Here is a 54301-nt window from a genome sequence, read left to right as displayed (position 1 = left end):
CGCAATGAATGATCTGGTCGACACCACGGAGATGTACCTGCGGACGATCTACGACCTCGAGGAAGAGGGCGTGGTGCCCCTGCGCGCACGCATCGCAGAACGTCTCGATCAGAGCGGTCCCACCGTCAGCCAGACGGTGTCGCGGATGGAGCGCGACGGCCTGCTGCACGTCGCAGGCGATCGCCACCTCGAGCTGACCGACAAGGGCCGCGCCCTCGCCGTCGCCGTCATGCGCAAGCACCGCCTCGCCGAGAGGCTGCTCGTCGATGTCATCGGCCTGCCCTGGGAGGAAGTACACGCCGAGGCCTGCCGCTGGGAACATGTGATGAGCGAGGACGTCGAGCGGCGGCTCGTCCAGGTTCTCGACAACCCGACCACCTCGCCGTTCGGGAACCCCATCCCCGGGCTTTCGGAGCTGGGCTTGATCAGCACGTCGTCGGAACGCGACCGGTTGAACCTCGTTCGGCTGACCGAGTTGCCCGCCGGTATGCCCGTCGCGGTCGTGGTGCGGCAGCTGACCGAACACGTACAGGGTGACGCCAACCTGATCAGCAGGCTCAAGGATGCCGGGGTGGTGCCCAACGCCCGCGTGACCGTGCAGAGCAACGACCACGGCGGGGTATTGATCGTGATCCCCGGCCACGAACAGGTCGAGCTGCCCCACCACATGGCGCACGCCGTCAAGGTCGAGAAGGTCTGACCTCCCGAGCAACACCAGCGGCCGGCGGTCAACCGGCCCGTCTTCCGAACGCCTGCCTGGGCGGTAACCGAACTCCCAACTGGTCGGCCAAGCGGTAGCCGGTCGCGGCGAGTTCGCGGATCTGCTCCGGCCGCAGACCGGACTGCAGCGCGGTGTCGAGCATTCGGGCCATCCGGTGGGTGCCGTCACAGCGCAGCGCCGCCTCCAACGACACCCCCGCCAGCGGACCGTCGCCGCGGGCGTAGGCCGAGAACGCCAGCAACACCAGCGCCTCGGCCCGCCACGGCTCCGGGAGCCGCCGCGACAACTCCGCCCACAGCGACTCGGCGTGGGCCGCGCGCTCACCGACTGCGAGCGCGTACAACGTGTCGCGCACCTGCAGATCGGTCAGGGCAGCCGCGATCCGGGTCACCGCCTCGTCGGGCAGTGCGTCACCCTCGGACACCCGCGCGGCCGCCGCGATCACTTCCTCGATCTCGCTGCACGCGTCGGCGTCCGATCGACTTGCCCGCGCGTCCTGGATCGGACCGGCCAACGCTCGGGCGCGAGCGGGATCGGTGACCGCGATGACGTCCTGGAGCTCGGTGCGCCGGGCATAGAGGCGGCGCCCGTCCAGCACGGCGGCCATCGCGAGCGGCGACGCAGCCGGGTCGTCCACTGTGCCCGACGCGCCGCAACCGTCGGCGCAGTGCCACCGCCCGCCGGCCGCGATCCGGTCGACGACATGCGCGGCGAGCAGTTCGATCCCCTGGTCTGCCAGGGCGGATGCCAGTGTCGCGGCCAGCTCGCGGTATTCGTCGTTGCACAGCCGACAGCCCGCACCGTCCTCGTCGACCACGACGGCGATCGCCGAGTCGGGTCGCGCCGCCGCGGCGACTTCGGCGATCTGCTCGACCGAATCGGTCAGCTCGTCGGAGAGGTCCACCCGCATGACGCATCCCATCGCGCCGCGGTCCACGGTCACGAGCACGAGGGATTTCTCGGGGACGAAGCCGAGAACGGCAGGCAGGGCGGCGATCAGCACCGCGGGGCGGTCGAGATGGAAATCGGGTGAAGGTGAGGTCGTCATGGGGTGACCTTCCCCGCCGCCTCGGACGCCAGCCGCCCGTCGACGTTCGTGACCCGCACCGCTGTGGATCAATCCGAGGTTGGGGATGAATTCAGCTTCGGTTGAGGCAGTCGGCGTGCAGAACTCGCCCAACCGGCGTACACCTTGTTGCCATGGCTTCCATGCTCGAGTACGACCTCGTGGTCATCGGTTCCGGACCAGGCGGGCAGAAGGCGGCGATCGCCGCGGCGAAGCTCGGGAAGACGGTCGCGGTCGTCGAGCGGGGACGCATGCTCGGCGGGGTGTGCGTGAACACCGGGACCATCCCGTCCAAGACGCTGCGCGAGGCGGTCGTCTACCTCACCGGTATGAGCCAGCGCGAACTGTACGGCGCCAGCTACCGGGTGAAGGAGAAGATCACGCCCGCCGACCTGCTGGCACGCACGAGCCACGTGATCGGCAAGGAACAAGACGTCGTGCGTTCCCAGCTGATGCGCAACCGCATCGACCTCATCCAGGGCCACGGCAGATTCATCGACGCGCACACCGTCCTGGTCGAGGAACCCACCCGCGGCGAGCGCACCACCGTCAGCGGCGAGTACGTCGTGATCGCCACCGGCACCAAACCGGCCCGCCCTGCCGGTATCGAGTTCGACGAGAACCGTGTGCTGGACTCCGACGGGATCCTCGACCTCAAGTCGCTGCCCTCGACGATGGTCGTGGTCGGCGCCGGGGTGATCGGCATCGAGTACGCGTCGATGTTCGCCGCGCTGGGCACCAAGGTCACCGTCGTCGAGAAGCGCGACAGCATGCTCGACTTCTGCGACCCCGAGATCGTCGAGGCGCTGAAGTTCCACCTGCGCGACCTCGCGGTGACGTTCCGGTTCGGCGAGGAGGTCACGGCCGTGGACGTTGGATCGGCGGGCACCGTGACCACGCTGGCCAGCGGTAAGCAGATCCCCGCCGAGACCGTGATGTACTCCGCGGGTCGGCAGGGCCAGACCGAGCATCTCGACCTCGACAACGCCGGACTACAGACCGACGCGCGCGGCCGCATCGACGTCGACAGCAACTTCCAGACCAAGGTCGACCACATCTACGCGGTCGGCGATGTGATCGGCTTCCCGGCGCTGGCCGCGACGTCGATGGACCAGGGCAGGCTGGCGGCCTACCACGCGTTCGGAGAGCCGGCGAAGGGAATGACCGACCTGCAGCCGATCGGTATCTACTCGATCCCGGAGGTGTCCTACGTCGGCGCGACCGAGGTCGAGCTGACGCGCAGCGCGATCCCGTACGAAGTGGGGGTTTCGCGCTACCGCGAGCTGGCCAGGGGTCAGATCGCCGGGGATTCCTACGGCATGCTCAAACTTCTGGTCGCGACGGACGATCTGCGCCTGCTCGGTGTGCACATCTTCGGCACCAGCGCTACCGAGATGGTGCACATCGGCCAGGCCGTGATGGGCTGCGGAGGAACCATCGACTACCTTGTCGACGCCGTGTTCAACTACCCCACCTTTTCGGAGGCCTACAAGGTCGCGGCCCTGGATGTGATGAACAAGCTACGGGCGCTCAACCAGTTCCGCGCCTAGCCCGACCGGGTCGCACCCGCAAACGTTTTCACGGCTTCGCGCATGGGATGCCCGCCAGCGGGAACGCAACGTGCGCGAGACTAGTTGTCACTGTACGAAGACGTTAACGGTCCGGCACCACCGCTAGGAGGCGAGGCACATGGCTGACGACGCTGGTCACCCTGAACAGCATTACCAGCCGGAACACTCAGGCATGTACGAGTTGGAGTTCCCCGCGCCCCAGCTGTCGTCCAAGGACGGCAGGGGGCCGGTGCTCATCCACGCCCTCGAAGGCTTCTCCGACGCCGGGCACGCGATCCGGTTGGCCGCCCAGCACCTGAAGGACACGCTGGACACCGAGTTGGTGGCGTCGTTCGCCATCGACGAGCTGCTGGACTACCGGTCCCGCCGCCCGTTGATGACGTTCAAGACCGACCATTTCACTCACTACGAGGATCCGGAGCTCAACCTGTACGCGATGCGCGACAGCGTCGGCACCCCGTTTCTTCTTCTGGCCGGCCTGGAGCCGGATCTGCGCTGGGAGCGGTTCATCACCGCGGTCCGGCTTCTGGCCGAACGGCTCGACGTCCGCCGCGTGGTGGGGCTGGGCACCATCCCCATGGCGGTGCCGCACACCCGGCCCATCACGATGACTGCGCATTCGAGCGACAAGGAACTCATCGCCGACCACCAGCCGTGGATCGGCGAGGTTCAGGTTCCGGCGAGTGCGTCGAACCTGCTCGAGTTCCGGATGTCGCAGCACGGGCACGAGGTGGTCGGCTACACCGTCCATGTCCCGCACTATCTGGCGCAGACGGACTATCCCGCGGCGGCCGAGGCGTTGTTGGCCGAGGTCTCCAGAAACGCGTCTCTTCAGATCCCGCTCGAGGCGCTGGTCACGGCCGGCGCGGAAGTGCTGACCAAGGTCAACGAGCAGGTCGAGCAGAGCCCCGAGGTGGCACAGGTGGTCGCCGCTCTGGAACGCCAGTACGACGCCTACATGGCGGCCCAGGAGAACCGCTCCCTGCTCGCCAGCGACGAGGACCTGCCCAGCGGTGAAGAACTCGGCGCCGAGTTCGAGCGGTTCCTGGCCCAGCAGGCCGAGAAGAAGTCGAAGGACCGATTCGAAGACGGCGACGACGCTGGATGACGGTGAGTCGCCCGGTCAATGGGCGGCTCGAGGGGCGCGGTGCCCGGCGGCCCGCTAAGTTGACGCAATGCCCCCGCGAAAGCCGAATCTTCGCCCCGTACGGGACCTCACCCCCGTGCTGCAGTTCCGCACCATCCACGGTTACCGGCGCGCATACCGGGTGGCCGGTTCGGGGCCCGCGATCCTGCTGATCCACGGAATCGGCGACAACTCCACCACGTGGGAGACGGTTCAGTCGAAGCTCGCGCAGCGATTCACCGTCATCGCACCGGACCTGTTGGGCCACGGCAAGTCCGACAAACCCCGCGCCGACTATTCGGTCGCCGCGTATGCCAATGGGATGCGCGACCTGCTCAGTATCCTCGACATCGACCACGTCACGGTGATCGGTCATTCGCTGGGCGGCGGCGTGGCCATGCAGTTCGCGTACCAGTTTCCGCAGTTGGTCGACCGACTCATCCTGGTCGGCGCCGGCGGGGTCACCAAGGATGTCAACATCGCGTTGCGCTTCGCCTCGCTGCCCATGGGCAGCGAGGCGCTGGCGCTGCTGCGACTGCCGTTCGTGCTGCCTGCCCTGCAGGCGGCGGGCCGCATCGCAGGCGGGGTCTTCGGCTCGACCGGCCTGGGTCGCGACCTGCCACAGGTGTTGCGCATCCTCAACGACCTGCCCGAACCGACCGCGTCATCGGCGTTCGCCCGTACGCTGCGGGCTGTCGTCGACTGGCGCGGTCAGGTGGTGACCATGCTGGACCGCTGTTACTTGACGCAGTCGGTTCCCGTTCAGCTGATCTGGGGTAGCTGCGACGCCGTGATCCCGGTCAGCCACGCCCGGATGGCGCACGCCGCGATGCCGGGATCGCAGTTGGAAATCTTCGACGGCTCCGGCCATTTCCCGTTCCACGACGACCCAGACCGTTTCGTCGAGGTGGTGGAGAAGTTCATCGACAGCTCCGATCCGGCGGTCTACGACCAGGAATACCTGCGCGGACTGCTGCGGGCGGGGATCACCGAAGGTGCGATCTCCGGATCGGCCCACACCCGGGTCGCGGTGCTCGACGCGATGGAAACCGACGAGCGCAGCGCGACCTGAGAGTCCTGCGCGCAGCGACCCGGCCAACGGCACTGGAATACGAAGTAGCATCGGGCCCATGGCCATCGACGTGACGGTGTTGCGAGTCTTCGCCGACCCTGACGGCAATCACGGAAACCCACTCGGTGTCGTCGACGCCAGCACCGTGGACCCCGACGATCGCCAGCGCATAGCCACCCAATTGGGTTACAGCGAAACTATTTTCGTCGACCTGCCCGCCCCGGGTACGAGCACGGCATACGCGCGTATCCATACTCCGGTCGTCGAGCTGCCGTTCGCCGGACATCCCACCGTCGGCGCGGCGTGGTGGCTTCGCGAGCAGGGCACTCCCGTCCACACGTTGCGGGTCCCGGCCGGCATCGTCCAAGTTGCCCACGACGACGACCTGACCTCCGTTCAGGCCCGTGCGGAGTGGGCACCCGAGTTCGCTGTCCACGACATCGGCTCCGTCGACGAGCTCCTGGCGCTCGACCCGTCGGAATATCCCGACGACATCAATCACTACCTGTGGACGTGGATCGACCGGGACAAGGGTGAGTTGCGGTCACGGATGTTCGCGACCGATCTTGGTGTGCCCGAAGACGAGGCCACCGGCGCCGCCGCCGTTCGGATCACCGACTACCTCAGTCGGGACCTGACGATCGTGCAGGGTAAGGGCTCGCACATCTATACCAAGTGGAGCGCCGAGGGTTGGGTGCGTGTCGCCGGCCGCGTCGTCAACGACGGCATCAAGCAGATCGACTGAATGGACCTTCGACAGCCGGTCAGCTGGCCGTCGGCTGCGGCGAATTCCGATGCGCTCGCAGCGCCTCGATTTCGCGCTCGAAATCCTCGGCCGAGGTGAATCCGCGATACACCGAGGCGAAGCGCAGGTAGGCCACCTCGTCGAGATCGCGAAGCGGCCCCAGGATGGCGAGTCCCACTTCGTGGCTGGGGATCTCGGGCGATCCCGCGGCGCGCACGGTGTCCTCGACCTGCTGTGCCAGCAGATTCAATGCGTCCTCGTCGACCTGACTGCCTTGGCACGCCCTGCGCACTCCCTTGATGACCTTTTCGCGGCTGAACGGCTCAGTGACACCGCTGCGCTTGACGACGGCCAGGATGGCGGTCTCGACCGTAGTGAACCGACGTCCGCACTCCGGGCATGATCGCCGCCGCCGGATGGCCTGGCCCTCGTCGGTTTCCCGCGAGTCGACCACACGCGAATCCGGGTGACGGCAGAACGGACAGTGCATCACCGCTCCTTCGCCGCGCCAACAGAGGACCAACTCGAACCTCTCCGAGCGTACCCGCGGCGGGTTGCGAAAGCCCAGCACCGGGCTGAACGGCACATAGTCGGCCGATCTGTCGGTGAACATGTCTGCGCAGCAAGCTGTTTGGCCGGCCGGTGACCGTCAGCCGACCGGCGCGATCAGTGTCTGGCCGGCGTCCAGTGCGGGCGAGTCGAGCTGGTTGAGCTCGCTGATCCGCTCCATCACCTGGCTCACGGGCGCGTCGGGGGCCACACGCATGGCGACGTGCTGCAGGCTTTCGCCGGTCTGGACCTGCACCACCGCGAGGCGCTCCGGCACCGCGGTCGACGTGGTGCCCACAACGCCGCCGAACTGCGCGACCAGGCCGAGCCACATCGTGATTCCCGCCGCGACCAAGGACAGGAGCACCGTGGTGGCGGGAGTGATCGGTCGCCGTCGGTGCGATGCTCGCGACATCAGCACGCCGGTTCCGCGATAGCGGACCGCCGCTCCGCCCGGCCGGGTGGCCGCGGGGTGCCGACGACGGGCGCCTGGAGGCCGGATACCGGTCCTGACCACGCGCGGGGCCTGGAATTCGTGGGTGTCGAGAACGGTCATCTGCCTGCCTTCCGATCCGCTGCTTTCGCTCTTGTGTTCGAAGATAGTCGATCACATGTTCGAAAGATAGAACGTGTGATCGAACTGTTGTGAAACGATAGGACAGGCCACCGACAGAAAATCGATGCGCGATTTCCGCGACTTCCTGAGGCACCCCGACTCCGACACGCCTCGAACACATGTTTGATTAATCGAGTGCCGCGGGTTACATTCGGCGGCATGGACTCCAGCAGCGATAATCGGGACGGCACAGGCGGGGCCAGATCTGTGGACTCTGGGCTCACCGAGCGTCAGCGCACCATCCTCGACGTGATCCGCGCATCGGTCACCAACCGTGGCTATCCACCGAGCATCAGGGAGATCGGCGATGCGGTTGGCTTGACCTCCACATCCTCAGTCGCGCATCAACTGCGCACGCTCGAACGCAAGGGCTACCTGCGGCGCGACCCCAACCGGCCGCGCGCCGTCGACGTGCGCGGCGCCGACGACCACGTGACTCCGATCGTCGCCACCGACGTCGCCGGCTCCGATGCCCTGCCGGAGCCGACGTTCGTACCGGTGCTCGGGCGCATCGCCGCGGGCGGGCCGATCCTGGCCGAGGAGGCCGTCGAAGACGTCTTCCCCCTGCCGCGCGAACTGGTCGGCGAGGGCTCGCTCTTCCTGCTCAAGGTCGTCGGCGACTCGATGGTCGACGCCGCGATCTGCGACGGCGACTGGGTGGTCGTGCGTCAACAGAACGTCGCCGACAACGGGGACATCGTGGCCGCGATGATCGACGGCGAAGCCACGGTGAAAACGTTCAAACGCACACGCGGGCAGGTGTGGTTGATGCCGCACAACCCGGCCTTCGATCCGATTCCAGGTAACGACGCCGCGGTGCTGGGCAAGGTCGTCACCGTCATACGGAAGATCTAGTCGGCCCGGACGAAGCCGTTCGTGCGCGCGAATTCCTCGCTGGAGAACCAGATTTCGGCTTGTACCTCATCGTATTCGGCCGAGGTGGGAAGCCAGTAGAGCCCCGACTGGGTGTCGGCCTTGATCGGGTAACCCTCGGGCGCCTGCCCGGAGTCACTGAACGGAAGGCGGAACGCCGGGCTGGGCACTTCCGGCTCGTCGATGACGATCTTGGCGTGACGGCCCGTGTCGGTCAGCGGATCCCGTTGCGGAGGTTCACGTTCCACCGACAAGGCGGGTATATCGCGTTCCTCGTACCCCATGTCGGGCTCCTCGAACAACGCGCCACGCTCGTCAGACGCCCCGTACAGCTCGTCGTCACGCTCTTCGGGTAGCGCGTCGCGCTCATCGGGTAGCGCGTCGCGGTCCTCGGGCGCACCGTCCTGCTCGCCGGCGGTCTCACCCGCGCCGGCGGCCAGGCGCTCCGCGGCGATGCCGGCCTCTCCGGAACTCTGTATCCGGGTCGGCGCGGTGTCGACATTGTCCGGGTTCTCCTCACCCGCGGCGAATGCCGACGTGTCCGAGGCACCACCGAAGTCCGGCGACGGCGCCTCCCAGGGATTGGCCGATGACGCCGAGCCCGACTCCCCCGACGCAGACAACGCGCCCAAACCCTCAGTGGCATACCGATCGCCGAACATCGCCGCGGACGGATCCCCGCCGCCCGCCCCGGCTGCCCCCGAACCCAGTGTGCTGTAGGCCTGTTCGGCCTCGGCGCCGTACGAGTCGTCGTAGTGGTCCTCGACGGGTCCGGGTCGATCGACGTCGTTACGACGCCGGTTGCGCAGGCTCGCAAACGCCACCAGGCCAACGAGGATGAGCACCGGCACGATCGCGAGCAGCCACCACCAGCTGAAGGCGAACCAGTTCCCGTCACCACCGGAGTCCGACGCACGCGGCGTGCCGGCCGTATCGGGGCCCTGCTCGGCGGGGACCTCCAGGCCGGCCAACTCGGTCGCGAGGTTGGGCGGCTCGGTGCTGAACTCACCGGTTGACCGATTCCAGTTGACCACGCCTCCGGTGAACCGCTGCGTGATGACGTCGCCCTTCTCGGACTGGTCGGCCATCGGTGCGCCGAGCGTCCCCTCCGCGCCGTCGAGCTTGTCCCACGCCGCACTCATCGCGCCGCGCACCAGCACAGCGCCGTGGTCCGGCGTCCAGAAGATCACCGGTTTGTCGTCGGCGGCGAAGCGCGCCATCCGGCTCGCGGTGGGCAGCCCGCCGTCGGCCTCACTGGCGATCGGAAATCCGAGATCCCCCTCGGGCCCACCGAGGCTTTCGTACTTGGCCAGGACCTGACCGGTGACGACTCGCGCCCCTGTCGCGGGACTGTAGAAGATTTTGCCGCCGGCGAAGTTCTGAGCCAGACCGTCGTCGCCTATCGGGTACGGCGGTCCCTCCGCGGCGCCGAGAGGGCCCAGCGGGCCTCCCGCCGCGCGGCGTGCCGCGTTGATCGCCGACGTCGCGTCGCCGGGGATCTGCAGGTCCGCCAATTGCCCGGCGAGGTCGGGCGGCACGGTGGTGAACGTCTTGTCGCGGGTGTTGTAGGTGATCTCGCCGCCGGTGAACTTCTGAGTGATCAGATCGCCGCGGTAAGTCTCGTCGTCGGCGGGCACACCGAGCGGTCCGGTGGAGCCGCCCAACTTGTCCCATGCCGCGTTGATCGGTCCCCGGACCACACGCGCGCCGGTGTCCTGGGTCCAGAAGATCACCGGGTTGTCGCTGGCGCTGAACGTGACGTTGAAGCTGCCGGGCGCCCGCCCTGGCCCGTCGTCCATGGTCGGGAATCCCAGGTCGCTGTCGGCAGGGCCGCCGAGCGATTCGTACTTCTCCAGGATCGCGCCGCGCATGATGTGAGCGCCGGTATCCGGGGTGAAGAAGATCTTGCCGCCCGCGAAGTTCTGCGCGAAGCCGTCGCCCACCGGGTACACGTCGCCCTGCCTGGGTCCCAATGGGCCGCCGTCACCGCCGCTGCCGTCCCAGGCCGCGGTGATCGCGGCGTTGGCGGCATCGGATTCCGGTGAGGCGCTCGCCACCGGCGGTAACAGTAGGGCCACGGCGCCCACGAGCAGACCGATCGCCATCCGGCCCAACACCGTGGTGCGCCGGCTGTTCTGCCCGATCATTCGACCTCCCGGGTCGGTACGAAATTTCGCTCGAATTTTTCGCACCCGTCCTCTATCTGTCGTCAGACGCCAATAACCAACGAACACGCCGATCTTCGGATGAAAATACCTGCCGACACTCCATTCGCTGTGGATAACCCCGCCGTGCCGCCTCGATTAATCGCGAACGCATCCCCCAATTTCGCGCCGCGGTCTCGTTGGCAGCGCAGCAATTAGTTTGCACGCGAGAGTGGGGAATGGCGGACATTCGCGAACTATTTGCACAAATCTTGGTAGCTACCAGGCAATGTCTCGTGCGATCGACGACCCGTGCACGCGATTGCGGCCGAATTTCCATTCGCTATCCGTGAGCGCCGATGGATAACCGACCGGTTCGTCGGCCGGACCGGGCCGGCCGGTGTCCGCGCTTAGACTGACGCCATGCCTGCCCCGGTCAGCCTGACGCACTGGGGAGCCTTCGCCGCCGACATGCGAGACGGCGACATCTACGCGGTCAGACCGTTCGAGGGCGACGGGGACCCCTCACCGTTGCTGGGCAATCTGCCGGGATCACTTCGGCACCACTCGCGGATAGCCACACCTGCCGTACGCCGCGGCTGGTTGCGCGACGGGCCGGGTCCGACCACTCGGCGCGGTGACGACGAGTTCGTCGCCGTCACATGGGACCAGCTGACCGAACTGCTCGCCGACGAGTTGCGCCGTGTCATCGAAACGCACGGTAACGAGGCGATCTTCGGCGGTTCGTACGGCTGGTCGAGCGCGGGCCGATTTCACCACGCCCAGAGCCAGGTCCACCGCTTCCTGAATCTCCTTGGTGGCTACACGTTTTCCCGTCACTCCTACAGCCTCGGCGCGACAGGAGTGATCATGCCGCGCGTCGTCGGCACGCACGACGACCTGTTCAAGCGGTCCACCGCGTGGGACGTCATCGTCGAGCACACCGAACTTCTCGTGCGCTTCGGCGGGCTGGCGCTGAAGAACACGGCGATCAACCACGGTGGGACCACCGCACATCCGGCGCGCGATGCGCTGCGACGCTATCGAGCTCGCGGCGGAGAGATCGTGTCGTTCTCACCTCTGCGCGATGACGTCGACGGTGAGTGTGAATGGTTCGCGCCGGTGCCTGGCACCGACGTGGCTATCATGCTCGCGCTCGCCTATGTGCTGGCCACAGAGGGGCTGGCCGACCGAGACTTCCTGGCCACGTACTGCACCGGTTATGAGCGCTTCGAGCGCTATCTCCTCGGAGCGGACGACGGTGTGCCGAAAACTCCTCGGTGGGCGACAGCGATCTCCGGCATACCCGCCGACGACTTGGTCCGCTTGGCCCGGCGGATGTCGCAGCACCGCACGATCGTCACGGTCAGTTGGTCACTGCAACGCGCACGACACGGCGAACAGGCGCCGTGGATGGGTTTGACGCTGGCCGCCATGCTGGGGCAGATCGGCATTGCGGGTGGCGGATTCGGGCACGGCTACGGCTCGATGAACGAGCCCGGCCTGCCGCCGCTGCGGACCGGATTGCCAAGGCTTCCACAGGGCATCAATCCCGTGCGGACGTTCATTCCGGTCGCCGCGATCAGCGATCTGCTGTTGCGGCCCGGTGAGCCGTTCGACTACAACGGCCAACGGCTCGTCTTCCCCGACATCAGATTGGTGTACTGGGCGGGCGGTAACCCCTTCCACCACCACCAGAACATCCCGCGGTTGCGGCGCGCACTCGGTCGCGTCGACACGCTCGTTGTGCACGAACCCTATTGGACCGCAATGGCCAAACACGCCGATATCGTCGTGCCGTCGACGACATCGTTCGAACGCGACGACTATTCGGGCTCGCGCAACGATCCCATGCTGATGGCGATGCCTAAGCTCGCCGAACCGTTCGCCCAATCACGCGACGACTACGCGACTTTCGCCGCGCTGGCGGATCGACTGGGCTTCGGCGGCCAGTTCACCGAGAGCCGTACACCGCGGCAGTGGCTGGCCCATCTGTACGAGAAGTGGGCGGCCGAACTGGATTTCGCTATACCGACGTTCGAGAACTTCTGGAGGCGCGGGCGGCTGCGGTTGCCTGTCGAGGAGGGCCTCACCCTGCTGGCCGACTTCCGCGCCGATCCCGTCACCCACCGACTCGGCACTCCGAGTGGCTTGATCGAGATCTTCTCCGCCGACATCGACGGCTTCGACTACGCCGACTGTGCCGGACACCCGAAATGGTTTGAACCCGCCGAATGGCTGGGCGGCCCACGAGCAGCCGACTATCCTCTGCACCTGCTGGCCAACCAACCGGCGTCTCGGCTGCACGGTCAACTGGACGGCGGAGCGGTCAGCCAGAAGTCGAAAGTTCAAGGGCGCGAGCCGATCCGGATGCACCCGCGGGACGCCGCCGCCCGCAGCCTCGTCGACGACGACGTGGTGCGGGTGTTCAACGACCGCGGAGCGTGCCTGGCCGGCCTGGTGATCGACGATCGCCTGCGGCCCGACGTCGTGCAGTTGTCGACCGGGGCCTGGTTCGACCCTGTCGATCCGGCCGACCCGGATTCAATGTGCGCCCATGGAAATCCAAACGTGCTGACCGACGACGTGGGTACCTCGTCGCTTGCGCACGGCTGCACGGGCGCACATGTGCTGGTGCAGGTGGAGAAGTACACCGGCGACCTGCCGCCGGTGCGGGCACACGAGCCGCCCGTGATCGACGGGCTGTGAGGCTTCTCACGGATGAAAGTTGTCCGATTAGCGAAACCGTGTTTCGGGTATTGGACGGTCACACCGACCGATCGGCAAGGAGGAAGCCGCAGTGTCCGACAACAAGAACAGTGGGCCCGAAGAGGCCATCAAGGGCGTCGTCGAAGGCGCCAAGGGCAAGGCCAAAGAGGTGCTGGGCGCGGTCGCGGGTCGCGACGACCTGTACCGCGAGGGCAAGGCCCAGCAGGACAAGGCAGATGCGCAGCGCGACGCTGCACAGAAGGAAGCCGAAGCCGAGAGCGCCCGTGCGGCGGCCAAGACCGCCGAGAAGCGGCAGGAATCCGAGCAGCGGCCGACGGACGACCGGTAGATTTTTTCAAGCGAGAGGCGCAGAGGCACAACCTCTGCGCCTCTTTGCATGCTCAGAGGCCCGCAGGAACGGGTCAGAACGTCGCGTACTCGCGCAAGGCGGCCGCCAGTGGAACCGGAACCCGGGCCTTGATCCTCGTCCCCTCGGGGGTGTGTTCGGTGGCATCGACGCGACCATCGGCGTGCACGCGGTTGACCAGATCGCCGCGCTCGTAAGGGATCGTCACGTCGACCACGGTGTCGGTGGGTGTGATCAGCTCGGCCATCCGCTGCTGCAAACGCTCCAGCCCGTCACCGGTGCGCGCTGAGACGAACACCGCATCGGGCAGGGCCCGGCGCAGCTGCGCCAACGTCAAAGCGTCGGCGGCGTCGATCTTGTTGACCACCAACAGTTCCGGTGCCGGAGCGCCGTTGTCGACCGAATTGGACGTCTGCCCCGGCGTGGTTCCGGTGATCACCTCGTTGATCACCGTGCGCACGGCGTTGATCTGAGCGAGCGGATTCGCGTCGGATCCGTCGACGACATGCACCAGCAGGTCGGCGTCGACGACCTCCTCCAGTGTGGAGCGGAAGGCCTCCACGAGCTGGGTGGGCAGGTGACGGACGAACCCGACGGTGTCGGTCAGCACGAACGGCCTGCCGTCGGCGAACTCGCCTCGGCGCGTTGTCGGTTCGAGTGTTGCGAACAACGCGTTCTCCACCAGCACGCCCGCTCCGGTGAGCGCGTTGAGCAGGCTGGATTTGCCCGCGTTGGTGTAACCCACGATCGCGACCGAGGGCACCTCGCTGCGCCGCCTGCCGCCGCGCTGGGTGTCGCGGATCTTCTTCATGTCCTTGATGTCGCGGCGCAGCTTGGCCATCCGCTCGCGGATACGGCGGCGGTCGGTCTCGATCTTGGTCTCACCCGGACCGCGCAAACCCACGCCGCCACCCGCGCCGCCGGCACGTCCGCCGGCCTGCCGAGACATCGACTCGCCCCAACCGCGCAGCCTGGGCAGCATGTACTCCATCTGCGCCAAGGTGACCTGCGCCTTGCCCTCCCGACTGGTCGCGTGCTGGGCGAAGATGTCGAGGATGAGCGCGGTGCGGTCGATGACCTTGACCTTGACCGCCTTCTCCAGAGCGGTCAGCTGGGCGGGGCTGAGCTCACCGTCGCAGATGACGGTGTCGGCACCCGTCGCGAGCACGATCTCGCGAAGCTCGGCGGCCTTGCCCGAGCCGATGTAGGTGGAGGCGTCGGGCTTGTCGCGGCGCTGGATGACACCCTCGAGCACTTCCGAGCCCGCGGTTTCGGCAAGTGCGGCCAGCTCGGCCAGGCTGGCCTCGGCGTCGGCGGCACTGCCTTCGGTCCAGACGCCGACCAGCACCACACGTTCCAGGCGCAGCTGGCGGTACTCGACCTCGGAAACGTCGGTCAGTTCGGTCGACAAACCGGCCACGCGGCGCAGCGCCGTGCGGTCTTCGAGAGCCAACTCGCCCGCGCTCGGGGCGCTGTGAGTTGAAGGATCGGGATACGTCATAGGCGAATAGAGATTCGCACGGAAATCACTTTTCATGCACCCCAATTAACGTTGCGCAACGCGCCACCATTCCTCGGACAGCTCGCCGTGGGCCACCAGGACCGACGGGCCGCGCAGAAAACTACTGGCCTCGGTGACCGTGACCGAGACTTCGCCGCCCGGAATGCGGACCTCGAGGCTGCCGGTTGCCGCGCCGGAGTACGCCAACGCGGCGACCGCGGCCGCGACGGTGCCCGTTCCGCACGACCGGGTCTCCCCGACACCACGTTCGTGCACCCGCATCGTCACCGCGCCGTCCACGGGTGCGGTCAACACCTCGATGTTGACGCCCTCCGGGAACTGCGCGGCGTCGAAGGACACCGGCGCACCGACGTCGAGGGCGGTCAGCTCCTCGAACGTCAGATCGGGGTCGACGCAGGCCAAGTGCGGGTTGCCGACGTCGACAGCAAGGCCGGCGAACGGCCTGCCGCCGACGATCGCCTCCCCGGTGCCCAACTGGTTCACCTTGCCCATTTCGACGGTGACGTCGGCGTTCGTCGCGTCGCAGTGGTGCAACACCACCGGCCGGGGACCTGCCAGCGACCCGACCACGAAGTCGTCGCGGCTCTCCAAGCCGCTGGCGCGCAGATAGTGCGCGAACACGCGGACCCCGTTGCCGCACATCTGCGCGATCGACCCGTCGGCGTTGCGGTAGTCCATGTACCAGTCCTCGCCGGCGACGCCCTCCGGGAACTGTTCGAACAAACCGGCACGCTGCGCGGCCTGCGCGGTGGTCACCCGCAGCACACCGTCGGCGCCCAACCCGCGGCGCCGGTCGCACAGCGCCGTCACCGCCGCCGGGGCCAGCGTCAGCTCGAAGTCGAGGTCGGGCAGCAGCACGAAATCGTTCTGCGTGCCGTGTCCCTTGGCGAACCTCACGTGTTCAGGGTACGTCTCGCCACACCCGCAGCGTCTCCTCCGCGAGGCCGCGGCCGGCGCCGTCCAGCCAGGCGATGCGGTGGTCACGGCGGAACCAGGACCGTTGCCTGCGGACATAGCGGCGGGTGCCGACGAACGTCGGCTCGCGTGCCGCCGAGCCGTCGCCACCGGCGTCGAGGTCGGCGAGGACCTGCGCATAACCCAGCGCCCGCGACGCGGTGACCCCCTCACGCAGCCCGCCTTCCAGCAGCGCGCAAACCTCGTCGACGAGTCCGTCAGCGAACATCTTGTCGGTTCGCTGAGCTAGTCTTTCGTCCAGAAGCGTTGTGGGCCAGTCGAGTCCGATGATCGCGGTGTCCCAGCGCGGTGCGCCGATGGTGGGAAACGACGCGGCGAACGGCCGACCGGTCAGTTCGACCACCTCGAGCGCGCGCACGATTCGTCGTCCGTCGGTGGGCTGGATGGAGGTGGCGGCGTCGGGGTCCACGCGGGCCAGTTCCTGATGCAGTGCGGCCGCCCCGATCTCCGCGAGCCGGTGCTCCCAGCGTGCGCGCACCGCCGGGTCGGTGGCCGGGAACGTCCAGTTGTCGAGCAGCGATTGGACATACATCATCGAACCGCCCACGATGACGGGCACCGCACCGCGATCGAGGATGGCCTCGATGTCGTCGGCGGCCGACTGCTGATAGCGGGCCACGCTCGCGGTCTCGGTCACCTCGAGCACGTCGAGCTGATGGTGCGGTATCCCGCGCCGCTCCTGAACCGTCGACTTCGCGGTTCCGATGTCCATGCCGCGGTACATCTGCATCGCATCGGCATTCACGATCTCGCCGTCGAGCCGTTCGGCCACGTCCAGCGCCAGCGCCGACTTACCGGTCCCCGTCGGTCCGATGATCGCGATCGGCCGCGTCATCGTGTCCGAGCGCTCATCGTGGCTGCCACAGGCCCGTGAAATAACCGACGCCGTACGGCGCACCGCGGTACAGCTCCTTGGCCGACCGCGGGCCGGGACCGACCAACCCGGCCAGCACCCCGAAGGCGACCCGCCCCACCACCGACGCGGGCAATCGGGCAAGCGGCGCGGTCTCGCCGCCGGCCAGCGCATCGTCGAGCGCGGCTTGTACGGCGACCGAGTCCGGGTCGAAACCGCCCGGCGCCGACGGCGTCAACGTGTTGGCTCCGTCGGCGACGACGAGGACGCCGACGGGGTTGCCCCCCTCCCCGATCTCGGCGCGCAGCCGCTCGCCGTGGGCCAGCGCGGCGTCGATGTCGTGGCCCTCGCTGAAGACCCGCACCTCGGCGGAGGCCTCGGAGCGGGCCGCACCGCGCACCCAGCCGGTGATCAGGGCGCACAACGGCATCGCGACCGGATCGCCGTCGCCGCCTGGAGACAACGCGACCCTGACGTCGACGCCGTAACCGGCGAACGTCCCGGCCTGATCGGGACCGACGACCTGATCGCAGGGCCCAACCCCGACCGCGACCCAGCGCGACGGAAGGCCGGCCACCGCGGTGAACACCGCCTCGCGCAGGTCGGCCAGCTCCGGCGCGGCGCCTCCGGCGAGTTCGGGCACCATGACCGGTGCCGACGGGACGATCGCGATGGCGCTCAGCACGCCGTCCACGCTAATGCGATGCGGGCTGGGCGGCGGTGGCGGCTTCGCCGCGGGCGAGCGCGGCCGTCGAAACCACCATCACCACCACCGCGACGATCAGCACCAGCCAGCCCTCCTCGCCCGGCCGCAGCGTCTCCCCCAGCACGACCACGCCGAGCACCGCGGCGACCACCGGTTCGGTGACCGTCATCGTCGGCAGCGACGCGGTCAGCGACCCGGCGCGAAACGACGCCTGCTGCCACGCCGTACCCGCGACCGCCACGACCACCCAGACGTACAGCTCGGGGGTCCGCAGCAGGGCTTCGAGCCCGTCCCCGAGACGGTCGACCACACCCTTGGTCAACACGGCGAACAACCCCCACAACGCTCCGGACACCAGCGCCAGTAGCACCGCGCTGACGGGTCCCTTCCAGATGCCGGCGCCGATGACGCACAACGCCAACGCCGGAACGAGCACCACCAGCACCGCGGTCCAGGTTTCCCACGAGGCCCGAGAGTCCCCCTCGGTCGGGTTTCCGACCGTCACGATCACGACGACCGACGCTGCCAGCAGCGCCGCCCACGTCCACTGCCAAGGCGTCACCCGCTGATGCGAGAGCCGGGCGTGGATCGGCAGTGCGAACAGCAGCGAGGTCACCAGGATCGCCTGGACGAGAAGCACCGACCCCACGCCCAGCGCGGCGGCCTGCAACGCGAACCCGGCGGCGGCCACGAAACTGCCCAGCCACCACTGCCGGTCGCGCAGCAGCCGGGTGAACAGCTCCAGATGACCGACCGGCTCGTCGGCGACCTCATGGGCCTGCCGCTGGTGGATCACGTCGCCGATCGCCACGAACACAGCGGCGCCCAGGGCCAGCACGACGGCCAGATCGACCCCAGCGCTCATGCCGGCCATCGCAGTCCTTTCGTAGTTGTCGCGACGAGCCTAGGCAGGTCATCGGGGAAAGCCGTGCGCACGCGCCCCGGCGACCTGTTTGAATAGCGTTCGGACAGCGATCAGGCGCCGCGTTGCGCGGCAGGTACGCGGTACGCCGCGGAGGGCACGAGGATTACCGACATGACGACCAGCCAGCCAGGGGGCCAGTCCTCCTCGCCGAAACCCGCTCCCCGACCCGGACCGCTGCGTCCCGGACCCGTGCCGCGGCCGGGCCGACCGGGGCCGACGGTGGCCGCGCCCCCGACCAGCGATCCACACCGGTTCGGCCGCGTCGACCCCGACGGCACGGTGTGGCTGATCACCGGCTCGGGTGAACGGATCATCGGATCGTGGCAGGCCGGCGACACCGAGGCCGCCTACGCGCACTTCGGCAGGCGCTTCGACGACCTGCAGACCGAGGTCGCGCTGATGGAGAGCCGGCTCGAGACCGGCACCGGGGACGCCCGCAAGATCAAAACGGCCGCGCAGTCGCTGGCCGAGACCCTGCCGACGGCCCACGTGCTCGGCGACGTCGACGCGATCGCCGAGCGCCTGCAGGCGATCATCAACCACGCCGACGAGACGGCGCAGGCCGAGAAGGCCAGGCGCGAAGAGTTGCGCGCCGCGCAGACCGCCCGCAAGGAGGCGCTGGCCGCCGAGGCCGAGGACATCGCCGCCAACTCCACCCAGTGGAAGGCCGCAGGCGACCGGCTGCGGGAGATCCTCGACGAGTGGCGCACGATCACCGGGCTGGACCGCAAGACCGATGACGCCCTGTGGAAGCGCTATTCGGCGGCGCGCGAGCAGTTCAACCGCAGGCGCGGTTCGCATTTCGCCGAACTCGACCGCGAACGCGCCGGCGCCCGGCAGGCCAAGGAGGCGCTGTGCGAGCGCGCCGAGGGAATGGCCGACTCGACGGACTGGGGTCCCACGAGCGCGGCGTTCCGCGAACTGCTGAACGAATGGAAGGCGGCGGGCCGCGCGGCCAAGGACGTCGACGACGCGTTGTGGCAGCGGTTCAAGGCGGCTCAGGACAAGTTCTTCGGGGCGCGCAATGCGGCCAGCGCCGAGCGTGACGCCGAGTTCCGCGCCAACGCGCAGGCCAAGGAGGCGCTGCTGGCCGAGGCGGAGAAGATCGACACCTCCGATCTCGACGCGGCGCGCGCCGCGCTGCGGGTGATCGGCGACAAGTGGGACGCCATCGGCAAGGTGCCCCGCGAACGCGGCGCCGAGTTGGAGCGGCGTCTGCGCGCGGTGGAGAAGAAGGTCCGCGAGGCGCCGACGCACGGTGTCGATCCCGAAGCCCAGGCGCGTGCCGACCAATTCCGGGTCCGCGCAGAGCAATACGAGCGTCAAGCGGAGAAGGCCGCCGCCGCCGGCCGGGACAAGGACGCCGCGGAGGCGCGCGCCAGCGCCGAGCAGTGGCGGCAGTGGGCGGACGCGGCCGCCGAGGCGCTCGGCAAGACCAGCTGAACGCTCAGCAGTCGGTGGAGATCTCGAACGGCGCGGTGGTGCGTTCGCCCGGATCGTCGTGGAAGAACCCGACTGCCGTGCCGGTGATCGTGAACTTGCCGTCCACCAGGCTGGCTTCGGCCTCACCGGTGGTCCCGTCCCAAAAGCTGCCCGTGAACCCACCCAGGTTCTTGATCTGCACCGAGCGCGCGACGACCGGATCCCCGGTGCGAACCTGGGCGATCAGGCCGGGCGTCTGCTCGAGCGTCTCGAGATTCCACAGCCAGCCCACCTGGGTGCAATCGACGAGGTGCCCGCCGGCATCCTTCCCGTCGATGCTCACATGGACGAGGTGCTTGGCCAGCAGTTCCGGGCCCGACGCGCATCCCGTCGGGATCATCAGCACGGCTGCTGTTGCAACGGCAAATCGTTTGTCCATGGTGCCGCCTCGATGACTTCCCGGCTACTCGTCTTCGCCGGGCGTTGACATTCGCATTCCCCACGGAGATTTGCTGTATACCTCCGGCGTATGGCCGGCAGCCATTGCGGGTATCACTTTGACCCGACTCCCGAAGGTCCGGTCATGGTCGAAGATGTCAGCGTCGCGCGCACCGCGGCAGCACTGTTGCTGACCGCGGGGCTCTCCGGCTGCTCTTCCGCACCGCCGGCTTCACCCGATCCCATGGGCGGCACCGCGACGATGTCCATCAACTCGCATCCCACCGGTGATCGGTACTACGTCAGCTGCGCCAAGGTGAAGTGGCTGCTGACCATCGAAAGCGGGGACACCGACAGGGGTTTCACGGCCATCGTCGATACGGACGACGGCCCCGACGCGCAGGTCGTCAAGATCCGCGACCTCGGCGGATTCACCGGTTCCGCATGGACCGGTGGCGTCGGTCAACTGCGAGCAACCCGCGACAACGGCCGAATCACGATCAGCGGCACCGGGTACGGGTACTTCGCCGACGACCCTCACCGCCCAGCGACAGCGGCCTTCGACATAACTGCCGGATGCTAGCCCGGTCGCGAGAGTGAGCCCGTGCGCGAACCGATCGTCACCGTCGTTTGTTCACGGTCACCCCCGCGCATGAACACCATCGATTGCTCGGACCCCGGCTGCGTCTGGCGCAAGCCACCCAGTAGGTCCTCGACAGAATGCACCGGTTTGCCGGCGAACTCGACGATCACGTCGCCGGGCCGAAGCCCCGCGAGGGCAGCCGGTGCGCCGGGATCGACGCTGGTCACCAACGCACCGCCGTCGACCTGCACACCCCGCAGCTGCTGGATCGCCGGGGTCAGCCGGCCCAGGGAGATACCGAGGTACGGGTGCGTGGCTTCGCCGTCGGCGAGGAGTTGATTCGCCACATCGAGCACCGTTGCCGCGGGAATCGCGAACCCCAACGACACCGCGCCCACCGCCGGCGGAATGTACGCCTCGTTGATCCCCACGACCCGTCCCTCGGCGTCGAGCAAGGCGCCGCCGGAGTTACCCGGCGAGATGGGCGCGTCGGTCTGGATCAAATCCACCAACGACTGAGTTTTCGCCGCCGAGCCGGGGATGTCCCGGTGCAGACCCGAGATGACGCCGACGGTCACGGAGTTCTGGAACCCCAGCGGACTCCCGATCGCGACGGCGACCTCGCCGGGCCGGGGCAGATCTTCGCGGAACCGCGGCACCGGCATGTCCTGGCCTTGCGTGCGCACGACGGCCAGGTCGGTCACCTCGTCCGTGCCCACCACGACGCCGGGCGAACGTTCCTCGTCGGCGGTTATGACGGTCACTTCGCGGGCGTCGCCGACGACATGGGCATTGGTCACCACGACGTCGGGGCGTAGCACCACGCCGCTGCCGACACCGCCGTCGCGCTCGACCGTCACCACGCTCGGACTGACGCGTTCCACCAGATCGGCGTAGCCGGTGCGGTCCAGCGCCGAAGGTGGAGAAGCCTCGGTCAACGGCGTCGCCGCCGGAGTCGGTGTCGACGCCGGAGCCGATGTCGACGCGTCCTGTGGACTGGACTGCAGCGTGCATCCGGCGACCGCGACGAGAGCTGCCGCGGCGGCCGCTCCGACACGAAAATGCCTGGTCTGCAAAGGTTTACCTCCTGAATTCAGTATGCACACGGCACGGACCGGCCGCCGGCGATAGCAGCGGCTCGGACTGCCGAGGCGGTGCACGGGCCGGCTAGGGGGACCGCTTGGCTCGCTTCCAGCGAGCACCCAGCACGAGCGCGCCGGCGGCAGCAACGACACCGGCGACCGCCAGCGTGATCGTCCATATCCGCCGGTCCTCGAGATTCATCTGACACAGCCGCGTGAAGTCGGTGTCGGCGACCACCCCACCGGGAACCGGGATGTTGGCTGCGCTGCCGTCGTCGTGCGCGCGGGCGGCGGACAAGTCGGGCGCCACGGCGCTGCCGCACTCGATCGTCAGATTCTCGGGTGATGCCGAAACCGGAGTGAACAAGCCCGCGACGCCGACGATCGCCGCGACGACACCAACGAAAAGCACTATCCGTAGCACAATCATGCACCTGACATACCCATTGCCGCGGATTCCTCGCGGCAAGATTGCCGCAGCCGCTCCAGCGTCGCGCCGAGCAGCCGCGATACCTGTACCTGCGAAACACCGAGGCGCCGGCCGATTTGGCTCTGCGGCAGGTTCTCACAGAACCGCAGCCGCAGGATCAGCCGTTCACGCTCGGTGAGCGTGCTCACCAGTCCGGCGACGGTCAGCGCGTCCTCGACGCTGCTGTAGCGCGGGTCGTCGAGGCCCTGCCGTGCGGCGGCCGGTTCGGATTTCCCATCACCGGGTGCCGCCGCGTCGAGTGACGACGGTCGGTACGCGACAGCCGCGTCGACCGACTGCACCACCTCGTCTCGGTCGACACCGAGCTCGGCGGCCAGTTCGGTGGCCGTCGGCGCTCGGCCGAGACGCTGTGACATCGGACCGATCGCGGCGCGCACGCGCTGGCGGGTGTCCTTGATCCTGCGGGGCACGTGTATGACCCACGTGTGGTCGCGGAAGTGGCGGCGAACCTCGCCCATGATCGTCGGTACGGCGTAGCCGAGAAACGGCCCCTTACTTGGGTCGTAGCGGTCGATCGCCTTGATCAGGCCCAGCCGGGCCACCTGCCTCAGGTCGTCGGCCGATTCGCCGCGGCCGGCGAAGCGGCCCGCGATATGGTCGGCCAGCGGCAAACATCTGGTGATGATCTTGCAACGAAGCGAGTCCCGTCGCGCCCCCTCCGGCGTGCGGCGCAGCTCGCAGCACTGCGGGTGCACGTCGTCGTAGTCGTCTTCGTGAGTCCCCGCCGCGCCCGTGTCGCCCGTCGGTTCCACGGAATCGACGCGATTGGCAGCCTCCAGCAGGGCCGATACCATGACGGCCTCCCCTCTCGGTATTGACGTCGGGCCGGCCCGTCCACCGTTCGACTGGGTGCTGTCGACCGACCTGTAAGTGCAGACTATCGGCGCAGGAATAACGCAACCTGAAAGGAATCTGATAAGAACCCGTGAACCCGGACTCGTAAATTCAGCAAACAGAAGTAGGCGCAGTGGGCCCAGTGCGCCGATCGGCCGCCGAACGTATAGGGACGCGGTTCGCGGGCAACTCTTCTCACCATGCAAGCTCTCACCGTTGACCCGACCAAAGCCCAGTCTCCGCGAGTGGAAGACCTCGCCGATCCCACTTCCGGGTCGACTGGCTGTGCCTGCCGCACTTCGACTCGCCGGCATGCTTTGCCGCGAGATAGGCAACTCAGATGAAGACACTTACCGTTTCACGGCGTCGCGTTGCGGCGGCCGGTTTGGTGACGAGCGTGTTGGTCGCCGGTTGCGGCGGCGATCCGAACATGGACTCGTCGAACCGGGGCGCGGGTTCGGAGACCGAGACGACGTCGGTCGAGAATGCCTTCATCGTGCCGCGCTTCATACCGGGGTCGTGCGCCATCCAGGTCGGCGATGCGGCGGCGCTCACGTTCACGGTGACGAACAACCGGATCACCGAGCCCGAACGCCTGCTCGGCATCGAGACGCCCGCCGCCGAGGCGATTCGGCTCTCTCCCGATGCGACGCTGCAGATTCCGCCCGAGACGTCGATCGCCGCCGGCCAACCGATCGAAGACGTCACCGACGGCGCCGCAGACTACCCCTTCACGGCCAGAGTCGAGGGGCTTCGGGAATCGGCGACGCCGGGCAAGTCGGTGGACATGACGTTTCACTTCGACAAGCAGGGCGACCTCGTGATGAAGGTTCCGATCGAGGCCTGTCCCACTCAGAAGTAGGCCATTCGGTGTGGCCGCCGTGGGGTGGGTCAGCCGTCGGTCGAGCCGTCGGTCGAGCCGTTGTCGTCGTCGAGGTTCTCGAGCAGACCCTTCTTCTGTTGCTCCGCGGCGGCCCTGCGCCGTTCCTCCTCGGCGGCCGACTGCAGCGCGGTGCGTGCCCACACCGCCCTGGCCCAGTGGAACGTCACGACCGCGACCGCGATCCACGCGATGATCAGCCCGATGCCCGGTCCCGGGTAGCGGTCGGGGGCGGTTTGGCGCGACCACACCGCCAACAAACCGAGAAGCGTCGCCACCGTGGAACCCGCCAGCGCGATCCAAGCCAGCGCCCAGCGCCGGGTGAGCAGGGCGAGCATCGAGAAGCCGACGCCGAACACCAGTACCAGCCAAGCGAATACGCGTAACGGCAGGGTGATCCCCTCGCGCAGCGCCGTTTCACCGCCGAGGAGCACATCCAGACCGCGCGCGTCGCCGGTGTGCGGCAGGATGAACGACACCAGAAGCACGAACACCCCGATGGCGATCACCAGAGCTCGTGCGCCGGGGTCGATCTCGCCCGCGACGCGCCGCTCGACGGCCTCGATGTCGCCCTTGAACTCGTCAAAACCGTTGTCGTCGGGAGCCGTCACCGTGTGCATCCCGTCGCGGTAGCGGGTGTCGTAGGCGCGCCGATGCCCGGCATGCCCAGGCCGACGCCGGTGCGCGGGCGCCGGCCTTCGGAGTGGGCGTCGCCCGCCCGGGTGCGCCGATGGCTGTGCACGGCTGAATCGGCGATCAGGTGGTGCGGAGCGGCACCGGTCACGGTCGAGGTCACGACGTCGCCGGGGCGGATCTCGAGTCGCTGCGGGTTGAAGTGCACGAGGCGGCCGTCGCGGGCCCGACCCGACATTCTGGCCGTCGTGGCGTCTTTGCGGCCCTCACCGGCGGCCACCAGGACTTCGACGGTATGGCCGACCAAAGCGTGGTTCTCCTCGAGAGAGATCCTCTCCTGGAGGTCGATCAAACGTTGATAGCGTTCGCTCACAACGGCTTTGGGGACCTGATTGGGTAACTCGGCGGCGGGGGTGCCGGGTCGCTTGGAGTACTGGAAGGTGAACGCGCTGGCGAACCGCGCCTGCTCGACGACGTCGAGCGTGGCCTGGAAGTCCTCCTCGGTCTCACCCGGAAAACCGACGATGAGGTCGGTGGTGATCGCCGCGTGCGGTATCGCGGCGCGGACGCGGTCGATGATGCCGAGGTAGCGCTCGGCGCGGTAGGACCGTCGCATCGCCCGCAGAATGCGGTCGGATCCGGATTGCAGCGGCATGTGCAGCGTCGGGCAGACATTCGGTGTCTCGGCCATCGCGGCGATCACGTCGTCGGTGAACTCCGCGGGGTGCGGTGAGGTGAACCGCACCCGTTCGAGTCCGTCGATGCCGCCGCAGGCGCGCAGCAGCTTGGCGAACGCGCCGCGGTCCCGCGGTTCTTCGGGGTCGGCGAAGGACACGCCGTAGGCGTTGACGTTCTGGCCGAGCAGCGTGATCTCGAGCACGCCTTGTTCGACGAGTGTCTGCACCTCGGCGAGCACGTCACCGGGCCGCCGGTCGACTTCTTTGCCGCGCAGGGCGGGCACGATGCAGAACGTGCAGGTGTTGTTGCAGCCCACCGACACCGACACCCAAGCGGCATATGCGGATTCGCGCGCGGCGGGCAGCGCCGACGGGAACTCCTGGAGCGCCTCGACGATCTCGACCTGGGCCGCGTTGTTGTGTCTGGCGCGCTCGAGCAGCGTGGGCAACGACCCGATGTTGTGGGTGCCGAACACCACGTCGACCCACGGCGCCCGGTCCAGCACGGCGGCCCGGTCCTTCTGCGCCAGGCAGCCGCCGACAGCGATCTGCATATCCGGGTTGGCCTGCTTGCGCGGCGCCAGGTGGCTGATGTTGCCGTAAAGCTTGTTGTCAGCGTTCTCGCGGACGGCGCAGGTGTTGAACACAACGACGTCGGCGTCCTCGCCCTCGGCGGCGCGTTGGTATCCGGCGCCCTCCAGCAACCCCGAGAGTCGCTCGGAGTCGTGCACGTTCATCTGGCAGCCGTAGGTACGGACCTGGTATGTGCGGGTCGTCGCCGGCGCATGCGAGGACTCGTCGGTCGCGTGCGGGCGAACGGCCCGCTCGGCCGCTCCCTCTCGCGTCACCATCGAAGTCACGGCCCCATGGTACGGACCGGGCGATGCGCCGACCCGGGCGGATTGTCGAGTTCCGGGCAGGCATGCCCTTCCCTCGGTAAGGTCTGCACCCATGAAGACCAGCGAGTCGGACGGAAAAGAGGTCGATCCGACTCAGTCAAGCGTGCCCATGATCTCGATCTCGGACGTCAACAAACACTTCGGCAACCTGCATGTGCTCAAAGACATCAACCTCGAGGTGGAGCGCGGCGAGGTGATCGTGGTGCTCGGTCCATCGGGCTCGGGCAAGTCGACGTTGTGCCGCACCATCAATCGGCTCGAGCCCATCGATTCGGGCACCATCACGATCGACGGCGAGGTGCTGCCCGAGGAGGGGCGCAAGCTCGCCGAGTTGCGGTCTGACGTGGGTATGGTGTTCCAGTCCTTCAACCTGTTCGCCCACAAGACGATCCTCGAGAACGTCACGCTGGCTCCGATGAAGGTGCGCAAGAAGTCCAAGAACGAGGCCCGCGAGAAGGCGATGCAGCTACTCGAGCGGGTGGGTATCGCCAACCAGGCCGACAAGTACCCGGCGCAGCTGTCCGGCGGGCAGCAGCAGCGGGTGGCGATCGCGCGGTCTCTGGCAATGAACCCGAAGGTGATGCTGTTCGACGAACCGACCAGCGCGCTGGACCCCGAGATGATCAACGAAGTGCTCAACGTGATGACGTCGCTGGCCAAAGACGGGATGACGATGCTGGTCGTGACGCACGAAATGGGTTTCGCCCGCGGCGCGGCAAACCGGGTGGTGTTCATGGCCGATGGCGCGATCGTCGAAGCGGCCGAACCCCAGCAGTTCTTCACCAACCCGCAAAGCGAGCGTGCCAAGGACTTTCTCGGCAAGATCCTTCACCACTAGTCGAAAGGAATCTCCAATGCCATCCTTTTCCAAGCGCGTTCTGGGAGCGCTCGCGCTCGCTGTCGCGCTGCCACTGTCTGTGACCGCATGCGGCGGGGGCGACGAGGGCACGATCGTCATCGGCACCAAGTTCGACCAGCCCGGGCTGGGACTGAAGAATCCCGACGGCACCATGAGCGGCTTCGACGTCGACGTGGCCAGGTACGTGGCACAACAACTCGGGTATCCCGAGGACAAGATCGAGTGGAAGGAAGCCCCTTCGGGTCAGCGCGAGACGCTGATCCAGAACGGTCAGGTGAAGTACATCGTCGCGACGTACTCGATCACCGACGCGCGCCAGGAGAAGGTCGACTTCGCGGGGCCGTATCTGATCACGGGGCAGAGCCTGCTGGTGCGCGCCGACAACACCGACATCACCGGTGAGGCGTCGCTGGAGAACAATAAGAAGCTGTGTTCGGTGTCGGGTTCGACACCGGCGCAACGCATCAAGGACAAGTACTCCGGTGTGCAGCTGCAGCAGTACGACACGTACTCGGCGTGCATCGAGGCGTTGAAGAACGGCGCCATCGATGCGGTGACGACAGACGAGGTGATTCTGGCGGGCTATGCGGCCCAAAGCCCGGGCGCGTTCAAGGTCGTCGGCGGCACCTTCTCCGAGGAGCGGTACGGGATCGGTTTGAAGAAGGGCGATTCCGAGTTGCTGACGCAGATCAACGACGCGCTGGCAAAGATGGAGCAGGAAGGCGCCTGGAAGAAGGCCTGGGACGACAACCTCGGGGCCGCGGGCATTCCCGCGCCGAAGCCGCCGCAGATCAACCAGAGCTGACGGACCTCCCCCGCACTAGGAGGTCATGTGGAGGTTCTCCCCGGCTACACCGTCGGCCAGATCGTCGAGGCGTTCTGGACGACGATCCAACTGACGGTCTACTCCGGCATCGGTGCGCTGGTGCTCGGCACGGTGCTGGCCGCAATGCGGTTGGCGCCGGTGCCGGTGCTTCGCTGGCTCGGAACGTCATACGTCAACGTGGTGCGCAACACGCCGTTGACGCTGATCATCCTGTTCTGTTCGTTCGGGTTGGCCGGGACCATGGGAATCACGCTGGTCGACCCGAACTCGCGAACGTCCATCGAGGACAGCAACTTTCGTCTGGCGGTGCTCGGCCTGGCGTTGTACACCGCGGCGTTCGTATGTGAGACGGTGCGCTCCGGGGTGAACACCGTGCCGCTGGGACAGGCCGAGGCGGCCCGGTCGCTGGGGTTGACGTTCGGACAGAATTTGCGACTCATCCTGATGCCGCAGGCTTTTCGAGCCGTGATCATTCCGCTCGGGTCGGTGTTGATCGCCTTGACCAAGAACACCACGATCGCCTCGGCGATCGGCGTGGCCGAGGCCGCGCTGCTGATGAAGGAGATGATCGAGAACACCGCCGCGATACTCACCATCGGCACCATCTTCGCGGCCGGCTTCGTCGTCCTCACACTGCCGACCGGACTGTTCTTCGGCTGGCTCGGCAAACGGATGGCGGTCAACAGATGAGTACCGCTTCTGTTCTCTTCGACGCGCCGGGACCGCGGGCGCGCGTCCGTAACTGGGTGGTGTCGGCGATCGTCATCGTGGTCACCGCGCTCGTCCTGATCGCGGTGCTCGTGCAGATGGCGGCCAAAGATCAGCTCACCGCGGCCAAATGGGAGCCGTTCCTGACGGCTAATCTGTGGCGGACGTACGTTCTGCCGGGCGTGCAGGGCACGTTGACCGCGGCCGGGGTGTCGATCGTGCTGGCGCTGATCCTCGGTCTGCTGCTCGGCGTGGGTCGGCTCTCGACGCACGGATTCCTTCGCTGGCCGTGCGCGGTGATAGTCGAATTCTTCCGCGCCGTACCGGTTCTGATCATGATGTTGTTCGCGTTCGCGCTGTACGCGGCCTACGACATGTTTCCGTCGAAGCATCTGGCGCTGGCAGCGGTCATCACCGGGCTGACGCTCTACAACGGCGCGGTCATCGCCGAGATCGTGCGGGCCGGCGTCCACGCCCTGCCCCGCGGACAGTCCGAGGCGGCTTATGCCCTCGGGATGACGTGGGGCCAGACGATGCGCTCGATCCTTCTGCCGCAGGCGATCACGTCGATGCTGCCGGTGTTGATCTCGCAGCTCGTCGTGGTGCTCAAGGACACCGCGATCGGCTACATCATCACGTTCCTCGAACTCGTGCGCCAGGGCGTGCAGATGGGTACCGCATACGGCAATCTGCTGCCCGCGCTGATCGTGGTCGCGTTGCTGATCATCGCCGTAAACTTCACGCTGTCGTGGGTGGCGACCCGGGTGGAGGCGCGGATGCGACGTTCGCGTCGGGGTCCCACGCCGCTCGAGACCGAAGCGGTCGAACAGGAAGGCGCACCGGGCGCGAAAGCCGTGTGATCAGGCCAGTTCGGCGCATTTGGCCAGCAATTCCTCGTCGGGCGGCTGATAGAAGGACAACACGACGTGCTGGCAGCCGAGTCGGTCGTACTCGGTCAGGGAGTCAAGCTGGGCGTCGACCTGATCGGGTTGGTCTGGATACAGGAACAACTGCACGCCCCGTCGGATCGACGATGGGTCACGGCCTTCCGCCGCGCACGCGTCGTCGAGCCCGCTGCTGGCCGCCGCCCACTCCTGCGCCGAGGTGCTCGGCATGTTCCATTCGTCGGCGTGCTTTGCCGCGACGCGCAACATCTTCGGCTGTGACGCGCCGACCACGATCGGTGGATGCGGACGCTGAAGCGGTTTGGGGTCGCAGCGCGCCTGCTGCAGCGTGAAGAAGCGACCGGTGAAGTCGACGGCCTCTTCGGTCCAGAGCCTGTGGATCACGGTGAGCGCCTCGTCCACCATCGCGACCCGCTGTCCCGGCGGTGGGAAGTCGATGCCGTATCCGCGGTGCTCGCCCTCGTGCCAGCCGGCCCCGAGGCCGAAATCGAGTCGCCCACCGGAGATGTGGTCGACGGTGACGGCCATCTTCGCCAGCACCGCGGGGTTGCGGTACGTGACACCGGTGACCAGGCAGCCCACCCGGGCGCGCCGCACGACCACGGCCATCGCGGCCAGACTCGTCCACCCCTCGTGGGTCGGTGTCGCATGATCGACCAGACCGTAGAAATGGTCGTAGTTCCAGACCGCCGGGAAACCGAGGTCGTCGGCCGTCTGCCAGAACCGCTCGAGGACCGGATAGTCGAAGGTGGGCGCGAGCTTGACGGACAACTGCATGCAAACTGCTTACGCGGTCGGCTTTTTCATTGCAACCGGCCACGCTGTGTGCGCGACGACTCGAGTCGTTGCTCCGACGTTCCGGTGCTAGACCTGACGGCGCTCGCGTTCGTTGGCCAACGCGACCTTGACGACATCGAACGCCATCGTCTGGCTGTATCCGCGCCGGGCAAGCATCCCGACCAGGCGGCGCGCCAGCTTGGCATCGTCACCGTCGGGAAGCTTCTCGCGGCGCAGCTTGTCGGCCACCAGACGTTCGGCGCGGTTGCGTTCAGCCGCAGGGTCGTCCTCGGCCAGGACAGCATCGATGACGTCGTTGTCGACGCCCTTGGTCCGTAACTCCGCGATCAACGCCCGTCGCCCCTTGCCTGCGTTCGCTCGCCGGGATCGGACCCATTGTTCGGCGAAGTCGGCGTCATCGACCAGGCCGACTTGTTCGAGCCGGTCGAGCACCTTGTCGCTGACGTACTCGGGATACCCGCGCTTGGTCAGCTGGCCGGCCAGTTCGGCCCGGGTGCGCGCTCGCGCGGTGAGCAGGCGCAGACACACGTTCCGCGCCTGCTCCTCGCGCGAGGCCTCAGAAGTCGACCGGGGCGGGCAGTACGTCATCGTTCAAGTCATCGGTCACCACGGCGCCAATCCCGAGCTTCTCTTTGATCTTCTTCTCGATCTCGTTCGCCACCTCGACGTTTTCGAGCAGGAAGTTGCGAGCGTTTTCCTTGCCCTGGCCCAACTGCTCACCCTCGTAGGTGAACCACGAGCCGGACTTGCGGATGAAGCCCTGCTCGACACCCATGTCGATGAGCGAGCCTTCCTTGCTGATGCCCTTGCCGTAGAGGATGTCGAACTCGGCCTGCTTGAACGGCGGCGAAACCTTGTTCTTGACGACTTTCACCCGGGTGCGGTTACCGACCGCGTCGGTGCCGTCCTTGAGGGTCTCGATCCGCCTGACATCCATCCGGACCGAGGCGTAGAACTTCAAAGCCTTTCCGCCCGTTGTTGTCTCAGGACTTCCGAACATCACACCGATCTTTTCGCGGAGCTGGTTGATGAAGATCGCGGTGGTGCCCGAATTGCTCAGCGCGCCGGTCATCTTGCGCAGCGCCTGGCTCATCAGCCGGGCCTGCAGGCCGACATGGCTGTCGCCCATCTCGCCCTCGATCTCCGCGCGCGGCACCAGTGCGGCCACCGAGTCGATGACCAGGATGTCCAGTGCGCCGGAGCGGATCAGCATGTCGGCGATCTCCAGCGCCTGCTCACCAGTGTCGGGCTGGCTGACGAGCAACGCGTCGGTGTCCACCCCGAGCTTCTTGGCGTACTCGGGGTCCAGCGCGTGCTCGGCGTCGATGAACGCCGCGATCCCGCCAGCGGCCTGCGCGTTGGCGACCGCGTGCAGTGCGACGGTCGTCTTACCCGAGGACTCCGGGCCGTAGATCTCGATGACCCTGCCGCGCGGCAGGCCGCCGATGCCGAGCGCCACGTCCAGGGCGATCGAACCGGTCGGGATGACCGAGATCGGCTGGCGGACCTCTTCGCCGAGCCTCATCACCGAGCCCTTGCCGAAGTTCTTGTCGATCTGTGCGAGGGCCAGCTCGAGGGCTTTCTCGCGGTCGGGTGCCTGCGCCATGGTGGTCTCCGTCCTTGGATGTCTAGCTGTTCGGTGATCGGTTTCGATCAGTTGGCCGTGACGCTAGAGGCAGCCTCCGACAAGTCGGGACAGGTCGGCCTGACCAGCAGCATCTAGCCGTCGAACACCGCCCACAGTAGACGAACACCTGTTCGACTCGAGGGAGACACGCCGTGCCATCGGCCATCAGTGTCGAATGGTTCTCCCGTCCACTCCCCGCCGCCCGCTGCGCGGCCTATGGTGAAGACATCCCGGCCGAAACGGGGTCCGCGTGCACGAGATGGCGATAACGCAAAGTGTGATCGATGCGGTGTGCGAGCACGCCGCCGGACGCCGGGTGCACCGCGTCCAACTCGAGGTCGGCGCGCTGTGCGCCGTGGTACCCGATTCGATGCGCTTCTGCTTCGAACTTGCCACTGCGGGCACGGTCGCCGACGGGGCGCGCCTGGACCTCGACGTGCAACCCGGTGCCGCGCGCTGCCGCACCTGCGGTGAGAGCTTCGAACTGCGCGACCTGATTCTGTTGTGCCCCTGCGGCAGCGCGGATGTCGAGGTGATCGCCGGACGGGATCTGAAGATCCTCTCGATGGAAGTGAGTTGAGCATGTGCGCAACCTGCGGCTGCGGCGACGACGGCGCGACGGTCACTGTGCCGGGACACGCCCACCATCATGAGAACGGCCACAACCACGACCATTCCCACAACCACGACCATTCCCACACCGAGACGATCACCCTCGAGCAGAGGGTGCTCGCCAAGAACGACGAGCTGGCCGCACGCAACCGCGCCTGGCTGGCCGCGCACGACATCGTGGCATTCAACATCACCAGCTCCCCTGGAGCCGGAAAGACCACGCTGCTCGAGCGCACGATCCGCGAGCTCAACCCGGATCGCCCGGTGGCGGTCATCGAGGGCGATCAGGAGACGCTCCTGGACGCCGAGCGCATCAGGGCCACCGGAGCGCGCGCCGTACAGATCAACACCGGCGCGGGCTGCCACCTCGACGCCGAGATGGTGCATCGCGCTATACAGGCGTTGGACCCGGAACAGGGCTCGATCCTGTTCATCGAGAACGTCGGAAACCTCGTCTGCCCCGCTATGTTCGATCTTGGTGAGCAAAGCAAGGTCGTCGTCATCTCGGTGACGGAGGGCGACGACAAACCGTTGAAGTATCCGCACATGTTCGCGGCAGCCCGACTCGTGATCGTCAACAAAATCGACTTGCTGCCGTACGTCACCTTTGATCTTGAAAAGTGTTGCAGCTACGTACGATCGCTGAACCGCGACGCCCAGATTCTCCCGATGTCGGCGGTCACGGGCGAGGGGACCTCGCAGTGGCACGACTGGATCGCCGACTGCGCAATCTCGGCTACTTCGCCGGCACCCGTTGACAAGCCATAGCCCCCGGAGTAAACCCAAGTTCAGCGTCGGAAATCGGCGCCACGACACCACGTGATGTGGGAGCCCCATCCCGGCTCCCGGTCGTGAGGGCCCCAGCCCGGCCCCCAGGAAGCTGTGACCTATGCCAACGGAGGCAGCAGTCAAAGCAGAAGAGGCCTTGATCCACGTCCTGTGGATCAACGCCGGTTTGAGTTGTGACGGCGATTCGGTGGCGTTGACTGCCGCCACCCAGCCCAGCATCGAGGAGATCGCCCTTGGCGCGCTCCCCGGGCTGCCGAAAATCGCCGTCCATTGGCCCCTGATCGATTTCGAATGCGGACCGAACGGGGGCGCCGACGATTTTCTCGAATGGTTCTTCAAGGCTGACCGAGGAGAGTTGGAGCCGTTCGTTCTGGTTGTCGAGGGGTCGATCCCGAACGAGAAGATCAAAGCCGAAGGCTACTGGTGCGGTTTCGGCAACGACCCCGCGACCGGCCAACCGATGACGACGAGCGAATGGCTGGATCGGCTGGCGCCTAAAGCCACTGCCATCGTCGCGGTCGGGACCTGTGCCACCTACGGCGGCATCCATGCGATGGCCGGCAATCCGACCGGCGCCATGGGCGTGCCCGACTACCTCGGTTGGGAGTGGAAGAGCAAGGCAGGCATTCCGATCGTCTGCGTACCCGGATGTCCGATCCAGCCCGACAACCTCGCCGAAACCTTGACCTACCTGTTGTACATGGCCACGGATCAGGCTCCGATGATTCCCCTTGACGACGCGTTACGCCCGCAGTGGCTGTTCGGCGCCACCGTGCACGAGGGATGTGACCGGGCCGGCTATTACGAACAAGGCGATTTCGCAACCGAGTACGGTTCGCCGAAATGCATTGTCAAGTTGGGCTGTTGGGGTCCGGTCGTCAAGTGCAACGTGCCGAAGCGCGGCTGGATCAACGGTATCGGCGGTTGCCCGAACGTGGGTGGCATATGCATCGGCTGCACCATGCCGGGATTCCCGGACAAGTTCATGCCGTTCATGGACGAACCACCCGGAGGCAAAGTGTCCACCGCGGCGTCAGGTCTGTACGGATCGGTGATCCGCAGCCTGCGCCATGTCACGGGCCGCACCGTCGACAAAGAACCCAAGTGGCGCCATCCCGGCACGCAACTCACGACCGGAGCGACCCGCACCTGGTAGGTGTGGTTCGTCCCGGGGCGCGCAGGCGTGCTTTCGGGTATCGAAACGGCCTGTGACGCTTCTCATCAGAAGAGGGAGAGAAGAGTTCGATGACAACCATCATCCCCGAGCCGTCACACGTGAAGCGCGATCCGGGCCAACTCGTGGAGATGGCGTGGGACCCCATCACCCGGATCGTCGGCAGCCTCGGCATCTACACCAAGGTCGACTTCGACAACCGCGAGGTCGTGGAGTGCCACAGCACCTCGTCAATCTTCCGCGGCTATTCGATCTTCATGAAGGGCAAGGACCCGCGCGACGCCCACTTCATCACCAGCCGCATCTGCGGCATCTGCGGCGACAATCACGCGACGTGCTCGTGCTACTGCCAGAACATGGCCTACGGCGTCAAACCGCCGCATCTCGGCGAATGGCTGATCAACCTCGGCGAGGCCGCCGAGTACATGTTCGACCACAACATCTTCCAGGAGAACCTGGTCGGTGTGGACTATTGCGAGAAGATGGTCGCCGAGACCAATCCCAGCGTGCTGGCCAAGGCCGAGAACACCCAGGCGCCGCACGCCGACATGCACGGCCACCGCACGATCGCCGACATCATGCGCTCGCTCAACCCATTCACCGGTGAGTTCTACCGGGAGGCGTTGCAGGTCAGTCGTTGGACGCGAGAGATGTTCTGCCTGATGGAAGGTCGGCACGTTCATCCGTCGACGCTTTACCCCGGTGGCATCGGCACCACCGCGACGGTCCAGTTGATGACCGACTACATGACGAGGCTGATGCGCTACGTCGAGTTCATGAAGAAGGTCGTGCCGATGCACGACGATCTCTTCGACTTCTTCTACGAAGCGCTCCCCGGCTACGACCAAGTGGGCCTGCGGCGCACGCTGCTCGGCTGCTGGGGGTCGTTCCAGGATCCCGAGGTGTGCAACTTCGAGTACAAGGACATGGAGCGCTGGGGCGACGCCATGTTCGTCACACCCGGAATCGTGATCGACGGCAAGCTGCACACCCACTCGCTTGTCGACATCAACCTTGGTATCCGAATCCTGTTGGGCCACTCGTACTATGACGACTGGACCGATCAGGAGATGTTCGTCAAGACCGATCCGCTGGGCAATCCCATCGACCGACGGCACCCCTGGAACCAGCACACCAACCCGCGGCCACAGAAGCGCGACTTCGACGGTAACTACAGCTGGGTGATGGCTCCGCGCTGGTTCGACGGCACGGACCACCTGGCGCTGGACACCGGCGGCGGGCCGTTGGCACGGCTGTGGTCCACCGCGCTCGCCGGGCTGGTCGACATCGGCTATGTCAAGGCGACCGGCCAAAGTGTGCAGATCAACCTGCCCAAGACGGCCCTGAAGGGCCCGGTCGAGCTCGAGTGGAAGATCCCGCAATACGGCAGCAACACACTCGAGCGCAATCGCGCCCGAACGTACTTCCAGGCCTATGCGGCCGCCTGCGCCCTGCACTTCGCGGAGAAGGCGTTGACGGAGATCCGCGCCGGCCGGACGAAGACCTGGGAGAAGTTCGAGGTGCCCGACGAGGGCATCGGTTGCGGGTTCACCGAAGCGGTACGCGGAGTCCTGAGTCACCACATGGTGATTCGCGACGGCAAGATCGCCAACTATCACCCCTATCCACCGACACCGTGGAATGCGAATCCCCGCGACAGCTACGGCACACCGGGACCCTACGAGGACGCGGTCCAGGGCCAGCCGATCTTCGAGGAGAACGACAGGGAGCACTTCAAGGGCATCGACATCATGCGCACCGTTCGAAGTTTCGACCCGTGCCTGCCGTGCGGCGTGCACATGTACCTGGGTAAAGGGAAAACCTTGGACCTGCTGCACTCCCCCACCCAGTCCGTCACCGGGGAATAGGGAATGGCCCCGCCGATCGAGAACGACGCGCAATGGCGTACGGCGGGTGACCGGATACAGGCCCTGCTCGATGCGTCGGCCGCAGGCGGCCCCGCCGCACACGAGCGGGCGGTCCAACTCCTCGGTGAGGTCACCGATCTCTACGGCGCCGCACTCGAGCGGATGCTGCGGATCGCGGTGAGCGCCGACGCCCGGATCGCCGAACGGCTGGCCGGCGACGACCTCGTCGCGAGCCTGCTGCTCGTACACGGCTTGCACCCGCACGATATCCACCGGCGCGTCGGGGACGCCTTGGACAGGGTGCGGCCCTATCTCGGCTCACACGGCGGTGACGTGACGCTTCTCGAAACCGTCGACGACGGCTCACACGGATTCACCGTCCGCCTGCAGTTCGCCGGCAGCTGCAAGAGCTGCCCCTCGTCGGCGGTCACCCTGGAGTTGACCGTTGAGGACGCCATCCGGGCGGCGGCCCCCGAGGTAACCGCGATCGAGGTGGTTGCGCCGGAGCCGAGCCCGACGATGATTTCGCCGGCAACGCTGTTCAGCCACGTCGAGCAGCGCGCGCCCGGACATTCCTCGTGGCACCCCGTCCCCGAATTCACCGACCTGACGCCCGGCGAGGTCGGCGGGTTCTCGGTGGCGGGAACCACTGTGCTGGCGTGCCGCATCGGCGACGAGGTGTTCGCCTACCGCGACCGGTGCGGTGTCTGCCATGAATCGCTGGCCGGTGCCGCGCTCCACCGCAGCATCGGGTCACCCGCGGGTGACCCGGTGCTGCGCTGCCCGCGCTGCCATGCCCATTTCGACGTTGTGCACGCGGGAGCCTGCGTCGACGAGGGCTCCGATCCGCTCACTCACCTGGAGCCGATTCCGCTGCTGGCGCGCGACGGCGTGCTGTCGATCGCGATGGGCGCGCAAGCCACCGAGGCGGGTGTGGCATGACCAGCGCGTACGACGTGCTCGCGATGATCCGGGCCAACCGCGGCGCCCCCGCACCCGCGGGCGAACGCTGTGAGATGTGCGCCGAAGCGATCGCCGACGAACACCAGCACGTCGTGAATGTCGAAGCGCGAGCGCTGATGTGCGTATGCCGCGGCTGTTATCTGCTGTTCACCGACACCAGCGCCGAGCTCCGCTATCGCGCGGTCCCCGACCGCTGGCTGTCCTTCCCGGAATTCGGGCTGGGACGCCGGGATTGGCAGCTTCTTCAGATCCCGGTCGGGCTGGCGTTCTTCTTCAGGAACTCGACGTTGAATCGCGTGGTGGCCTTTTATCCCGGGCCGGCGGGCGCGACCGAGTCTGAACTGGACCTCTCCGCGTGGGACGGCGTCCGTGCGGCGGACCCGCGGGTTGACCTGCTCGCCGACGACACCGAGGCCCTGCTGGTGCGGGTGCCCGACGATGAACGTCGGGCACCGGAATGCTTCCTGGTGCCCATCGACGCCTGCTACGAGTTCGTCGGCAGGCTCCGCCAGCTGTGGCACGGTTTCGACGGCGGTCAGCAGGTGCGCGGATATCTCGACGATTTCTTCGAGCACGTGCGTGACCGGGCGAAGGTGGTGGCGCCGTGCCAGAGCTGACCTTCGCGGTGCTCGACATCCGCGCCGAACCGTACGCGGTGGCACCGGTGCTCACGGCCCGGATCGGTATCGCTTCCGACGGTGACGACCCCGTGCATGCCATCGCGCTGCGGTGCCAGGTCCGCATCGAACCGTTGCGCCGCCGGTACTCCGATGACGAGGCGTTCGGACTGCTCGACCTGTTCGGACCCCGTGAGCGCTGGGACACCACACAACACAACTTCCTTTGGCAGCATGCCAGCACCATGGTTCCGGGCTTCACCGGGACCACGCAGGTCGACCTGCCGCTCGAGTGCACATACGACCTCGAGGTGACTGCGGCCAAATACTTCCATGCGCTGGGCGAGGGTGGGGTTCCGCTGCAATTCCTGTTCAGTGGAACGGTTTTTTCCCGCGGTGAAAAGAACTTCAGCGTTCAGCAGGTCCCCTGGGATCGCGAGGACCACTACGACCTGCCCGTGTCGACGTGGCACGACCTGATGCGCCTGCACTTTCCCAACACCGGTTGGTTGCGGCTGAGTCACGACACCATCGACGCGCTGTCCGAGTTCAAATCAGCCCGCGGCCTCCTGAACTACGACGACGCGATCGTCTCGCTACTGGCCGCTCACACCGCAGAGGAGATTCGATGACCGCAGACTGGGATCACGCCCGGGCCGTCGCGGACGCGGTGCTCTACGAGGGGTACCTGCTGTATCCCTACCGAGCGAGCTCGAGCAAGAACCAGTCCCGTTGGCAGTTCGGCGTTCTGGGACCGAACGGCGCCGCGGAGGCCGCCATCGGAGAAGACGCCTCGCTGTGCACCCAGGTGCTGGTGGACCCGCACGGCATCCCGATGGTTACCGGTGTGATCCGCTTCTTGCAATTGCAGCGCCGCAGCGTCGAACGCGACGCCGGGGGTGGACGGTTCGAACCGGTCGGTGAGCTGCGTTCGGGGGCCGATGCATGGGTCAGCTGGGACGAGGCCGTCGAGTGCGAGATCCCGATCGACCCGTTCCCGGTCATGAGCCTGCCTCGGACATTGGACATCTCGGTTCCGTCGGCGAGAGAGATCGAGCCCGTCGCGGGCGGCAGGCTGGTGCGGACGCGCCGCGAGCTGAGCGGCCGACTCGACGTCTCCGCCGAGCAAAACGGCGACTTGCTGCGGCTCACGTTCGATGTGTGCAACACCGCTGCACCGGCCGGCGACAAGGACGAGGCGATCGCCGTGTCACTGATCGGGACCCACCTCTTGCTGGAGGTGGCCGACGGTGAGTTCATCTCCCTGCTCGAACCGCCGGAGTGGGCCGCCGACGCCGTGGCGCGGTGTCGCCAGTACCGCTGCTTTCCGGTGCTCGCCGGACCGGCGCCACATCGGGATCTCGTGCTCGCGTCGCCGATCATCCTCTACGACCACCCCGAGATCGCCGAGCAGAGCAAGGGTGCGCTCTACGACTCGACCGAGATCGACGAGATCCTGACGCTGCGCATCATGACCATGACCGACGACGAGAAGGCGCAGGCCCGAGCCACCGATCAACGCGCCGCGGCGATCATCGACCGCTGCGACTCGATGTCGCCCGAGGCGATGCTCGATCTGCACGGCGTGCTGCGGAACCCGCATGCGCCGGGCGGGGAGCCGGACCTGATCCCGCAGATCCCGGCCGGCGTCGAGTGGTGGGATCCCATGGTCGATACGGCGGTGCAGCCGGACTCGGATGCGGTGCTGGTCAACGACACTCGCATCGCCCGCGGCAGCCGTGTGCGGTTGCACCCCTCCCGGCGGGCCGACGCGCAGGACGTGTTCTACGCCGACAAGATCGCGCGCGTCACCTCGGTGCATGAGGACGTCGACGGCGAGCACCATATCGGCGTCGTCATCGAGGACGATCCCGGTGCCGAACTGCACGACTGGTACGGCCGCTACCTGTACTTCGCACCTGACGAGGTCGAACCTCTGGTTGAAGGGAGTCCGCAATGGAAGTGATTGGCTGGATCGCGGTCGGAGCCGTGGCGGTCGTGGCCGTGGCGGCGGCGTTGATCGGCATCCGCTCCGTACCGGATGCGCGGCGCTACATGAAGATGCGCCGGATGTGAAGCCGGACGAGGTGTCCCGATCTCTCGAATTCTGGTAGCCGGACTCGGCAACATCTTCCTCGGGGACGACGGCTTCGGCCCCGAGGTGATGCGCCGCGTGCCGCCCGACCTCGCCGGACCACACGTTGCGGTCAGGGATTACGGGATCGGCGGCATGCACCTCGCCTACGACCTGCTCGACGGCTGCGACGCCCTGGTCCTCGTCGACGCCATCCCGAGTCGCGGCGCGCCCGGCACGCTCCACGTATTCGAGGCCGACCTCACCGACGCCCGGGCCGCAACGGGTCTGGACGCGCACGCGATGGATCCCGCGGCGGTGTTCGACAGCCTCAATGCGCTCGGCGGCACCCCGCCCTTCACCGTGGTGATCGGCTGCGAGGTCGACCGCGTCGACGAGGGTATCGGGCTGTCGGACGCCGTCGCGGCGGCCGTACCAGAGGCGGTGCGGGTGATCGGCGAGGTGGCCGCCGGACTATCGGCCCGCGTCTCGGTGGCGGAGGGCTGAACGATGTGTCTTGGGATACCAGGGCGGGTCGTGACGATGCTGGACGGCTACGGTGATCAGCTCGCCCTCGTCGACGTCGCCGGCGAGCACCGCAAGGTCAACGTCGGCATGCTGCCCGAAGAAACGTTCTCGCCCGGTGACTGGGTGATCATCCACATGGGCTTCGTCGTGGAGAAGACCGACAGGGCCGGGGCCGACGCCGCGCTGGCTGGTCTGCAGTTGATGGGCAGGGGCGAATCTGTCACCGGCGCCGAGGATCCGCCATGACCACGCGGCGCAGGTTGCGCGTCCATGTGCGCGGAGTGGTTCAAGGAGTCGGCTTCCGGCCCTTCGTGTACACGACGGCGGCCGCGCTGGGATTGACCGGGAGTGTCTGCAACGACAGTTCCGGCGCCCTCATCGTCGTCGAGGGTGACGCGGCCGATGTCGAGGCATTCCTGGCCCGCCTGCGCGATCACCCACCGCCGCTGGCTGTCGTCGAAAGCTTCGATACCGAGCGCCTTCCGCTCGCGGGAGGAACGGGCTTCATCATCGCCGACACGTCTCGGACTGACGGGGGCCGCACCCTGACTTCACCCGACGTTGCCATGTGCTCCGACTGTGCCGCCGAGCAGCGCGACCCGGGCAACCGGCGCTTCCGCCATCCGTTCGTCAACTGCACCAACTGCGGACCCCGCTTCACGATCATCGCCTCACTGCCCTACGACCGACACGCGACGACGATGGCGTCCTTCGAGATGTGCGAGGCCTGTGCCCGCGAATACCACGATCCCGCCGACCGGAGGTTCCACGCCCAGCCCGTCTGCTGCCCGGACTGCGGCCCAACGTTGACCTACCGCGACCTCGCGGGAGCCACGATGACGGGCGAATCCGCGCTGCGGCGCGCGCGCCGGTTACTGACCGACGGAGGCATCCTGGCGGTCAAGGGCATCGGCGGCTACCACCTGGCCTGCGACGCCGCCGACGAACGCGCGGTCGCCGAGTTGCGTGCCAGGAAGCGCCGCGGCGACAAACCGTTCGCGGTGATGGCACCCGACCTCGCGACCGCTCGCGGCCTGGTCGAGATCGATGCGCCGTCGGCGCGGTTGCTGGCCGGACCGCAACGCCCCATCGTGTTGATGCCGCGGCGCGACGGCGCCCCGGTCGCCGACGCCGTCGCACCGCACAACCCCGACCTGGGCATCCTGCTGGCCTACACCCCGTTGCACGCTCTGCTGTTCGGGCTGCCCGGCGACGCACCCGGACCGACCGTGTTGGTGATGACCTCGGCCAACCTCGCCGGCGAGCCGATCTGCTTCGTCGATGCGACCGCGCTGGAACGGCTTTCGCGCATCGTCGACGGTTGGCTGATGAACGACCGCGAAATCCTGGTGCCCTGCGATGACTCCGTGATGCGGGTGATCACTCTCGACGGCGGATACGAGCCGGTGGAATTGCCGATCCGGCGATCGCGCGGCTATGCGCCGCTGCCCGTGGCGTTGCCGATGCCGGTACCGCCCTCGCTGGCGGTCGGCGCCGACCTGAAGAACACCATGGCGGTCGCGGACGGCCGATACGCATGGCTGAGCCAGCACATCGGCGACATGGACGACCTGGCGACGCTGTCGGCGTTCGATTCCGCCCAACGCCACCTGCGGGAATTGACGTCCGTCGCGCCGCAGGTGTTGGTCGCCGACGCGCATCCGCTGTACCGGTCGACCGAGTGGGCCCGGCGCAACGCCGCCGACCGGCCGGTCAAACTAGTTCAGCATCATCACGCACACATCGCCGCGGTGATGGCCGAACACGGCCTCGACGGGTCCACACAGGTGCTCGGGTTCGCCTTCGACGGAACGGGTTACGGGCCCGACCGTGCGGTGTGGGGCGGCGAGGTGCTGCTGGCCAACTACAAGGGCTACCAACGGCTCGCGCACCTGAAGTACGTGCCCCTCGCCGGTGGTGACGTCAGCGTCCTGCGCCCGTATCGGATGGCCCTGGCACACCTGCGGTCGGCGGGGATCGCGTGGGATCCCGAACTGCCCCCGGTCTCGGCCTGTCCACCCGACGAGCGTCAAGCGCTTGCCCGGCAACTCGAGACCGGTCTCGGGTGCGTACCGACCTCCAGCATGGGCCGGCTGTTCGACGCGGTGTCCTCGCTCGTCGGCGTGCGGCACATGGTGGACTATGAAGCGCAGGCCGCGATCGAGCTGGAGGGCATGTCCCGCGGCGTCGATTGCGGCACAGAGCCTTACGCATTCAGCGTCGACACATCCGACTCCGCGGCGGTGATCGATCCCGCGCCCGTACTTGACGCTATCGTCGCTGACCTCCGTGCGGGCATATCCCCGTCCGGCATCGGCGCCCGGTTCCATCGCGCGGTCGCCGACCTGGTCGTCGACCTCGCTTGCACACACGCCGACTCGTCGCGTCCCGTGGCCCTTTCCGGGGGGGTCTTCCAGAACGCGCTGCTCCTCGAGTTGACGCTGAACGGGCTACACGACAGGGGCATCGACGCGATGACCCATCGCATAGTGCCGCCCAACGACGGCGGTATCGCGCTCGGCCAGCTCCTGGTGGGGAACGCATCATGAACGGCAAGGACGGTCGTACGGAGTTCGGCCGCTACGCGTACCCGCCGAACGAGCTCGGCTACTGTGGACCCGCCGAGGTCGACGCCACTTCCGGGCTCGCCTCGCATGCACGCGAATTCGATGGAGCCTGGCCGTATCTGTCCGCCATCGCCGAGGCGCTCGGCGCCTCTGACGCACTCGACGAAGAGGTCGTTCGCGCTTACTGGATCGGTGGTCGCGCGCTGAGCAAGGTGGATCCCGAGCACCTGCTCGCCCGGCTACGTGCCTCGTTCACCGGCCAAGTCACCGGACTGCTCGACGCTGTTTCCTCCACCTCTGATGCCCTGGCACACCACAGCTTTCACGTCTTGGTCGTTTACCCCTGGGTGAAGTTCCTGGGACGCGACGCCGACACCGCGATGGGCGTCATGCAGGCTTGCCGCATCCGGTGGGGCACCGTCACGTCCGTCACCGGCGACCAGGCGGAGATCACGTCGCGGCCGCTGAAATACGGAGACGGTCGCCTGGTACTGGGCGATCGGCGCGCCGAGCGAATCACATGGAAGCGGGGAGGGCTGTCACTGGCGCCCCCTCCGAAACCTGGGACGATCGTCTCCGCCCACTGGGACTGGATCTGCGGGACGCTGACCGACGAGGAGGCCGCCGACCTCGAAGGGGCCACGCAGACAACGCTCGATCTTGTGAACTCTATTCTCGGACAGGGAGTATCGCGATGACGATCGCTGAGCGACCGTATGTCGGCGACGAGTTATCCGCCGACCTGGCCGCCGCCGCGCTGGATCTGGCCCGCCGGTTCAACGACGGCGCGACCCTGTGGGTGATCTCACCGCAATGGGAACCGCACGCCCACCACATCGCGGTCGAGTTCGTGCACCCGGTGATCATGGGCAAGCGGGCGCTTCCGTCGGTCGCCCTGGTCGAACCGGATCCGGTCGCGCAGACGCGGGTGGCCAGCCGGCCCGGTGATCTGCTGGTCGCGGTGGCATCGGCGGACGAACCGTCTGTCGTCGACGCCATGCAGCGCGCCCGCGCGTGGGGCGTCCTGACGCTGTGGATCGGCTCCGGACCGCGTCCGCCTGCGGGAGCGGCGAACCACATCCTCTGGATCGACACCGACGACCCGATGGTGCCCGCCACCGGAGCGTTCGTGCTGCTGTATCACCTGCTGTGGGAGCTCACCCACGTCTGCTTCGAGCATCAGGGTCTGCTCGGACCGGCGCAGCCCGCTGCCGTCTGCGTGACGTGCAGCGACGAGGGGCGGCTCGGCGAGGTGCTCGCCGAACCGGTCGACGCGACGAGTTCGGCGCTGGTACGCACCGCCGACGGCGAGGAGTGGGTCGACGTCACGCTGATCGGTGACGTCGCCGTCGACGACCTCGTCCTGCTTCACGCCGGCGCGGCGATCTCGCGCGTCGAGCCCGAGGAGGTGCGCCGATGACCGAATCCGATGCCACCGGTTTCCTGTACCCGTTTATCGAGTCCGAGGAGACCGACGCCACGAGCCTGCTCGACGATCTCGCGGCCTCGGCCCGCGGTAAGGCCGCTGAAAGCGCTCGGCTTCAACGGGAATCGCTAGATGAGTACGGCGATAGTTTGACCGCGGCCGGAACGCAGATGGCCGAGCGGTTCGGCCGCGGCGGGCGGTTGTACACCTTCGGCAACGGCGGAAGTTCCACCGACGCCGCGACATTGGCCTCGCTGTTCAGCCGACCGGCGCGCGGAAGGCCGATCGCCGCGTGGTCGCTCGCCGCCGACAACGCCGTGGTTACCGCGCTCGGCAACGATGTCGGGTTCGAGCTGATCTTCAAACGCCAGATCATCGCCCACGCCCGCGACCGCGACGTTGCGATCGCGCTGTCCACGTCCGGCAACTCCGACGATCTGATGACCGCGATCACCGAAGCCAAGCGACGAGGTCTGCTGACCGTGGGCTTCTCCGGCCATGACGGCGGGCGGATGGCGGCCGCCGACGACCTCGACTTCTGTTTCACCATCCACTCACAGAGCATCCACCGCATCCAGGAGAGCCACGCGATGCTCGGCTACCAACTCTGGTCGGTAGTCCAGACACACCTGCACACCACCACGGCCCGCACACTGAACGGAGCGCATTCCACATGACACGAGCTGCGAGCGCGTCCGAACGCGAAGACCGGGTGCTGGAACGGATCGACAAGTTCCGCCAGCGACGACCCCGTCTGCTCGACGACGTGGTGACGCTCGCACACGGGGCGGGCGGCAAGTCGTCGGCAGCGCTCGTCGACGCGGTGTTCCTCGAGGCCTTCCGCAACGACGAACTCGAACAACTCGGTGACGCGGCCGCGGTGCGGATGCCGTCGGGTGAACAACTGGCATTCTCCACCGACTCCTACGTGGTGTCGCCGCGGCGCTTCCCTGGCGGCTCCATCGGCCACGTCGCGGTGCACGGCACGATCAACGACCTGGCCGTGTCCGGCGCCCGCCCACAGTGGCTTTCGGCGGCGTTCGTGATCGAAGAGGGCTTTCCGATCGCCGAACTGCGCGAGATCGTCGCGGACATGGGCGAAGCCGCATTGAACGCGGGGGTGCAGATCGTCACCGGCGACACGAAGGTCGTCGGCAGGGGCGCCGCCGACGGCGTCTACATCTGCACCGCGGGCATGGGGTTGATTCCCGAGGGCCGGCGACTGTCCCGCGACAGCGTAAAGCCCGGCGACAAGGTCGTGCTGTCAGGCACGATCGGCGAGCACGGGATGGCCGTCATGCTGGCGCGCGGCGATCTGGCCATCGACGCCGACATCGCCTCGGACACGGCGCCGGTGCACGAACTCGTCGAGCTGCTGATGACCGCGGCGCCGTCGACAAGGTGGATGCGCGATGCGACCCGCGGGGGTGTGGGCACGGTGGCTAACGAACTCGTCAAAGACTCGCCCTTCGCGATGATCCTCGACGAGGAGAGGCTGCCCGTCCTGCCGCAGGTGCTCGGGGCGTGCGACATGCTCGGCATCGACCCGCTCTACGTGGCGAATGAGGGCAAGTTCGTCGCCGTGGTGCCCGCCGACGAAGCCGATGCCGCGGTGTCCGCGCTGCGCGGCCACCCGCAGGGCGCGCAGGCCGCGGTGGTCGGCGAGATCGTCCACGAACCCCGCGGAATCGTCGCGCTACGAACGTCGTTCGGTGGCAGCCGGATCGTCGACATGCTCGTCGGCGACCCCCTGCCGCGGATCTGTTGAGAGGAGACCGAAATGTGCCTCGGCATCCCCGGTCAGGTGGTCGACATCGTCGACGCCGAACAATCGCTGGCCAAGGTCGACGTGAACGGCGTCCGCAGAACCATCAGCGTGCGCCTGTTGGCCGACGACAATCTGCAGGTCGGCGACTGGGTTCTGGTCCACGTCGGATTCGCGATGGCCAAGATCGACGAACGCGAGGCCACTCTTACCCTCGACCAGGTGCAGAAGATGGGCGCCGACTACACCGCCGAGATCGAAGCGTTCAACTCGTCCGAAATCGCTTGAGAGGCAAACCATGAGATTCGTCGACGAATTCCGCGACCCGGCCGCAGCACGCGCGCTGGTCAGATCCATCACCGACCTCGCCGGCGACGACGAGTTCAAGTTCATGGAGGTGTGCGGCGGCCACACCCACACCATCTACCGCCACGGCATCGAGCATCTGCTGCCGGAGACGGTCGAGCTGGTACACGGGCCGGGATGCCCGGTGTGCGTCATCCCGATGGGACGCGTCGACGACGCGATGTGGCTGGCCGAACAACCGGACGTCATCTTCACGACGTTCGGCGACATGATGCGGGTGCCGGGATCGCGGGGCAACCTCATCGAGGCGAAGGCCCGCGGTGCCGATGTGCGCTTCGTGTACTCGCCGCTGGACGCCCTCAAGATAGCGATCGACAACCCCGACAGGCGGGTTGTGTTCTTCGCAGTGGGCTTCGAGACAACCGCGCCGTCCACCGCCGTGACGCTGGTGCGCGCGAAAGCTTTGGGCGTGAGTAACTTCAGCGTCTTCTGTAACCACGTCACGATCGTTCCGCCCATCAAGGCGATCCTGGAGTCCCCCGACCTGCGACTGTCCGGATTCCTCGGGCCCGGACACGTCTCGACGGTGGTGGGGCTGCGCCCGTACCGGTTCGTCCCCGATGTGTACGGAAAACCGATGGTGGTGGCGGGATTCGAACCGCTCGACATCCTCGCGTCGGTGCACATGCTGCTGCAGCAGATTCGGGGCTGTCGCTGCGAGGTCGAAAACCAGTACACGCGGGTGGTGCGTCCCGAAGGCAACACCCAGGCACTCAAGCTGATGGCGCAGACGTTCGAGCTGCGACCGCATTTCGAGTGGCGGGGGCTGGGTTTCATCTCGCAGAGCGCGCTGCGGCTCCACCCCGACTACGCCGACTTCGACGCCGAACGCACCTTCGCCATGCCGGGTGTGCGGGTGGCCGATCCGAAGGCATGCCAGTGCGGTGAGGTGCTCAAGGGCGTCATCAAACCATGGGAGTGCAAGGTCTTCGGGACCGCGTGCACACCGGAGACACCGATCGGGACATGCATGGTGTCTCCCGAGGGCGCCTGCGCGGCGTACTACAACTTCGGCCGGTTGCACCGGGAAACGGCGTTGGTCCTGGGTCAACGCGCCTGAGACCGTCGATTCGTCGCCGCAGATCCCGCGGCGACAAGTGAGGAGTGATTGTCATGACAGAGCCGGAGGAACGAGGAAAGCGCGGAACCGGATCCGATCAACCCTCGGGCGGACCGGCGGACCGTCCGTCGGACACCTATCGCGGTGATGAGTCCGTCCCCGCACACGAGAACAGCGGAAAGCCGGACTTCCAGACGGGATTCACTAACGAACCGCCCAAGGACGTCAAACCCGAGATTCCCCCGTACGAGGGTCGGCAGATGTCGGCCAAGCCGGAGGGCGCGGGCGACGAGGGCGGCGAGCGCACGGCAGGCGCGGTGAAGCCGACGACGGATGCCGCGAGCAAGTCGGCGTCGCCGAGCGAGACCGCGGGCGGTGCGACAGCCTCTCCAGCGGACGAACAACCGGCGTCACAGATGCCGGAGTCCGACCGCGGCGACGACCGAGTGGGCCCATCGCACACCGCGGGCACCGGTCGCGCCGAGGACAAACGCTGACGGCTCACCACTGATCGCGCGGGACGTCGAAGTCCGAACACAGCGCACGCCACACGTCCCGCGGATCGACGCCGTCCTCGATGGCCTGTTCGGCGGTGCGCCCATCCAATCCGCTCAGGACGTGGTCGACAAGCAGCGACGAGCCCCGCACCGGGCCGAACTGTTCCTCGACGAGCTGATGAAATTCCGTCAACCGCACGAGCCCAAACTACGCCGACGCGGCCAGCGCTTCATGGCACACCCGTACCGGATCTTCGACGTCGGCGACCGTCGCCCCCGCCCGCCGCGCCGCCTGCCGGTAGCGGGGTGTGCCCAAGACCTCGCGCACCGCCTGCGCCAGCGCATCCGGAGCGAGAGGGCGCACCAGCTGCGCACTCCCCTGCCGCACAACACGATTCGCGATCTCCCATTGGTCGCCCCCGCCGGGGACCACCACCATCGGGACTCCGGCCAGCAGTGTCTTGGCCACCATGCCGTGGCCGCCTCCGCAGATCACCAGGTCGGCGTGCGACAGCAGTTCGTCCTGTCTTCCCAGCCCGACCACCGCCCACGGCGGAACCGCGACCTCCGAGCCGCCCAGTCGCGACACCACGACGCGCGATCCCGGTGGCAACGCCTCCCCCGGCGTCAAGGTCTCCAATGCGACCTCGGCAAGGCCGCGTTCCCCCGTGGTGGCGGTCGACGGTGCGACGACCACGACGGGTCCGTCACCCGGCGGGATGTCGAGCGTCGCCTTCGTCGGCTCGAAGTGCAGCGGACCCACCACCACGGCTTCGGCGGGCCAGTCCGGCCGCGGCACCTCCAGCGCGGGCAGCGTGGCGATCAACCGTCGGCGCGGGCCGGGATCGTCAGCAGGCAGCCCGATTTGCACACGGACAGCCGAGCGCTGGCGAATGCCCTGCCGCCACGACCGGGCGGAGAGGGCGCGCAGGATCGCGTCGCGCAACCGGCCGCGGACGCCGACGCCGGGCGCCAGCCCGCTGCCGATCGGCGGGAGGCCCTTCGACGGCCGGTACAGCGGGTGCGGATTCAACTCGACCCAGGGCAGCCCGAGCAGTTCGGCGCAGAACCCGCCCGCCGTGGTGATGGCGTCGGAGACCACGAGGTCTAGCGCGAGCTGACGCATCTGCGGCGCGTTGAGCACGGCCATCCGGGCGCCACGCTGGTGGACCTTCGCGCCGGCGTCGGTGTCGTCGTCGGTGTCCACCGGATCCAAGCCGAGGAGTTCGACGGCGGCCACCCCGGCGTCGCGGGCCGTGTCCAGCCATTCCGTCCCGGTCAGCAGCGTCGGCGTATCCCCGTTGGCCAGGAATCGAAGGCACAACGCGAGTGCCGGAAAGGCATGTCCCGGATCCGGTCCAGCAACCACCGCCACGCGCATTGGGCTACCCTGCCACAGCGGCGCGGCACTAGGCTTGCGCCCATGACCGACCAGGCTTCTGAACTGAAAACCGACGTCGACAACATCCGGGCGGTGGAAACGTTCCTCTACGCCTTGCAGGACGAGGATTTCGACACCGCCGACGGCCTGCTCGCCGATCACGCCGAATGGCACAACGTCGGCTACCCCACGATCCGCGGCCGCCAGCGCATCATCGGCCTGATGCGTCGCGGTCAGGGCCGGTTCGGCTTCGAGGTGAAAATTCACCGCATCGCCGCCGACGGCAGCTCCGTGCTCACCGAACGCACCGACGCGCTGGTGTTCGGACCGGTGCGCCTGCAGTTCTGGGTGTGCGGAACGTTCGAGGTGCACGCCGGCCGAATCACGTTGTGGCGCGACTACTTCGACACTCTGGACTTCCTCAAGGCGACGGTGCGCGGTCTGGTCGCGGCGGTGTTCCCGGCGCTGCGCCCCACGATGTGACTACGGCTACGCCCCGCGGACGTGGCCGAGTTCGTTGAACGCCTCGGCCCAGCCGACCAGCCGATCGGTGGCATTGGACAGCTCGTCGCGGTAACGCTGTTGCCACATCGGTGAGGTGGATGTCGGACCGGCGTTCGCCGCCGACACCAGTTGTGCTGCGGCGTTGACCATTGCGCCGTACTGCCGCGCCCCGTGATCGAGTTGCGCCGTGAACGCCTGAATAGTGGGTACCAGGTGGGCGCGCGACTGCGGCGTCGCGCGGATCGCCCGTTCCATCGACATCACTTCGTTCGCGGTGGCTGCCATGGTCGTCGCGGTCTGGTTTGCCGCGGCGGCCAGCTCGCGAAGTTCATCCGGCGGCAGCATCCGTCCGCGCTCCAGGACCCCGAGCAGCGAGAAAAATCCACGCTCGGAGGTGGCCAACGCCGCCATCGGCGGGCGTGCGGCCGACCCCCACGGTGGAAGCCTGCGGGTGGCACGGGACCGTGGAGGGGGCAGCGGCTCGCGTCGCAGCCAGCGGTACCGCAACAACGTCAGCGTGGCCAAGAAAGCGGCGCCGACGGCGATCGGCGACGGGATGAGCAGCGCCCATGCGGGAACATCCCATGCGGCCACCACGCCGGTCACGCCGATCCAGAACACGCAGGAAATCGTGAAGAACACGGTGAGCCGCAGCGCCCAGCGGCGCTTGCGGAGTAGCTTGGCGCGCGGGTCAGCGGCGGCGTTCAGCTTGTCGGCCAGGACATCGGACCACTCGGCGGCCGTGTCGATGCCGTTCTGGACACCCCGTTGCACCAGCGAGCGCAACGGCTCGGGTCGACTCCTCTGCGAACTCACTGGTGCCCTCACCAACTATTGAGACAGCGGATTTTCCGGTGTCGCCTGCTGCGGATTGGTCGCCGGGGTCGCGGGCTGCGGCGCGGCGTTACCGCCCGCGGGCAACTGATCACCGCGCATCGAGGCGCGGATCTGCTCCAGCCGGGAATGCCCGGCCATCTGCACGCTCGCCTGCTGGACCTCCAACATCCGGCCCTGCACCGAGTTCTGCGCCAATTCGGCCTCGCCCATGGCGTTGGCATACCGGCGCTCGATCTTCTGGCGCACCTCGTCGAGGCTGGGCGTGGTGCCCGGGGCGGCCAACTCGCTCATCGAGCGCAGCGACGAGCTGACCTGCTCCTGCATCTTGGCCTGTTCGAGCTGGGACAGCAGCTTGGTGCGCTCGGAGATCTTCTGCTGCAGCATCATCGCATTCTGCTCGACAGCCTTCTTGGCCTGGCCGGCCGCGTTGAGCGCCTGGTCGTGCAGGGTCTTGAGGTCCTCGACGCTCTGCTCTGCGGTCACCAGCTGCGCCGCGAACGCTTCTGCGGCGTTGTTGTACTCGGTGGCCTTGGCGGCGTCACCGTTGGCGACGGCCTGATCGGCCAGCGTCAACGCCTGCCGCACGTTGACCTGCAACTTCTCGATGTCGGCGAGCTGGCGGTTCAGACGCATCTCCAGCTGGCGCTGGTTGCCGATCACCTGGGCGGCCTGCTGAGTCAGGGCCTGGTGCTGGCGCTGGGCTTCCTCGATGGCCTGCTGAATCTGCACTTTCGGGTCGGCGTATTCGTCCACCTTGGAGCTGAACAGCGCCATGAGGTACTTCCACGCCTTGACGAACGGATTGGCCATGTCAGTTCACTCCGCCTTCGTGTCGTTGTGTCGGACTCGCCGGCCCGGCTTCCCGTGCTGCCCAATCTATCGGGTCAGCGCGTATCACCACAGTCGGTCGTGGTCGGCTCAGCGCGTCAAGCGACCGCCATCGACACGACCTGCGGGATGACCACCTTGGTGGTGGCGTCGATGTTGGCGGCACCGGCGAAGGCGGCACTCTCCTCACGCTCCATCTCCTGACCGGCGTCGAAGAGCACCTGGGACAGCGGAACGTCGAGGGCACCGCAGATCGCGCTGAGCAATTCGCTCGAAGCTTCCTTGCGGCCGCGTTCGACCTCGGAGAGGTAGCCCAGGCTGACCCGGGCGGTGTCGGACACTTCGCGCAGGGTGCGTCCCTGGTCGACGCGGGCACGACGCAGCACGTCGCCGATCACCTCGCGCAGCAATGCCGTCATCGTGCTCTCCCTTCGGAGTCAGTGTCTGGGGATCCAATAGGGCAACGCTGAGCGTGGGCTAGTTGGTTCCCGGATGGCGCAGATCACTGTCGAGTGAGGGCCGACCGCAGGCGCACGACGGCCTCCCGGACCGCCGCGAGGCGGATCTCCCAGCGCGATCCGTCCAGCCGCAACTCGACGACGTCGGTCTCGACCGGCCCGGCGATGCCGAGGAACACCGTCCCGACGGGGTGGCCGCCGTGGAGCTCGGGTCCGGCGACACCGGTGAGACCCACGCCCCAGGTCGCCTCGCAACGCATTCGGGCTCCCACGGCGAGTGCGCGAGCGGTCGGCGCTGCGACGGGCCCAACCTCGTCGAGCATCTGGCGTGTCACCCCGGCCAGCGAGATCTTGGTGTCCTCTACATAGGTGACAAGGCCGCCGCGTAGCACCGCGCTCGCCCCCGGCACGCCGGCCAGTGTGGCCGCCAGCAGGCCTGCGGTCAGCGATTCGGCGGTCGCGACCGTCTGCCCGCGCACGGTGAGGTCCGCGACCAACACGCGAGCGTCGTCACTGACCAGCGGGTCGTCCACGGGAGTCCTTGATGGCCGTCACGACGTAATCGACCCCTGTGACGACGGTCAGGATGACGGCCGCGCACATGACCACCCACGCCGCGGCCAGCCACGCACCCGACAGCGGCAGCACGAACAGCCCGATCGCCACCCCTTGTACGAGGGTTTTGAGCTTTCCGCCGCGGCTGGCCGGGATCACGCCGTGACGCAACACCGCGAACCGCAACACCGTGATGCCGATCTCCCGGGTCAGGATCACCACCGTGATCCACCACGGCATGTCGCCCAGTAGCGAAAGCCCGATCAGCGCTGCGCCGATGAGGGCTTTGTCCGCGATGGGGTCGGCCAGTGTGCCGAACTCGGTCACCATGCCGTAGTTGCGCGCCAGTGCCCCGTCGAACCGGTCGGTGATCACCGCGACGGTGAACACGACGAATGCGGCTATCCGCCAGAATGTTTCATGCCCGTCGCCGACGAACAGCACCACTAGGAAAACCGGAACCAACGCCATCCGCATGCCGGTGAGCACATTCGCGATGTTCGCTACACGGGCGCGCGGAACCAGCGGATCAGTATGGGGTTGGCCCGACACCGCAACAGAATATCGGTTGCTCGAACCGATACTCTCCACCTGTGAGCGCAGAATCCGGCGAGGTCGTCGTGCGGCGTGCGCGAACTTCGGATGTCCCCGCCATCAAAACCTTGGTCGACATCTACTCCGGCAAGATTCTGCTGGAGAAGAACCTGGTGACGCTCTATGAGGCTGTTCAGGAGTTCTGGGTCGCCGAGCTGGGCGGCGAACTGCTCGGCTGCGGCGCGCTACACGTGTTGTGGTCCGACCTCGGCGAGGTGCGCACCGTGGCCGTGCATCCCAAGGTGAGGGGCCAAGGCGTCGGGCACGCGATCGTCGACAAACTGCTCGACGTCGCGCGCGAGTTGCGCCTCGAGCGGATCTTCGTGCTCACCTTCGAAGTCGAGTTCTTCAGCAAGCACGGGTTTCGGGAGATCGACGGCACACCCGTCACCGCAGAGGTCTTCGAGGAGATGTGCCGCTCGTACGACACCGGCGTCGCCGAGTTCCTCGACCTGTCCTACGTCAAGCCGAACATCCTCGGCAACACCCGAATGCTATTGACCCTCTAGCGATTTGTGCACACTTTGTTGCGCTGAGTGGCTGTTGCGAAATGCCGATGGATGTCCTTTGTGTTGGCCGGTGAGCACGAAACGATGAGGTATGGCTCGTTCGTATCGTCCGGTGGTGCGCGATCAGG

61 protein-coding genes are annotated in these 54301 nt (G+C 67.2%); 36 read left to right on the top strand and 25 right to left on the bottom strand.

The genetic code is table 11. The features are described from left to right. Positions 1-4 precede the first annotated feature (4 nt). Entirely contained in the window at positions 5-700 is a 696-nt protein-coding gene (locus tag AU192_RS08150) for an iron-dependent transcriptional repressor DtxR (RefSeq protein ID WP_064395291.1), read from the top strand. A gap of 28 nt (positions 701-728) precedes the next feature. Here AU192_RS08150 and AU192_RS08145 read toward each other — a convergent pair whose 3' ends face one another. Then, complete coding sequence (locus tag AU192_RS08145; RefSeq protein ID WP_064395290.1) at positions 729-1769, bottom strand: DUF4192 domain-containing protein; 1041 nt, start codon at positions 1767-1769, stop codon at positions 729-731. A 161-nt stretch (positions 1770-1930) separates the two neighbouring features. Here AU192_RS08145 and sthA point away from each other — a divergent pair, with 161 nt between their 5' ends. From sthA to AU192_RS08125, 4 genes are all read left to right on the top strand, one after another. Continuing rightward, complete coding sequence (gene sthA / locus AU192_RS08140) at positions 1931-3337, top strand: Si-specific NAD(P)(+) transhydrogenase (protein WP_094285710.1); 1407 nt, start codon at positions 1931-1933, stop codon at positions 3335-3337. Positions 3338-3476: 139 nt separating this feature from the next. Then, a complete protein-coding gene (locus AU192_RS08135) occupies positions 3477-4466 on the top strand; it encodes a proteasome assembly chaperone family protein (RefSeq protein ID WP_064395288.1) in 990 nt (329 codons plus the stop codon). Positions 4467-4533: 67 nt separating this feature from the next. Further along, a complete protein-coding gene (locus AU192_RS08130) occupies positions 4534-5556 on the top strand; it encodes an alpha/beta fold hydrolase (RefSeq protein WP_064395287.1) in 1023 nt (340 codons plus the stop codon). 58 nt (positions 5557-5614) lie between these two features. Next, complete coding sequence (locus AU192_RS08125; RefSeq protein ID WP_064395286.1) at positions 5615-6301, top strand: PhzF family phenazine biosynthesis protein; 687 nt, start codon at positions 5615-5617, stop codon at positions 6299-6301. A gap of 19 nt (positions 6302-6320) precedes the next feature. Here AU192_RS08125 and nrdR read toward each other — a convergent pair whose 3' ends face one another. Both nrdR and AU192_RS08115 read right to left on the bottom strand, forming a co-directional pair. Then, positions 6321-6791 (bottom strand): transcriptional regulator NrdR, encoded by a 471-nt coding sequence (gene nrdR / locus AU192_RS08120; protein WP_064350988.1) that lies wholly within the window; start codon positions 6789-6791, stop codon positions 6321-6323. A gap of 159 nt (positions 6792-6950) precedes the next feature. After that, complete coding sequence (locus AU192_RS08115; RefSeq protein ID WP_064395285.1) at positions 6951-7406, bottom strand: LysM peptidoglycan-binding domain-containing protein; 456 nt, start codon at positions 7404-7406, stop codon at positions 6951-6953. A gap of 219 nt (positions 7407-7625) precedes the next feature. Here AU192_RS08115 and lexA point away from each other — a divergent pair, with 219 nt between their 5' ends. Further along, a complete protein-coding gene (gene lexA / locus AU192_RS08110) occupies positions 7626-8321 on the top strand; it encodes a transcriptional repressor LexA (RefSeq protein WP_064395284.1) in 696 nt (231 codons plus the stop codon). On the opposite strand, the gene AU192_RS08105 is transcribed toward lexA, so the two are convergent. Next, positions 8318-10486 carry an LGFP repeat-containing protein gene (locus AU192_RS08105; RefSeq protein ID WP_064395283.1) on the bottom strand — a complete coding sequence of 723 codons (2169 nt, stop codon included), beginning with the start codon at positions 10484-10486 and terminating at the stop codon, positions 8318-8320. The genes lexA and AU192_RS08105 overlap by 4 nt on opposite strands. Positions 10487-10906: 420 nt before the next feature. Here AU192_RS08105 and AU192_RS08100 point away from each other — a divergent pair, with 420 nt between their 5' ends. Next, the gene (locus tag AU192_RS08100; protein WP_064395282.1) at positions 10907-13192 is read left to right on the top strand and encodes a molybdopterin-dependent oxidoreductase; all 2286 of its coding nucleotides are present in this window, start codon (positions 10907-10909) and stop codon (positions 13190-13192) included. Positions 13193-13283: 91 nt separating this feature from the next. Continuing rightward, positions 13284-13541: a microaggregate-binding protein 1 gene (gene mbp1, locus AU192_RS08095; RefSeq protein WP_064395281.1), complete on the top strand. Its 258-nt coding sequence runs from the start codon at positions 13284-13286 to the stop codon at positions 13539-13541. 73 nt (positions 13542-13614) lie between these two features. Here the strand turns inward: mbp1 and hflX are convergent, their stop codons facing one another. Genes hflX through AU192_RS08070 form a run of 5 tightly spaced genes read right to left on the bottom strand, consistent with a single transcriptional unit; the run spans position 13615 to position 18480 of the window. Beyond that, positions 13615-15060, bottom strand: a complete 1446-nt coding sequence (gene hflX / locus AU192_RS08090) for a GTPase HflX (RefSeq protein ID WP_120275501.1) — start codon at positions 15058-15060, stop codon at positions 13615-13617. A 45-nt stretch (positions 15061-15105) separates the two neighbouring features. Then, on the bottom strand, positions 15106-15978 hold the full coding sequence (gene dapF / locus AU192_RS08085) for a diaminopimelate epimerase (RefSeq protein ID WP_064395279.1): 873 nt from the start codon (positions 15976-15978) through the stop codon (positions 15106-15108). 4 nt (positions 15979-15982) lie between these two features. Further along, positions 15983-16891, bottom strand: coding sequence for a tRNA (adenosine(37)-N6)-dimethylallyltransferase MiaA (gene miaA / locus AU192_RS08080; RefSeq protein ID WP_064395278.1), 909 nt, complete (start codon positions 16889-16891; stop codon positions 15983-15985). A 13-nt stretch (positions 16892-16904) separates the two neighbouring features. Continuing rightward, a complete protein-coding gene (locus AU192_RS08075) occupies positions 16905-17594 on the bottom strand; it encodes a class III extradiol ring-cleavage dioxygenase family protein (protein ID WP_064395605.1) in 690 nt (229 codons plus the stop codon). Positions 17595-17604: 10 nt separating this feature from the next. Next, positions 17605-18480, bottom strand: a complete 876-nt coding sequence (locus tag AU192_RS08070) for a DMT family transporter (protein WP_064395604.1) — start codon at positions 18478-18480, stop codon at positions 17605-17607. A gap of 171 nt (positions 18481-18651) precedes the next feature. Here AU192_RS08070 and AU192_RS08065 point away from each other — a divergent pair, with 171 nt between their 5' ends. Continuing rightward, the gene (locus AU192_RS08065) at positions 18652-19983 is read left to right on the top strand and encodes a DUF349 domain-containing protein (RefSeq protein ID WP_064395277.1); all 1332 of its coding nucleotides are present in this window, start codon (positions 18652-18654) and stop codon (positions 19981-19983) included. Between the two features lie 4 nt (positions 19984-19987). Here the strand turns inward: AU192_RS08065 and AU192_RS08060 are convergent, their stop codons facing one another. Further along, positions 19988-20401 (bottom strand): lipoprotein LpqH, encoded by a 414-nt coding sequence (locus AU192_RS08060; protein WP_064395276.1) that lies wholly within the window; start codon positions 20399-20401, stop codon positions 19988-19990. 144 nt (positions 20402-20545) lie between these two features. Between AU192_RS08060 and AU192_RS08055 the strand changes: the two genes are divergently transcribed. Beyond that, a complete protein-coding gene (locus tag AU192_RS08055) occupies positions 20546-20983 on the top strand; it encodes a lipoprotein LpqH (protein WP_064395275.1) in 438 nt (145 codons plus the stop codon). On the opposite strand, the gene AU192_RS08050 is transcribed toward AU192_RS08055, so the two are convergent. The 3 genes from AU192_RS08050 to AU192_RS08040 all read right to left on the bottom strand — a co-directional run bounded on the left by AU192_RS08050 (position 20980) and on the right by AU192_RS08040 (position 23349). Further along, positions 20980-22059, bottom strand: a complete 1080-nt coding sequence (locus tag AU192_RS08050) for a S1C family serine protease (protein WP_231984612.1) — start codon at positions 22057-22059, stop codon at positions 20980-20982. The genes AU192_RS08055 and AU192_RS08050 overlap by 4 nt on opposite strands. Before the next feature lie 91 nt (positions 22060-22150). Further along, positions 22151-22477: a hypothetical protein gene (locus AU192_RS08045; RefSeq protein WP_231984613.1), complete on the bottom strand. Its 327-nt coding sequence runs from the start codon at positions 22475-22477 to the stop codon at positions 22151-22153. 14 nt (positions 22478-22491) lie between these two features. Next, positions 22492-23349 carry a SigB/SigF/SigG family RNA polymerase sigma factor gene (locus AU192_RS08040; protein ID WP_082693878.1) on the bottom strand — a complete coding sequence of 286 codons (858 nt, stop codon included), beginning with the start codon at positions 23347-23349 and terminating at the stop codon, positions 22492-22494. Between the two features lie 380 nt (positions 23350-23729). Here AU192_RS08040 and AU192_RS08035 point away from each other — a divergent pair, with 380 nt between their 5' ends. Then, complete coding sequence (locus AU192_RS08035) at positions 23730-24251, top strand: copper chaperone PCu(A)C domain-containing protein (RefSeq protein ID WP_066809181.1); 522 nt, start codon at positions 23730-23732, stop codon at positions 24249-24251. A gap of 29 nt (positions 24252-24280) precedes the next feature. Here AU192_RS08035 and AU192_RS08030 read toward each other — a convergent pair whose 3' ends face one another. Both AU192_RS08030 and miaB read right to left on the bottom strand, forming a co-directional pair. Further along, positions 24281-24889 carry an Rv2732c family membrane protein gene (locus tag AU192_RS08030; RefSeq protein ID WP_064395272.1) on the bottom strand — a complete coding sequence of 203 codons (609 nt, stop codon included), beginning with the start codon at positions 24887-24889 and terminating at the stop codon, positions 24281-24283. Next, positions 24877-26430, bottom strand: coding sequence for a tRNA (N6-isopentenyl adenosine(37)-C2)-methylthiotransferase MiaB (gene miaB / locus AU192_RS08025; RefSeq protein WP_064395271.1), 1554 nt, complete (start codon positions 26428-26430; stop codon positions 24877-24879). The genes AU192_RS08030 and miaB overlap by 13 nt, the downstream gene beginning before the upstream one ends. A 157-nt stretch (positions 26431-26587) precedes the next feature. Here miaB and AU192_RS08020 point away from each other — a divergent pair, with 157 nt between their 5' ends. Genes AU192_RS08020 through AU192_RS08005 form a run of 4 tightly spaced genes read left to right on the top strand, consistent with a single transcriptional unit; the run spans position 26588 to position 29731 of the window. Next, on the top strand, positions 26588-27316 hold the full coding sequence (locus AU192_RS08020; protein ID WP_064395601.1) for an amino acid ABC transporter ATP-binding protein: 729 nt from the start codon (positions 26588-26590) through the stop codon (positions 27314-27316). A 16-nt stretch (positions 27317-27332) separates the two neighbouring features. Beyond that, positions 27333-28142 (top strand): glutamate ABC transporter substrate-binding protein, encoded by an 810-nt coding sequence (locus tag AU192_RS08015; RefSeq protein WP_064395270.1) that lies wholly within the window; start codon positions 27333-27335, stop codon positions 28140-28142. A 27-nt stretch (positions 28143-28169) separates the two neighbouring features. Then, positions 28170-28853 carry an amino acid ABC transporter permease gene (locus AU192_RS08010; protein WP_064395269.1) on the top strand — a complete coding sequence of 228 codons (684 nt, stop codon included), beginning with the start codon at positions 28170-28172 and terminating at the stop codon, positions 28851-28853. Continuing rightward, positions 28850-29731 carry an amino acid ABC transporter permease gene (locus AU192_RS08005; RefSeq protein WP_064395268.1) on the top strand — a complete coding sequence of 294 codons (882 nt, stop codon included), beginning with the start codon at positions 28850-28852 and terminating at the stop codon, positions 29729-29731. The genes AU192_RS08010 and AU192_RS08005 overlap by 4 nt, the downstream gene beginning before the upstream one ends. Here AU192_RS08005 and AU192_RS08000 read toward each other — a convergent pair whose 3' ends face one another. The 3 genes from AU192_RS08000 to recA form a co-directional block, all read right to left on the bottom strand. Then, a complete protein-coding gene (locus AU192_RS08000; RefSeq protein WP_064395267.1) occupies positions 29732-30553 on the bottom strand; it encodes a TIGR03560 family F420-dependent LLM class oxidoreductase in 822 nt (273 codons plus the stop codon). An 87-nt stretch (positions 30554-30640) separates the two neighbouring features. Continuing rightward, positions 30641-31162 (bottom strand): recombination regulator RecX, encoded by a 522-nt coding sequence (gene recX, locus AU192_RS07995; RefSeq protein WP_064395266.1) that lies wholly within the window; start codon positions 31160-31162, stop codon positions 30641-30643. Then, a complete protein-coding gene (gene recA / locus AU192_RS07990) occupies positions 31131-32180 on the bottom strand; it encodes a recombinase RecA (RefSeq protein WP_064395265.1) in 1050 nt (349 codons plus the stop codon). Before recA ends, recX begins: the two co-directional genes overlap by 32 nt. 271 nt (positions 32181-32451) lie before the next feature. Between recA and hypA the strand changes: the two genes are divergently transcribed. The 19 genes from hypA to AU192_RS07900 all read left to right on the top strand — a co-directional run bounded on the left by hypA (position 32452) and on the right by AU192_RS07900 (position 48507). Beyond that, the gene (gene hypA, locus AU192_RS07985) at positions 32452-32781 is read left to right on the top strand and encodes a hydrogenase maturation nickel metallochaperone HypA (protein ID WP_064395264.1); all 330 of its coding nucleotides are present in this window, start codon (positions 32452-32454) and stop codon (positions 32779-32781) included. Between the two features lie 2 nt (positions 32782-32783). Continuing rightward, positions 32784-33581: a hydrogenase nickel incorporation protein HypB gene (gene hypB, locus AU192_RS07980; protein ID WP_064395263.1), complete on the top strand. Its 798-nt coding sequence runs from the start codon at positions 32784-32786 to the stop codon at positions 33579-33581. A gap of 121 nt (positions 33582-33702) precedes the next feature. Further along, on the top strand, positions 33703-34758 hold the full coding sequence (locus AU192_RS07975; protein ID WP_064395262.1) for an NADH-quinone oxidoreductase subunit B family protein: 1056 nt from the start codon (positions 33703-33705) through the stop codon (positions 34756-34758). Positions 34759-34847: 89 nt separating this feature from the next. After that, positions 34848-36644, top strand: coding sequence for a nickel-dependent hydrogenase large subunit (locus AU192_RS07970; RefSeq protein ID WP_064395261.1), 1797 nt, complete (start codon positions 34848-34850; stop codon positions 36642-36644). A gap of 3 nt (positions 36645-36647) precedes the next feature. Next, positions 36648-37586 (top strand): NifU family protein, encoded by a 939-nt coding sequence (locus tag AU192_RS07965; RefSeq protein ID WP_064395260.1) that lies wholly within the window; start codon positions 36648-36650, stop codon positions 37584-37586. Further along, positions 37583-38224: a DUF5947 family protein gene (locus AU192_RS07960; protein WP_064395259.1), complete on the top strand. Its 642-nt coding sequence runs from the start codon at positions 37583-37585 to the stop codon at positions 38222-38224. The genes AU192_RS07965 and AU192_RS07960 overlap by 4 nt, the downstream gene beginning before the upstream one ends. Next, a complete protein-coding gene (locus tag AU192_RS07955) occupies positions 38212-38856 on the top strand; it encodes a DUF6084 family protein (RefSeq protein WP_064395258.1) in 645 nt (214 codons plus the stop codon). The genes AU192_RS07960 and AU192_RS07955 overlap by 13 nt, the downstream gene beginning before the upstream one ends. Continuing rightward, entirely contained in the window at positions 38853-40190 is a 1338-nt protein-coding gene (locus tag AU192_RS07950; protein ID WP_064395257.1) for a hypothetical protein, read from the top strand. Before AU192_RS07955 ends, AU192_RS07950 begins: the two co-directional genes overlap by 4 nt. Next, a complete protein-coding gene (locus tag AU192_RS26260; protein ID WP_094285694.1) occupies positions 40181-40300 on the top strand; it encodes a DUF6893 family small protein in 120 nt (39 codons plus the stop codon). Before AU192_RS07950 ends, AU192_RS26260 begins: the two co-directional genes overlap by 10 nt. A 28-nt stretch (positions 40301-40328) precedes the next feature. Beyond that, a complete protein-coding gene (locus tag AU192_RS07945) occupies positions 40329-40805 on the top strand; it encodes a hydrogenase maturation protease (RefSeq protein ID WP_082694946.1) in 477 nt (158 codons plus the stop codon). Between the two features lie 3 nt (positions 40806-40808). Next, the gene (locus tag AU192_RS07940) at positions 40809-41072 is read left to right on the top strand and encodes a HypC/HybG/HupF family hydrogenase formation chaperone (RefSeq protein ID WP_064395255.1); all 264 of its coding nucleotides are present in this window, start codon (positions 40809-40811) and stop codon (positions 41070-41072) included. Then, positions 41069-43375, top strand: coding sequence for a carbamoyltransferase HypF (gene hypF / locus AU192_RS07935; RefSeq protein WP_064395254.1), 2307 nt, complete (start codon positions 41069-41071; stop codon positions 43373-43375). Before AU192_RS07940 ends, hypF begins: the two co-directional genes overlap by 4 nt. Further along, positions 43372-44091, top strand: a complete 720-nt coding sequence (locus AU192_RS07930) for a DUF6390 family protein (RefSeq protein ID WP_064395253.1) — start codon at positions 43372-43374, stop codon at positions 44089-44091. The genes hypF and AU192_RS07930 overlap by 4 nt, the downstream gene beginning before the upstream one ends. Further along, entirely contained in the window at positions 44088-44813 is a 726-nt protein-coding gene (locus AU192_RS07925; RefSeq protein ID WP_064395252.1) for a HypC/HybG/HupF family hydrogenase formation chaperone, read from the top strand. The genes AU192_RS07930 and AU192_RS07925 overlap by 4 nt, the downstream gene beginning before the upstream one ends. Beyond that, positions 44810-45496 carry a D-sedoheptulose-7-phosphate isomerase gene (locus AU192_RS07920; RefSeq protein WP_064395251.1) on the top strand — a complete coding sequence of 229 codons (687 nt, stop codon included), beginning with the start codon at positions 44810-44812 and terminating at the stop codon, positions 45494-45496. Before AU192_RS07925 ends, AU192_RS07920 begins: the two co-directional genes overlap by 4 nt. After that, a complete protein-coding gene (hypE, locus tag AU192_RS07915; RefSeq protein WP_082694945.1) occupies positions 45493-46587 on the top strand; it encodes a hydrogenase expression/formation protein HypE in 1095 nt (364 codons plus the stop codon). The genes AU192_RS07920 and hypE overlap by 4 nt, the downstream gene beginning before the upstream one ends. A gap of 12 nt (positions 46588-46599) precedes the next feature. Beyond that, the gene (locus AU192_RS07910; protein WP_064395250.1) at positions 46600-46872 is read left to right on the top strand and encodes a HypC/HybG/HupF family hydrogenase formation chaperone; all 273 of its coding nucleotides are present in this window, start codon (positions 46600-46602) and stop codon (positions 46870-46872) included. Between the two features lie 10 nt (positions 46873-46882). Then, on the top strand, positions 46883-48010 hold the full coding sequence (gene hypD, locus AU192_RS07905; RefSeq protein ID WP_064395249.1) for a hydrogenase formation protein HypD: 1128 nt from the start codon (positions 46883-46885) through the stop codon (positions 48008-48010). A 53-nt stretch (positions 48011-48063) separates the two neighbouring features. Further along, positions 48064-48507, top strand: a complete 444-nt coding sequence (locus AU192_RS07900; RefSeq protein ID WP_064395599.1) for a hypothetical protein — start codon at positions 48064-48066, stop codon at positions 48505-48507. Between the two features lie 4 nt (positions 48508-48511). On the opposite strand, the gene AU192_RS07895 is transcribed toward AU192_RS07900, so the two are convergent. Together AU192_RS07895 and AU192_RS07890 are read right to left on the bottom strand one after the other, a co-directional pair. Then, positions 48512-48706 (bottom strand): DUF3046 domain-containing protein, encoded by a 195-nt coding sequence (locus tag AU192_RS07895; RefSeq protein ID WP_064395248.1) that lies wholly within the window; start codon positions 48704-48706, stop codon positions 48512-48514. A 9-nt stretch (positions 48707-48715) separates the two neighbouring features. Then, complete coding sequence (locus AU192_RS07890) at positions 48716-49888, bottom strand: glycosyltransferase (RefSeq protein WP_064395247.1); 1173 nt, start codon at positions 49886-49888, stop codon at positions 48716-48718. 42 nt (positions 49889-49930) lie between these two features. Between AU192_RS07890 and AU192_RS07885 the strand changes: the two genes are divergently transcribed. Further along, complete coding sequence (locus tag AU192_RS07885; protein WP_064395246.1) at positions 49931-50371, top strand: limonene-1,2-epoxide hydrolase family protein; 441 nt, start codon at positions 49931-49933, stop codon at positions 50369-50371. Between the two features lie 6 nt (positions 50372-50377). Here the strand turns inward: AU192_RS07885 and pspM are convergent, their stop codons facing one another. The 5 genes from pspM to pgsA form a co-directional block, all read right to left on the bottom strand. Continuing rightward, entirely contained in the window at positions 50378-51208 is an 831-nt protein-coding gene (gene pspM, locus AU192_RS07880) for a phage shock envelope stress response protein PspM (RefSeq protein WP_064395245.1), read from the bottom strand. Between the two features lie 15 nt (positions 51209-51223). Further along, positions 51224-52039, bottom strand: a complete 816-nt coding sequence (pspA, locus tag AU192_RS07875; protein WP_064395244.1) for a phage shock protein PspA — start codon at positions 52037-52039, stop codon at positions 51224-51226. A 116-nt stretch (positions 52040-52155) separates the two neighbouring features. Next, a complete protein-coding gene (gene clgR / locus AU192_RS07870; RefSeq protein WP_064395243.1) occupies positions 52156-52476 on the bottom strand; it encodes a transcriptional regulator ClgR in 321 nt (106 codons plus the stop codon). A gap of 83 nt (positions 52477-52559) precedes the next feature. Next, entirely contained in the window at positions 52560-53048 is a 489-nt protein-coding gene (locus tag AU192_RS07865) for a CinA family protein (protein WP_064395242.1), read from the bottom strand. Next, positions 53026-53622, bottom strand: a complete 597-nt coding sequence (pgsA, locus tag AU192_RS07860; RefSeq protein ID WP_064395598.1) for a CDP-diacylglycerol--glycerol-3-phosphate 3-phosphatidyltransferase — start codon at positions 53620-53622, stop codon at positions 53026-53028. The genes AU192_RS07865 and pgsA overlap by 23 nt, the downstream gene beginning before the upstream one ends. A gap of 41 nt (positions 53623-53663) precedes the next feature. Here pgsA and AU192_RS07855 point away from each other — a divergent pair, with 41 nt between their 5' ends. Continuing rightward, the gene (locus AU192_RS07855) at positions 53664-54173 is read left to right on the top strand and encodes an amino-acid N-acetyltransferase (protein ID WP_198957133.1); all 510 of its coding nucleotides are present in this window, start codon (positions 53664-53666) and stop codon (positions 54171-54173) included. The last annotated feature ends 128 nt before the right edge of the window (positions 54174-54301 follow it).

Source organism: Mycobacterium lehmannii, from assembly GCF_001499925.1.
Taxonomy (GTDB): Bacteria; Actinomycetota; Actinomycetes; order Mycobacteriales; family Mycobacteriaceae; genus Mycobacterium; species Mycobacterium lehmannii.
Note: the sequence above shows the minus strand (reverse complement) of the source record. Positions and strands in the feature narration are given on the sequence as shown.

Bases quoted from the DNA above. Each gene is read 5' to 3' on its own strand.
- AU192_RS07885 (WP_064395246.1), top strand. From the start codon at position 49,931: ATGACCGACCAGGCTTCTGAACTGAAAACCGACGTCGACAACATCCGG.
- AU192_RS08005 (WP_064395268.1), top strand. From the start codon at position 28,850: ATGAGTACCGCTTCTGTTCTCTTCGACGCGCCGGGACCGCGGGCGCGC.
- recA (WP_064395265.1), bottom strand. From the start codon at position 32,180: ATGGCGCAGGCACCCGACCGCGAGAAAGCCCTCGAGCTGGCCCTCGCA.
- AU192_RS26260 (WP_094285694.1), top strand. From the start codon at position 40,181: ATGGAAGTGATTGGCTGGATCGCGGTCGGAGCCGTGGCGGTCGTGGCC.
- hflX (WP_120275501.1), bottom strand. From the start codon at position 15,060: ATGACGTATCCCGATCCTTCAACTCACAGCGCCCCGAGCGCGGGCGAG.
- lexA (WP_064395284.1), top strand. From the start codon at position 7,626: ATGGACTCCAGCAGCGATAATCGGGACGGCACAGGCGGGGCCAGATCT.
- AU192_RS08135 (WP_064395288.1), top strand. From the start codon at position 3,477: ATGGCTGACGACGCTGGTCACCCTGAACAGCATTACCAGCCGGAACAC.
- AU192_RS07965 (WP_064395260.1), top strand. From the start codon at position 36,648: ATGGCCCCGCCGATCGAGAACGACGCGCAATGGCGTACGGCGGGTGAC.
- hypF (WP_064395254.1), top strand. From the start codon at position 41,069: ATGACCACGCGGCGCAGGTTGCGCGTCCATGTGCGCGGAGTGGTTCAA.
- pspA (WP_064395244.1), bottom strand. From the start codon at position 52,039: ATGGCCAATCCGTTCGTCAAGGCGTGGAAGTACCTCATGGCGCTGTTC.
- miaA (WP_064395278.1), bottom strand. From the start codon at position 16,891: ATGACGCGGCCGATCGCGATCATCGGACCGACGGGGACCGGTAAGTCG.
- AU192_RS07910 (WP_064395250.1), top strand. From the start codon at position 46,600: ATGTGCCTCGGCATCCCCGGTCAGGTGGTCGACATCGTCGACGCCGAA.
- AU192_RS08115 (WP_064395285.1), bottom strand. From the start codon at position 7,406: ATGACCGTTCTCGACACCCACGAATTCCAGGCCCCGCGCGTGGTCAGG.
- hypE (WP_082694945.1), top strand. From the start codon at position 45,493: ATGACACGAGCTGCGAGCGCGTCCGAACGCGAAGACCGGGTGCTGGAA.
- AU192_RS07950 (WP_064395257.1), top strand. From the start codon at position 38,853: ATGACCGCAGACTGGGATCACGCCCGGGCCGTCGCGGACGCGGTGCTC.
- AU192_RS08020 (WP_064395601.1), top strand. From the start codon at position 26,588: ATGATCTCGATCTCGGACGTCAACAAACACTTCGGCAACCTGCATGTG.
- AU192_RS07890 (WP_064395247.1), bottom strand. From the start codon at position 49,888: ATGCGCGTGGCGGTGGTTGCTGGACCGGATCCGGGACATGCCTTTCCG.
- sthA (WP_094285710.1), top strand. From the start codon at position 1,931: ATGCTCGAGTACGACCTCGTGGTCATCGGTTCCGGACCAGGCGGGCAG.
- AU192_RS07970 (WP_064395261.1), top strand. From the start codon at position 34,848: ATGACAACCATCATCCCCGAGCCGTCACACGTGAAGCGCGATCCGGGC.
- AU192_RS07920 (WP_064395251.1), top strand. From the start codon at position 44,810: ATGACCGAATCCGATGCCACCGGTTTCCTGTACCCGTTTATCGAGTCC.
- AU192_RS08035 (WP_066809181.1), top strand. From the start codon at position 23,730: ATGAAGACACTTACCGTTTCACGGCGTCGCGTTGCGGCGGCCGGTTTG.
- AU192_RS08150 (WP_064395291.1), top strand. From the start codon at position 5: ATGAATGATCTGGTCGACACCACGGAGATGTACCTGCGGACGATCTAC.
- hypD (WP_064395249.1), top strand. From the start codon at position 46,883: ATGAGATTCGTCGACGAATTCCGCGACCCGGCCGCAGCACGCGCGCTG.
- AU192_RS07925 (WP_064395252.1), top strand. From the start codon at position 44,088: ATGACGATCGCTGAGCGACCGTATGTCGGCGACGAGTTATCCGCCGAC.
- AU192_RS08065 (WP_064395277.1), top strand. From the start codon at position 18,652: ATGACGACCAGCCAGCCAGGGGGCCAGTCCTCCTCGCCGAAACCCGCT.
- AU192_RS08000 (WP_064395267.1), bottom strand. From the start codon at position 30,553: ATGCAGTTGTCCGTCAAGCTCGCGCCCACCTTCGACTATCCGGTCCTC.
- AU192_RS08030 (WP_064395272.1), bottom strand. From the start codon at position 24,889: ATGCACACGGTGACGGCTCCCGACGACAACGGTTTTGACGAGTTCAAG.
- AU192_RS08070 (WP_064395604.1), bottom strand. From the start codon at position 18,480: ATGAGCGCTGGGGTCGATCTGGCCGTCGTGCTGGCCCTGGGCGCCGCT.
- AU192_RS08125 (WP_064395286.1), top strand. From the start codon at position 5,615: ATGGCCATCGACGTGACGGTGTTGCGAGTCTTCGCCGACCCTGACGGC.
- AU192_RS08060 (WP_064395276.1), bottom strand. From the start codon at position 20,401: ATGGACAAACGATTTGCCGTTGCAACAGCAGCCGTGCTGATGATCCCG.
- AU192_RS07960 (WP_064395259.1), top strand. From the start codon at position 37,583: ATGACCAGCGCGTACGACGTGCTCGCGATGATCCGGGCCAACCGCGGC.
- nrdR (WP_064350988.1), bottom strand. From the start codon at position 6,791: ATGCACTGTCCGTTCTGCCGTCACCCGGATTCGCGTGTGGTCGACTCG.
- AU192_RS07940 (WP_064395255.1), top strand. From the start codon at position 40,809: ATGTGTCTTGGGATACCAGGGCGGGTCGTGACGATGCTGGACGGCTAC.
- AU192_RS08145 (WP_064395290.1), bottom strand. From the start codon at position 1,769: ATGACGACCTCACCTTCACCCGATTTCCATCTCGACCGCCCCGCGGTG.
- clgR (WP_064395243.1), bottom strand. From the start codon at position 52,476: ATGACGGCATTGCTGCGCGAGGTGATCGGCGACGTGCTGCGTCGTGCC.
- miaB (WP_064395271.1), bottom strand. From the start codon at position 26,430: ATGGTGACGCGAGAGGGAGCGGCCGAGCGGGCCGTTCGCCCGCACGCG.
- AU192_RS07975 (WP_064395262.1), top strand. From the start codon at position 33,703: ATGCCAACGGAGGCAGCAGTCAAAGCAGAAGAGGCCTTGATCCACGTC.
- AU192_RS08055 (WP_064395275.1), top strand. From the start codon at position 20,546: ATGGTCGAAGATGTCAGCGTCGCGCGCACCGCGGCAGCACTGTTGCTG.
- AU192_RS07900 (WP_064395599.1), top strand. From the start codon at position 48,064: ATGACAGAGCCGGAGGAACGAGGAAAGCGCGGAACCGGATCCGATCAA.
- AU192_RS08015 (WP_064395270.1), top strand. From the start codon at position 27,333: ATGCCATCCTTTTCCAAGCGCGTTCTGGGAGCGCTCGCGCTCGCTGTC.
- AU192_RS08130 (WP_064395287.1), top strand. From the start codon at position 4,534: ATGCCCCCGCGAAAGCCGAATCTTCGCCCCGTACGGGACCTCACCCCC.
- AU192_RS07930 (WP_064395253.1), top strand. From the start codon at position 43,372: ATGAACGGCAAGGACGGTCGTACGGAGTTCGGCCGCTACGCGTACCCG.
- AU192_RS08040 (WP_082693878.1), bottom strand. From the start codon at position 23,349: ATGGTATCGGCCCTGCTGGAGGCTGCCAATCGCGTCGATTCCGTGGAA.
- hypB (WP_064395263.1), top strand. From the start codon at position 32,784: ATGTGCGCAACCTGCGGCTGCGGCGACGACGGCGCGACGGTCACTGTG.
- recX (WP_064395266.1), bottom strand. From the start codon at position 31,162: ATGACGTACTGCCCGCCCCGGTCGACTTCTGAGGCCTCGCGCGAGGAG.
- AU192_RS08105 (WP_064395283.1), bottom strand. From the start codon at position 10,486: ATGATCGGGCAGAACAGCCGGCGCACCACGGTGTTGGGCCGGATGGCG.
- AU192_RS08100 (WP_064395282.1), top strand. From the start codon at position 10,907: ATGCCTGCCCCGGTCAGCCTGACGCACTGGGGAGCCTTCGCCGCCGAC.